The organism is Rudaea sp., assembly GCF_036560865.1.
In the GTDB taxonomy this organism is placed as follows: domain Bacteria; phylum Pseudomonadota; class Gammaproteobacteria; order Xanthomonadales; family Rhodanobacteraceae; genus Rudaea.
Genome location: NZ_DATBQK010000111.1, coordinates 1 through 48,606, shown reverse-complemented (window position 1 = coordinate 48,606; position 48,606 = coordinate 1). Strand labels below are relative to the sequence as shown.

At 62.4% G+C, this 48,606-nt stretch carries 37 protein-coding genes, 1 tRNA gene and 1 pseudogene; 14 read left to right on the top strand and 25 right to left on the bottom strand.

What is annotated here, in order from left to right; genetic code table 11:
* The 4 genes from VIE67_RS11605 to VIE67_RS11590 form a co-directional block, all read left to right on the top strand.
* Positions 1 to 105 (top strand): agmatine deiminase family protein (locus VIE67_RS11605; protein ID WP_332026366.1); only part of this gene is annotated, 105 nt, incomplete at its 5' end.
* Positions 102 to 1,001: a carbon-nitrogen hydrolase gene (locus VIE67_RS11600; RefSeq protein ID WP_332026360.1), complete on the top strand. Its 900-nt coding sequence runs from the start codon at positions 102 to 104 to the stop codon at positions 999 to 1,001. The genes VIE67_RS11605 and VIE67_RS11600, both read left to right, overlap by 4 nt.
* Before the next feature lie 16 nt (positions 1,002 to 1,017).
* Entirely contained in the window at positions 1,018 to 2,277 is a 1,260-nt protein-coding gene (locus VIE67_RS11595) for a TraB/GumN family protein (RefSeq protein WP_332026359.1), read from the top strand.
* Between the two features lie 18 nt (positions 2,278 to 2,295).
* Positions 2,296 to 4,815: a DUF349 domain-containing protein gene (locus VIE67_RS11590; RefSeq protein ID WP_332026355.1), complete on the top strand. Its 2,520-nt coding sequence runs from the start codon at positions 2,296 to 2,298 to the stop codon at positions 4,813 to 4,815.
* A 24-nt stretch (positions 4,816 to 4,839) separates the two neighbouring features.
* Here VIE67_RS11590 and VIE67_RS11585 read toward each other — a convergent pair whose 3' ends face one another.
* The 5 genes from VIE67_RS11585 to VIE67_RS11565 all read right to left on the bottom strand — a co-directional run bounded on the left by VIE67_RS11585 (position 4,840) and on the right by VIE67_RS11565 (position 14,816).
* The gene (locus VIE67_RS11585) at positions 4,840 to 5,886 is read right to left on the bottom strand and encodes a glycosyltransferase family 9 protein (protein ID WP_332026353.1); all 1,047 of its coding nucleotides are present in this window, start codon (positions 5,884 to 5,886) and stop codon (positions 4,840 to 4,842) included.
* Positions 5,883 to 6,971: a glycosyltransferase family 9 protein gene (locus VIE67_RS11580; protein ID WP_332026351.1), complete on the bottom strand. Its 1,089-nt coding sequence runs from the start codon at positions 6,969 to 6,971 to the stop codon at positions 5,883 to 5,885. The genes VIE67_RS11585 and VIE67_RS11580 overlap by 4 nt, the downstream gene beginning before the upstream one ends.
* Before the next feature lie 104 nt (positions 6,972 to 7,075).
* The gene (locus tag VIE67_RS11575; RefSeq protein ID WP_332026349.1) at positions 7,076 to 10,150 is read right to left on the bottom strand and encodes an efflux RND transporter permease subunit; all 3,075 of its coding nucleotides are present in this window, start codon (positions 10,148 to 10,150) and stop codon (positions 7,076 to 7,078) included.
* A complete protein-coding gene (locus VIE67_RS11570) occupies positions 10,147 to 13,596 on the bottom strand; it encodes an efflux RND transporter permease subunit (protein WP_332026347.1) in 3,450 nt (1,149 codons plus the stop codon). The genes VIE67_RS11575 and VIE67_RS11570 overlap by 4 nt, the downstream gene beginning before the upstream one ends.
* Positions 13,593 to 14,816 (bottom strand): efflux RND transporter periplasmic adaptor subunit, encoded by a 1,224-nt coding sequence (locus VIE67_RS11565; RefSeq protein ID WP_332026345.1) that lies wholly within the window; start codon positions 14,814 to 14,816, stop codon positions 13,593 to 13,595. The genes VIE67_RS11570 and VIE67_RS11565 overlap by 4 nt, the downstream gene beginning before the upstream one ends.
* 493 nt (positions 14,817 to 15,309) lie before the next feature.
* On the opposite strand from VIE67_RS11565, the gene VIE67_RS11560 reads away from it, so the two are divergent.
* Both VIE67_RS11560 and VIE67_RS11555 read left to right on the top strand, forming a co-directional pair.
* Positions 15,310 to 15,648, top strand: a complete 339-nt coding sequence (locus tag VIE67_RS11560; RefSeq protein ID WP_332026343.1) for a c-type cytochrome — start codon at positions 15,310 to 15,312, stop codon at positions 15,646 to 15,648.
* Between the two features lie 23 nt (positions 15,649 to 15,671).
* Positions 15,672 to 16,016: a c-type cytochrome gene (locus VIE67_RS11555; RefSeq protein ID WP_332026341.1), complete on the top strand. Its 345-nt coding sequence runs from the start codon at positions 15,672 to 15,674 to the stop codon at positions 16,014 to 16,016.
* A 49-nt stretch (positions 16,017 to 16,065) separates the two neighbouring features.
* On the opposite strand, the gene VIE67_RS11550 is transcribed toward VIE67_RS11555, so the two are convergent.
* Positions 16,066 to 16,674 (bottom strand): NfuA family Fe-S biogenesis protein, encoded by a 609-nt coding sequence (locus VIE67_RS11550; RefSeq protein WP_332026339.1) that lies wholly within the window; start codon positions 16,672 to 16,674, stop codon positions 16,066 to 16,068.
* A gap of 201 nt (positions 16,675 to 16,875) precedes the next feature.
* Between VIE67_RS11550 and VIE67_RS11545 the strand changes: the two genes are divergently transcribed.
* Positions 16,876 to 17,232, top strand: coding sequence for a 4a-hydroxytetrahydrobiopterin dehydratase (locus VIE67_RS11545; RefSeq protein ID WP_332026337.1), 357 nt, complete (start codon positions 16,876 to 16,878; stop codon positions 17,230 to 17,232).
* Between the two features lie 33 nt (positions 17,233 to 17,265).
* Here the strand turns inward: VIE67_RS11545 and VIE67_RS11540 are convergent, their stop codons facing one another.
* Positions 17,266 to 18,264: an RluA family pseudouridine synthase gene (locus VIE67_RS11540; protein ID WP_332026335.1), complete on the bottom strand. Its 999-nt coding sequence runs from the start codon at positions 18,262 to 18,264 to the stop codon at positions 17,266 to 17,268.
* A gap of 399 nt (positions 18,265 to 18,663) precedes the next feature.
* Between VIE67_RS11540 and VIE67_RS11535 the strand changes: the two genes are divergently transcribed.
* Positions 18,664 to 21,633 carry an Rne/Rng family ribonuclease gene (locus tag VIE67_RS11535; RefSeq protein ID WP_332026333.1) on the top strand — a complete coding sequence of 990 codons (2,970 nt, stop codon included), beginning with the start codon at positions 18,664 to 18,666 and terminating at the stop codon, positions 21,631 to 21,633.
* 55 nt (positions 21,634 to 21,688) lie between these two features.
* Here VIE67_RS11535 and VIE67_RS11530 read toward each other — a convergent pair whose 3' ends face one another.
* The 7 genes from VIE67_RS11530 to VIE67_RS11500 form a co-directional block, all read right to left on the bottom strand.
* Positions 21,689 to 22,339: a response regulator gene (locus VIE67_RS11530; protein ID WP_332026331.1), complete on the bottom strand. Its 651-nt coding sequence runs from the start codon at positions 22,337 to 22,339 to the stop codon at positions 21,689 to 21,691.
* Positions 22,340 to 22,512: 173 nt separating this feature from the next.
* Entirely contained in the window at positions 22,513 to 25,569 is a 3,057-nt protein-coding gene (locus VIE67_RS11525) for an efflux RND transporter permease subunit (RefSeq protein WP_332026329.1), read from the bottom strand.
* 12 nt (positions 25,570 to 25,581) lie between these two features.
* Positions 25,582 to 26,817, bottom strand: coding sequence for an efflux RND transporter periplasmic adaptor subunit (locus VIE67_RS11520; RefSeq protein WP_332026327.1), 1,236 nt, complete (start codon positions 26,815 to 26,817; stop codon positions 25,582 to 25,584).
* 13 nt (positions 26,818 to 26,830) lie between these two features.
* Positions 26,831 to 28,357 (bottom strand): efflux transporter outer membrane subunit, encoded by a 1,527-nt coding sequence (locus VIE67_RS11515; RefSeq protein WP_332026325.1) that lies wholly within the window; start codon positions 28,355 to 28,357, stop codon positions 26,831 to 26,833.
* A 204-nt stretch (positions 28,358 to 28,561) separates the two neighbouring features.
* On the bottom strand, positions 28,562 to 28,942 hold the full coding sequence (locus tag VIE67_RS11510; RefSeq protein WP_332026323.1) for a VOC family protein: 381 nt from the start codon (positions 28,940 to 28,942) through the stop codon (positions 28,562 to 28,564).
* A gap of 875 nt (positions 28,943 to 29,817) precedes the next feature.
* Positions 29,818 to 29,907 (bottom strand) — tRNA-Ser (locus tag VIE67_RS11505).
* A 508-nt stretch (positions 29,908 to 30,415) separates the two neighbouring features.
* Complete coding sequence (locus tag VIE67_RS11500; protein WP_332026321.1) at positions 30,416 to 31,333, bottom strand: LysR substrate-binding domain-containing protein; 918 nt, start codon at positions 31,331 to 31,333, stop codon at positions 30,416 to 30,418.
* Between the two features lie 133 nt (positions 31,334 to 31,466).
* Between VIE67_RS11500 and VIE67_RS11495 the strand changes: the two genes are divergently transcribed.
* Positions 31,467 to 32,084: an FMN-dependent NADH-azoreductase gene (locus VIE67_RS11495; RefSeq protein WP_332026317.1), complete on the top strand. Its 618-nt coding sequence runs from the start codon at positions 31,467 to 31,469 to the stop codon at positions 32,082 to 32,084.
* 191 nt (positions 32,085 to 32,275) lie between these two features.
* Here VIE67_RS11495 and serS read toward each other — a convergent pair whose 3' ends face one another.
* The 4 genes from serS to VIE67_RS11475 all read right to left on the bottom strand — a co-directional run bounded on the left by serS (position 32,276) and on the right by VIE67_RS11475 (position 36,895).
* Positions 32,276 to 33,565: a serine--tRNA ligase gene (gene serS / locus VIE67_RS11490; RefSeq protein WP_332026315.1), complete on the bottom strand. Its 1,290-nt coding sequence runs from the start codon at positions 33,563 to 33,565 to the stop codon at positions 32,276 to 32,278.
* Between the two features lie 71 nt (positions 33,566 to 33,636).
* The gene (locus tag VIE67_RS11485; protein ID WP_332026313.1) at positions 33,637 to 34,206 is read right to left on the bottom strand and encodes a hypothetical protein; all 570 of its coding nucleotides are present in this window, start codon (positions 34,204 to 34,206) and stop codon (positions 33,637 to 33,639) included.
* Between the two features lie 152 nt (positions 34,207 to 34,358).
* Positions 34,359 to 35,546 carry an MFS transporter gene (locus tag VIE67_RS11480; RefSeq protein ID WP_332026312.1) on the bottom strand — a complete coding sequence of 396 codons (1,188 nt, stop codon included), beginning with the start codon at positions 35,544 to 35,546 and terminating at the stop codon, positions 34,359 to 34,361.
* A complete protein-coding gene (locus VIE67_RS11475; protein WP_332026364.1) occupies positions 35,543 to 36,895 on the bottom strand; it encodes a replication-associated recombination protein A in 1,353 nt (450 codons plus the stop codon). The genes VIE67_RS11480 and VIE67_RS11475 overlap by 4 nt, the downstream gene beginning before the upstream one ends.
* A gap of 84 nt (positions 36,896 to 36,979) precedes the next feature.
* Here VIE67_RS11475 and VIE67_RS11470 point away from each other — a divergent pair, with 84 nt between their 5' ends.
* On the top strand, positions 36,980 to 38,683 hold the full coding sequence (locus VIE67_RS11470; RefSeq protein WP_332026310.1) for a SulP family inorganic anion transporter: 1,704 nt from the start codon (positions 36,980 to 36,982) through the stop codon (positions 38,681 to 38,683).
* Here the strand turns inward: VIE67_RS11470 and lolA are convergent.
* From lolA to ald, 6 genes and pseudogenes are all read right to left on the bottom strand, one after another.
* The gene (gene lolA / locus VIE67_RS11465; RefSeq protein ID WP_332026308.1) at positions 38,673 to 39,323 is read right to left on the bottom strand and encodes an outer membrane lipoprotein periplasmic chaperone LolA; all 651 of its coding nucleotides are present in this window, start codon (positions 39,321 to 39,323) and stop codon (positions 38,673 to 38,675) included. The two genes, VIE67_RS11470 and lolA, sit on opposite strands and share 11 nt — an antisense overlap.
* A gap of 64 nt (positions 39,324 to 39,387) precedes the next feature.
* The gene (locus tag VIE67_RS11460; protein ID WP_332026306.1) at positions 39,388 to 39,738 is read right to left on the bottom strand and encodes a type II toxin-antitoxin system PemK/MazF family toxin; all 351 of its coding nucleotides are present in this window, start codon (positions 39,736 to 39,738) and stop codon (positions 39,388 to 39,390) included.
* On the bottom strand, positions 39,725 to 39,940 hold the full coding sequence (locus VIE67_RS11455) for a type II toxin-antitoxin system PrlF family antitoxin (RefSeq protein ID WP_332026304.1): 216 nt from the start codon (positions 39,938 to 39,940) through the stop codon (positions 39,725 to 39,727). Before VIE67_RS11455 ends, VIE67_RS11460 begins: the two co-directional genes overlap by 14 nt.
* Positions 39,941 to 40,047: 107 nt before the next feature.
* Positions 40,048 to 40,368: pseudogene (locus tag VIE67_RS11450) on the bottom strand (DNA translocase FtsK); the annotation flags it as partial.
* A 192-nt stretch (positions 40,369 to 40,560) separates the two neighbouring features.
* Positions 40,561 to 42,831 carry a DNA translocase FtsK gene (locus VIE67_RS11445; RefSeq protein WP_414707350.1) on the bottom strand — a complete coding sequence of 757 codons (2,271 nt, stop codon included), beginning with the start codon at positions 42,829 to 42,831 and terminating at the stop codon, positions 40,561 to 40,563.
* A gap of 112 nt (positions 42,832 to 42,943) precedes the next feature.
* Positions 42,944 to 44,014: an alanine dehydrogenase gene (ald, locus tag VIE67_RS11440; protein WP_332026302.1), complete on the bottom strand. Its 1,071-nt coding sequence runs from the start codon at positions 44,012 to 44,014 to the stop codon at positions 42,944 to 42,946.
* Positions 44,015 to 44,141: 127 nt separating this feature from the next.
* Between ald and trxB the strand changes: the two genes are divergently transcribed.
* From trxB to infA, 4 genes are all read left to right on the top strand, one after another.
* Positions 44,142 to 45,104, top strand: coding sequence for a thioredoxin-disulfide reductase (trxB, locus tag VIE67_RS11435; protein WP_332026300.1), 963 nt, complete (start codon positions 44,142 to 44,144; stop codon positions 45,102 to 45,104).
* A gap of 178 nt (positions 45,105 to 45,282) precedes the next feature.
* The gene (locus VIE67_RS11430; protein ID WP_332026298.1) at positions 45,283 to 46,494 is read left to right on the top strand and encodes a GNAT family N-acetyltransferase; all 1,212 of its coding nucleotides are present in this window, start codon (positions 45,283 to 45,285) and stop codon (positions 46,492 to 46,494) included.
* Positions 46,494 to 47,219 carry a leucyl/phenylalanyl-tRNA--protein transferase gene (aat, locus tag VIE67_RS11425; protein WP_414707349.1) on the top strand — a complete coding sequence of 242 codons (726 nt, stop codon included), beginning with the start codon at positions 46,494 to 46,496 and terminating at the stop codon, positions 47,217 to 47,219. The genes VIE67_RS11430 and aat overlap by 1 nt, the downstream gene beginning before the upstream one ends.
* 197 nt (positions 47,220 to 47,416) lie before the next feature.
* Positions 47,417 to 47,635, top strand: a complete 219-nt coding sequence (infA, locus tag VIE67_RS11420) for a translation initiation factor IF-1 (RefSeq protein ID WP_332026296.1) — start codon at positions 47,417 to 47,419, stop codon at positions 47,633 to 47,635.
* A 139-nt stretch (positions 47,636 to 47,774) separates the two neighbouring features.
* On the opposite strand, the gene VIE67_RS11415 is transcribed toward infA, so the two are convergent.
* Positions 47,775 to 48,606, bottom strand: an 832-nt coding sequence (locus VIE67_RS11415) for an AAA family ATPase (protein WP_332026295.1), incomplete at its 5' end; no start/stop codon positions are given.

Below are 48,606 nucleotides of genomic sequence, written 5' to 3'. Positions count from 1 at the left end.
CATCCCGGCCGTCAAGTAATTCCGGTACCCTGTCGGCCCCTGATCTGGCAGAACGGCAGCCTGCATTGCATGACCATGCAGTTGCCGCGAGGAGTATTGAAGTGAGCAAGCCATTGCGCGTGGCGCTGTTGCAGGAGCGCGACCGCGGCAGCCGCGAGGCCAATCTCGATGCGATCGAAGTGGGCCTGCGCGAAGCGGCCGCGCAAAATGCACAGTTGGTGCTGCTGCAGGAACTGCATAACGGACCCTACTTCTGCCAGCACGAAAGCGTCGCCGAATTCGATCGCGCGGAATCCATCCCGGGGCCGAGCACCGATCGTCTCGGCTCGCTCGCCGCCGAATTGAATCTGGTCGTCGTCGCGTCGCTGTTCGAGCGTCGCGCGGCCGGGCTGTACCACAACACCGCCGTGGTGTTCGACCGGGCCAAGGCTATTTGTGGAAAATACCGCAAAATGCACATTCCGGATGATCCGGCGTTTTACGAGAAGTTCTACTTCACCCCGGGCGATCTCGGCTTCGAACCGATCCAGACCTCGGTCGGCAAGCTGGGCGTACTCGTGTGCTGGGACCAGTGGTACCCGGAGGGTGCGCGCATGATGGCGCTGGCCGGCGCCGACCTGCTGCTCTACCCTACCGCGATCGGCTGGGATCCGGCCGACGAAGACGCCGAGAAAGCGCGCCAGCGCGATGCCTGGATCACCGTGCAGCGCGGCCATGCGGTCGCCAACGGTCTGCCCCTGCTTGCTTGCAATCGCTACGGCTTCGAGCCCGCGCCAACGGATTCGACGGCAGCGGGCGCGCGCGGCATCCAATTCTGGGGCTCGAGCTTTGTCGCCGGACCTCAGGGGGAATTTCTCGCTCAGGCCTCAACCGATCAACGCCAATTATTGATCGCCGATGTCGATATGCAGCGCAGCGAAAACGTGCGTCGCATCTGGCCGTTCCTGCGCGACCGCCGCGTCGACGCATATGCCGATCTGCTCAGGCGCTACCGTGATTGAACCCGACAATAATTTGATGAATGACCCAACCACGGCGGTGAGTTCCGCAACCGCCGCGGCCTCCTCGAACGACATCCTCGCCGATCAGCCGCTCGCGCGCGTGACCCGCGACGGCGTCGAGTATACTTTGCTCGGCACGGCGCATGTCTCGCGCGCTTCGGTTGTCGCCGTGCAGAAGCTGATCGAAACGGAAAACTTCGACGCGATCGCGGTGGAACTGTGCGATACGCGCTATCGTGCTCTGCGCGACCGCGAGGCCTGGCGCAATCTCGATCTGCTGCAGATCATTCGCCAGGGCAAGGCCGGAATGGTCGCCGCGAATCTGGCCTTGTCGGCTTACCAGCGTCGCCTTGCAGAGCAGTTCGGTATCGAGCCCGGTGCCGAGATGAAAACCGCGGCCGAGCTCGCCGAGGCGCAGCACAAGCCCATCTGGTTGATCGACCGCGAAGTCAGCATCACGCTCAAACGAGCGTATCGCAGCGTCGGTTTCTTCCAGCGCTTCGGTATCCTGTCGGGTCTGGTTGCGAGCCTGTTCGAGCGCGGTGAAGTTGCCGAAGCCGATATCGAGAAACTCAAACAAGGCGACATGCTGCAGGGTGCGTTCAACGAATTCGCCGAACAGTCCGAGCCGCTGTTTCGCAGCCTGATCGGCGAGCGCGATAGCTACATGTCGGCGCGGTTGCGCCAGGAAAGCCAAACCGCGCAAAGCGCAAACACGCCGGTCAAGCGCGTACTCGCCGTGATCGGTGCGGGCCATTTGGCCGGAATGACGCGCGAGCTCGAAGCGCAGCAGGAAGCACCGGCCGGAATGATCCAGACGCTCAACACTACTCCGCCAGCGGCGCAATGGCCGAAGTGGATCGGTCTTGGCGTGCTCGCGATCATCGTCTGCGCGATCGCCTTCGCATTCACCCGTGGCGCTCATCTGGGCGTGAGTGCGTTGCGCGACTGGGTGTTGTTCACCGGTGGCCTGGCCGCGCTCGGTACATTGCTCGGCGGCGGCCATCCGCTCAGCGCGTTGACCGCCTTTGTGGTTGGTCCACTGAAGCCGTTTCGTCCATTCGTGCCGGTCGGCGCGGTAGCGGCTGCGGTCGAGATGACGCTGCGCCGGCCGCGTGTCGCCGATTTCGAGTCGTTACGCGACGACGTCATCGACTGGCGCGGCTGGTGGAAGAACCGCGTCTCGCGCACGCTGCTGGTATTCCTGCTGTGCAATTTCGGCATGGTTCTCGGCGAGTATCTGGCCGGCATCCGTATCCTCAACCGCTTACTTTGAGCGCCTTCGGTTATCGTCATGAATCTTGCTCGTCTATTGTTCAAACCGAAGTGGCAGGACAAGGACCCTGAAGTCCGCCGCGCCGCGATCGCCACCGACAACGACGCTGACTTGCTCGTCGCGCTGGCGCAAATCGCCCGCAGCGACAGCGACGCCGGCGTGCGCCTGGCTGCACTCAAGCGTCTGAACGACTACGAGGCATGGCGCGAGCGATCCACCGGCGACAGCGACGGCGAAATCCGCCGCAGCGCACGCAGCGCCTACCTCGCCCTGCTCTGCTTGAACGATGCTCGCGTGCCGGCGCTACCGCGTCGCATCGCGGAACTCGACACGCTCAGCGCCGAGGAAATGGAAAAAATCGCGGCCCAGGCCAGCGACCGCGAACTGCGTGCAGCAGCACTGCAACGAGTCACGCGGCCGGCATTGCTGGCCGAGCGCGCGGTCGCCGATCCGGATGCGCAGCTGCGCCTTGCCGCGCTGGAACGGGTTACCGACGTGGCAGCGCTCGAACGCATCGCCGAGCGCGCGCGCAAGACCGACAAGGCGATCAGCCGGCGCGCACGCGAGCTCGTTGCGTCGCGGCGCATCGGCAGCGGCGACACGGATGCGATAGCGCGTCAGGCGCGGCAACTGTGCGAACGTCTCGAAATGCTGATGCGCAGACCGGCATCCACCGACGATGCGGCACTCGCCGCGATCGAGGCGGAGTGGCAAGCACTTGGTAACAGTGTACCGGCGGACCTGCGGGCGCGTTACAACGGCGCCGCCGCCCTGATCCGGCAAATGCGTACAAATGCGCAAAATCCACAAGTATCCATTGTTCCATCGGCGTCGGAGCCACAGTCCGAGCCCACCTCGTCGGCCAACCATGCCAAGGGTGCTGCCGACGCGGCCATGCCTGCGTTGCTTTCGGTCGAACTTCTCGCTTCGCAGGCGCGTTTCGATGTGGCGCTGGCCAGCGCCGCCGCCGAATCGCAGCGTGAGCGCGAACTGCGCCACGTGCATTTGCGCGAAATAGAAGAACTCTCTGCGGACTACGTGACGACGCTGGATGCCGGCGATGTCGGCACCTCGCATGCGACGCACGATCGACTCGTCACGCTGGCGTCGATGATCGGTGCCCTGCCCGCTCCGCTGGAAAGCCGGCTGGCACCGCTGCATGCGCGCTACGACGAACTCAAGCGCTGGCAACAGTGGGCCAACCAGCAGCGCCGGCAGGCGATTTGCGAAGGCATCGATGGCCTGGCTGAGGCGAAGCTGCATCCGGATGCGCTGGCGACCCGCGTGCGCGAAGCGCGCGACGAGTGGCAGCGGCTGGACGCATCCGAAGGCGCGGCAAGTGCCGGTGAATCCGGCATCGCGCGGCGTTTCCATGCTCTGTGCCACCGCGCGCTGAAACCCGCCAAGGGCTATTTCAACAAGCGCGATGAGTTGCGCCATGCGCATTCGGAAGAGATCCAGAATCTATTGCAGACCGTGGCGTCGCTGCCGACGGAAATCAGTGACTGGAAGGCAGTCGGCGCCCTGCGGATCAAACTTGGCGAGGCGCTGCGCTCGCTCGACGCCGTCGATCCACGTGAGCGCACGCGTCTGGGCAAGCGCATCAAGGAAGCGATCGGCGCGGTCGCGCCGCGTATCGATGCGCATGTGGCGGCCATTGAGGCGGCAAAGCAGCAACTGATCGAACGCGCTTCGGCGCTGTCGCAGGCGACCGATCCGCGCAGCGTGGCGCGCAACGCGCGCGAATTGCAGCAGCAATGGACCGCGCTGGGCAACGGCAAGCGCGCTGTCGACCAGCGTCAATGGCATGCGTTCCGCGGCGCCTGCGATGCGGCGTTCGGCAAACTCGATACCGCGCGTCAGGAACGCGAAGTCCAATCCACGGCCGCGCGAGCACAGACGCAAAACCTGCTCGATGAAATTGATGCATTGCGCGCCGATAGTGCGCAAACCGCCGATTCGATCAAGGCGAAACTGCGCGATCTGGATTCGCGCTGGCAGGCGCAACGTTGCGACGATCGCGCCCTCGAACAGCGCTATCGCAAGGCGCACGACGCGATCGCAGCGCATCTGCAGGATGCCGCGCGCCAGCAGCATCTGTCGCGCTATACCGATGCGCTGGAAAAATATACTTTGCTGCGCGCGCTCGAAACTGGGGCTGAATCGGTCGATGCCGTGGCGCCGCGCTGGCAGGTGCTGCCAGCGGCTGACACTGGGCTTGCCGCAGCCCTCGATGCGCGGCACACGCGCGCGCTTGCCGGTGTCGGGTCGGAGCAAACCGATGATGCGCAGGCGCGCGACAGACTGGTTGAACTCGAATTTCTTGCGGGCATGGACACGCCGACCGAGGATCGCCAGCGGCGCATGAACTACCAGGTGAAGCGCCTCGCCTCGCGCATGCGCGACCGTGCGGCGACGACGCCGGAGTCCGAGCTCCTGCAGGCGCTGGCGCTATGGTTCGCGCAGGCTCCGCAATCGGATGGTCTGGAAGCGCGCTTTGTCCGTGCGGCGCAGGCCGGTATCGCCTCGTTGCCCTAAGGGCTCGTCTCCCGGATACCACCCCTAGCCGCATGCAATGCTCGACCACGCGCGTACGACACTGTCCAAATCGATTACGTCGACGCGTCCACCCGGCTGTGCACCGCCGAGATTGATCACCGGCCGACCGAACGCGCTGCGGCGATCCCAATGCTCGGGCGATTGAGGACCATACAGAACGACCAGTGGACAGCCGCCTGCGGCGGCCACGTGCGCAGGGCCGGTATCCACGGCCACCATGCTGTGCGCGATTTCGGCCAGCGCAAGCAGGCGGCGCAGCGGCAGATCGCGTGTGGCGATGGCGACTTTCTGCAAACCGCTGCCGCGGCGAATTTCCTGCAATAGCGAAGCTTCGTGCGTGGACCCACACAGCAGCAGCTGCGCGTCCGGCAGGCGTTCGCGCATGGCGCGCAGCAAGGCCGCCCAGCGCTCGGTCGGCCAGGCCTTGTTGTCGATCTGGCGGCTGCGTTTGCGCCGGCTGGTGCGCTTGTTGCCGGGTTGCAAGAGCACCAGCGGTCGCCCGTCGAATTGGTGCTGTCTGAGCCAGGCATCGCGGTCCACGCGATCGCTCACGCTGATTGGCAGGCACGGGGCGCGTTGCAGGTCACCTTCCTGCCACGGATAGTCGGTGGCAGCATAAGCCGCCGGAGTCAGACGACCGAAATCGAGCAGGCGATCGACCCCGTGCACGCTGTGGATCTCGTTGCTGTCGACAAGGAACAGACAGCGCTCGCGCGGCACGCCTGCACGCATCAACAGGTTGCGGATTTTCTCGACCTGACGCGGCACATCGTCGCTGATGTAGATTGGACCGTCGTATCTGCGCAAATCGCGCACCAGCAGCCAGCGCCGCGGACTCAACACGAACGGCGTATGCCGAGTGCGCAGTTGCCAGAGCGCCCCGACATCCGGATTGCCGGTATACAGCGGAGTCGACCAGGCACCCGCACTGAGCAGGATGCAGGGTTGCCCGTAGCGCCGATGCAGCAGGTGCAGCAGCGGCGCCTGCTGCACCATGTCACCCATGCGGCCGAAGCGGACAAGCATCGGCGTGATTGCGGGGGCCGTCACGTCGGCGCGGTATGAAAAGCGCCCGCCGGCACTTCTGCAATGAGGCGGTGCGCTACCTGCTCCCCAGTTTGATGTTCACCCCGGATGGTGTATGCCCCAGCACCGTACGGTCCCCACTCGGCCGTCTCCGTCGATGTGAAGATGGCGGCCGTGCGCGTACCGCTCGCGCGCGCCAGATGCATGATCCCGCAGTCGAGACAGATCAGGATCGAAAGTTGGGACAGCACCTTGGCCAGCTTGCGGATGCTGGTCGAGTAATACGCCGGATAGCGGTTGCCCAACATGGACTCGCCCGACATCGGCACGATCTCGACGATGGCGAAGTCCGCAAAATGCGTTTCGATCGCCGGCATGAAGTCGCGCCACCAGGCTTCGTCGAGAAACTTCGGCCCGGTGGCGTTGGCGAAAATGCCGATGATGCCTTTCTTTGCGCCTGCGCCTGGAATCTGCGCGGTCAGACGCGCAAGGATCTGCCCACCCTGCTCGTGCTCGGCGTGAGTCAGGCGCAAATCGAGTGGTGGATATTCGGACGCGGGGCGGCGCAGCGCAGCGCGCAGCAAATACACCGGAAATTGTCCGGCATGTTTCGGCGCTGCTTGCGGATCGATGGCGTGGCTGAGCGTGCCGCCCTTGCTGTCGCTGACGAAGCCGAGCTTGTAGCGCGCGCGGCTGCGCAGCAGCAGCGCGCGGCCGCTTTGCGAACGCGGATCGGTGTCGATCGCGAGATCGTAATGCGCATCGCGCATGCTCCGCAGCAGATGCAGAAAGCGCAAGGGGTGACGCACGCCATGCCGCGGCATGCAGAAAATATTCTGCACGCAATCGTAGCCCGCGAAAATTTCGGCGGCAGCGGGACTGCGCGTGACCAGATCGATTTCGACGCCCGGCCAGGTCGCCTCGATTTCCTGGATCAGCGGCGTCATCAGCAAGGTATTGCCGAGGCTGTGGCTGAGCCGGCAGATCAGGACGCGAAACACACCGCTCGCAGGCAGGGCCTGCATCTGCGCGGACGCGGAGCGGCCGTCGCCGGCGACGAGCTGCATGCCACGCTGCGCAAGACGGCGGCGCAATAACTGGATATCCATGTGCGATTGTGAATTTGATGGCGTGAAAATTTTCGTAAAACGGTTGGCCGCTCACGAACCGAGTGTTCGACACCCCGCCCTGCCGCTTGCGAGATTGAGTCTACTCAGCCGGCCGAGGGCTGCGGCCGCCAGCGCCGTGCGCGCGCATCGCGCAACACGCGTTTGCCCCAAAGGCTCATGTCGTCGAGCAGCGAGTATATCGTCGGCAATACGAGCAGACTGACCAGGGTCGAGAAAACAAGTCCGCCGACGATCGCGCGCGCCATCGGATAATACGGCGGTCCATCGCCGCCGATCGAGGCATGGCCGATGCACAGCGGCACCATGCCGAGGATCGCCGTACCCATCGTCATCAGGATCGGGCGGAGACGATCCTTCGCACCCTGGATCAGGGCCTCGCGCCGGTCCATGCCCTGATGGCGCAACTGATTGATGTGCACGATCATCACGATGCCGTTGTTGACGACGACACCCATCAGGATCAACACGCCGATCGAAGCCATGATCGTGAACGTGGTGCCGGTGATCCAGAACAGCCAGAACACGCCGAAGATCGAGAAGATGAAGGTGGTCAGGATCGCCGCCGGATAGATCAGCGATTCGAACATCGCGCACATCACGACGTAGACCAGCACCAGCGCGATCAGGGTGTTGAACAGCATCGTCTGCCCGGCTTCGTCGTCGCGGTCGAAGTTTTGGCCAAAGCTCCAGCGGTAACCGGGCGGCAGCTGCGCGTTCTTCATCGCCGCCTCGATGTCCTTGCGCGCATCGTTGCTGGTCTTGCCGTCGGCGAGATTGGCCTTGATGCCGAGCGAGGTCTGCCGGTTCTCGCGCTCGATCACCGAGGTGGCGTTCTGCGTATGTGCGTCGATCATCGCCAGCAGCGGCACCTGCACGCCGTCGGGTCGACGCAGCTTGAAATCCGAAAGACCCTCGACGCTTTGCGTATCGCTGCCCGCAAAGCGCAGCCAGACCGGTACCTGTGCGTCGTCGCCGTGGAAATCCTTCAACTGCACGCCGCGTAATGCGATCGCAATGTATTGCGCGATGTCGTTGGCCGAGAAGCCGTAGGTCTTGGCTTTCTCGCGATCCACGCGCACGGCCATTTCCTGGTTGCCGTTGTCCTGCGCCGGGCGCACGTCGCGCAAGCTCGGTATCTGCTGCAGGATCGGTATCACGCTGGCGGAAATCTCGCGCAGCACGTCGCCGGAATCGCCATTGAGAGTGACATTGATCGTCGGATCGCTGCCACTGCCGGAGTCGTTGAAGCCGAAACCGATCTCGCCGATCGAAATTTTCGGCACGCCCTTGCGTATCGCCTCGGTGATTTTTTTCGTATCGAAGGCGACCTTGCCGCTGTCGTCGAGGAAGATATTGGTGTTGGCCTGGCCTTTCTCGTCGAAATAGGAATAGATGTTCTTGATGTGGAATTCTTCGCGGTGCTCGTTGAGCCACTGCTCGACCTGACCGATCGAGTGGCTCAGCTCGGGTAACCGATACAGTGCATTGAGACGGTAGAACATGAACAGATTCTTCGAATCGCCACCGCCGTTCATGTCGAACTTGGTCAACTGCATCGGCACGAAGCTGACCAGCAGCAACGCCAGAAGGCCGATCATCGTCCAGCGCCGATGCGCCAGGCTCGTTCCGATCAACCGCTCATAGCCGCCCTGCATCTTGGTGATGATGTTCTTGCGCCCGATGAATTTCGGCGGCGGCAGTTTCGCCGACAGCATCGGCACCAGGCTAACCGCAACCAGCCACGATGCCAGATGCGCAATCGCCATCGCCACGGCTACCTGGGTAAGGTAGATGCTGATGCCGTTCTTCTCGCGCAGAACCATCGGCAGGAACACGATGATGCTCGACAGCGTGCCCGCCGCGATCGCGATACCGACGATCTGCGTGCCCTGCACGGCACAATACCAGGGCTTATCCGGATATTTCTCGCGATACTGATAAATGCTCTCAACCACGACCACGGCGTTGTCGACCAGCATGCCGACCGCAAGCAGCAGGCCCATCATCGACAACACGTTGAGGGTGAGACCGAACATCTGCATGCAGCCAAGGGTGATCACGAAGCAGATCGGAATCGCCAGCGACACCATCAGGGTGGACGGCCAGTCGCGCAGGAAAAAGAACAGCACGATGATCGAAAGCAGCGTGCCTTCGAGACCGGACTTGCCCAATTGGGTCAGGCTGTCGGTGACGCCCTTGGCCTGGTCCTGGATCACGATCAGCTTGATGCCCTGCATCTCCGGCGATTGCGCGGCCTTGTTCACTTCCGCCAGCACCGTGCGACCGATCTCGACCAGATTCGCGTTGCGCTCCTTGAATATATCGATCGCGATGGCCGGACGCATGTCCAGATGGCGCTCATAACTCAGGCGCGCCGGCTTCAGCGTGATATCGGCGATATCGGCGAGCTTCAGACCCTTGTCGTTGATCGCCAGCGCGCGCACATCGTCGACGCTGTGCCACTCGCCGACCGGCTGCACGTGGTAACGCAGATTGCCTTCCTTGACCAGGCCCCCCGATGTGGAAAAATTCGCGGCCGACAGTTTCTGATAGAGCTCGTTGAGACCGACTCCCGCCGCGGTCAGGCGATCGGACGAAATCTCGATCTGCACCTCGCGCGGCGATACGCCCTGGATCTCCACGCGCGCAACGCCCGGCAGGCGTTCGAGCGGACGCTTGATCGAGCGGTCGAGCAACTCGTAGGAATTGGACAGGTCGCGATCGGACGAAATGCGTATCTTCAGCACCGCTTCGTCGGCGGCGGAAAATTTCTGCACTTGATAGCGCGTGAGATCGCTCGGCAGGTCGGCGCGGATAGCATCGATCTTGCCGCGCGCCTCCACCGCCTTGATCGAGGTGTCCTGCCCCCATTTGAACTGCATGAACATCTGCACGTTGTCGGCACCGGTCACCGAGTTCATGCGCTCGATTCCGGTCAGCGTCGACAACGCTTCCTCGACCGGGCGCGTGATCGTGCGTTCGACTTCGCTCGGCGTCGAACCCGGATACGGCAGGTTCACCAGCATGAACGGAAACTGGATGTCGGGCAGTTCTTCGAGAGGCAGGCGGAACGCGGCGATCAGACCGATGACGGTCATCGACACGAACAGCATGACCGCGGTGACCGGACGTTTGAGACTCAGTTCGGCAAGGGTCACGGCGAGGCCCCTTGCGGCGCCATCTCGGCGGAGTCGAGTACCGCGGCATGCTTGCGTTCGCCGCGTTCGCGATACAGTGCGTCGCCGCGCCGATCGAGCAAGGTATACACCACCGGAATGACGATCAGGGTCAGCAAGGTCGAGACCAGCAATCCGCCGATAACCGTGATCGCCATCGGCGCGCGTACCTCGGAACCGTCACCCCAGCCGATCGCCAGCGGCAGGAAGCCGAACAGCGTGCACACCGTCGTCATCGTGATCGGACGCAGACGCGACTCGGCCGCGCGCGCGATCGCTTCGAGCTTGGGCACGCCCTCTTCGCGCAACTGGTTGACGCGGTCGATCAGCACGATCGCGTTTTTCACCACGATGCCGGCGAGCATGATCAGGCCGATGAACACGACGACGCTGAGCGGCGTGAACGTGAGCTTGAGCGCGAGCACGGCGCCGACCAGGGCGAGCGGAATCGAAAACATGATCACGAATGGGTGCAGCAGCGATTCGAACTGCGACGCCATCACCAGATAGACGAGGAAGATCGCGAGCACGAGCGCGAAGATCAGCGAGTTGACCGACGCATCGAGTTCCTCGCTCTGCCCGCCGATATGCGTGGTGACACCGGCGGCGAGCGGATTGTCGCGAATCAATTTGCGCACTTCGGCGACTGCACTGCCGAGATCGCCATAGTGCAGGTTCGCCGACACGATCGCGACGCGCTCCTGGCTGATGCGATGGATTTCGCTCGGGCCTTCGGTCGAGACCACATCGGCCACGGACGACAAACGGATCGGTGCCGCGGCGTTGCTGGCAGAACCGCCACCGGGATTTGTATCGCCGGTCGACAAAGTCGAGGTGCCGCTGGCACCCGATGTTGAATTGCCCGACGCCGACGACGTTGACGAATTGGAGCCCGCGGTCGTCGCGCTGTTCCCCGCGGCTTGGGTCGGGTAACCGACGATCAGGTTGCGGATATCGTCGACCGAGGCGCGCTGATCCTGCTGCGCGCGTACCAGCACATCGATCTTGCGATCGCGGAAGCTGTAGCGCGTCGCGACCGAGCCGCGCACCTTGTTTACCACCTGATCGGCGATCTGCTTCGTGGTCAGGCCGAGCGCCGCCGCGCGTTCCTGATCGAAATGGATCTGGATTTCCGGATAGCCACCCTCGACCGTCGATTTCACGTCGGCGAAGCGCGGCGACGCATTCATCAGACTGGTGAGCCGTTTGCCGGCTTTTTCCAGCGATGCCAGATCGTATCCACGCAAGTCGATTTCCAGCGGCGTGGCGAAGCTGAAAAGCGCCGGGCGCGAGAATTTCACCTCAGTGCCAGGGTGCGACATCATGCTCGCGCGCAACACTTCAGTCGCGGCAAGTTCACCTCTGTCGCCGACGCCATGCTTGAGCACGACCAACATGCGCGCGATGTTTTCACCGGATTCGGTCGGATTGGCGTCCAGGCGCGTGCCGGTGCCGCTGACGCCGTAGATCAATTCGATGTTCGGATCTTTCGCATTCTTCTGTTCCAACTCCTTCACCAGCGCATCGGTGTCGGCCAGCGGCGTGCCAGGCGGCATTTTTACCGACATCTCGAAACGACCCTGGGCGAGCTGCGGAATCAAATCCATACCCAGGGTCGGAATCAACAGCACGCTGCCGACGAAGGCTAGCGCCGCAAACCCGAGCACCAGAAACGGATGCGCAAGCGCCTTGGGCAGGAAGGCGTGATAGGCGCGCGCCGCGTTGTTGTAGGGTGCGAGCACGAAGCGGCCGACGATGCGCAGGACCTTGCCGACCGCCTTGCCGACCACGCCGAACCCGACGAACACGATCAAGGCGAACGCGCGCGGCAGCCATTGGAAAAACAGGGTTGAAACCGGCGAAAGTATTTTTTTCACGAAGCGGCCGAAACGACTCGTCGGCTGCCAGCCCGTCGACGGCGCCTCGTCCTTGTAGGCGAGCGGCGCCCTGCCCCTGAGCGAGGCGAGCATCGGAATCAGGGTCATCGCGACGATCAGCGAAATGATCATCGCGAACGTGACCGTGAGCGCCTGATCGCGGAACAACTGTCCGGCCACGCCCTGCACGAACACCAGCGGGAAAAACACCGCGACCGTGGTCAGGGTCGAGGCGGTCACTGCCATCGACACTTCGCGCGCACCCTTCACCGCGGCGTCGACGATACTCAAGCCCTGCTCGCGCATGCGCGCGATGTTTTCCAGCACGACGATCGAATCGTCGACGACCATGCCCGTCGCGAGCGCGAGGCCACCGAGCGACATCACGTTCAAACTCACGCCGGCCTGACCCATGAAGAAGAATGTCGCGATCAGCGATACCGGCAGCGACAGCGAAATGATGAACGTGCTCCACGAATCGGCAAGGAAGAAAAAGATGATCAGGATAGCGAGCACACCGCCGATGATCGCGTCGTTGCGCACGTCGTCGAGCGAGCTCTGGATGAAGATCGACTGATCGTCGATCGTGTCGAGCTTCGAATTCTGCGGCAGGATGGTTTTCAGCTTTTCCAGCTGCTGCTTCACGCCTTTGGCGACGCTGACCGTATTCGCGTCGCCTTCCTTGTAGACCGCAAGCTCGATCGACTCGTGCCCGTCCACGCGCACGATGCCTTCGCGCTCCTTGTAGCCCTGCTGCACCGTGGCCACGTCCTTGAGTCGGATCGGTACGCCCTTGTCGACCTTGATCAGCAACTCGCGCATCTGCTCGAGATTGGTGAATTGATTGACCGTGCGCACGAGATAGCGCTGCGAGCCGTTCTCGATACGGCCGCCGGAAACGTTGACGTTCTCGTCGGCGAGGCGCTTGGTCACGTCGGCGACACTGATATTCAACTGCTGCAGTTTCTGCTGGTCGATGTCGACATCGACCTGGTCCTCGAGGCCTCCGCCAACCTTGACCGCGGCCACGCCGGCGGTCGGCTCGAGACGTTTTTTCAATTCGTCGTCGGCGAAGCGGCGCAACTGCTTGAGCTGCGCCTGGTTCGCGCCTTGCGCATCGGTCGCCGACAGCGACAGGCGCATGATCGGATCGGTCGACGGATTGAAGCGCAGCAGCACCGGCTTCTTCGCTTCGAGCGGCAGCTGCAGGATGTCGAGCTTGTCGCGCACATCGAGGCCGGCCTGGTCCATGTTGGTGCCCCACGCGAACTCGAGCACGACGTCGGATTGGCCGGTGCGCGAAATCGAATGGATCTTGCGCAGGTTCTTGACCACGCCGATCGCTTCCTCGACCGGTTGCGAAATCAGGTTCTCCATCTCCAGCGGCGCTGCGCCTTCGTACTCAGTGCGCACGGTGAGCGTCGGATAGCTCAGGTCCGGCAACAGGTTCACCTTGAGTCCGAACAGCGCGATCATGCCGAACAGGACGAAGGTCAGCGTGACCATGCCGACGGTTACGCGCCGGCGCGTTGCGGCCTCGACGATATTCACCCTTTCGCCCCCGCTACCGCCTTGTCGGCAAGCACCTTGTCTTTGTCGCCGTTGAGTATCAGCACGGCCGTGCCGTCGCGCACCGCGTTGCGCCCGATCGTGATGACCTGGGTGCCTTCGTCGAGGCCGGAACGAACTTCCACCTTGTCGCCGTCGCTGTAGCCGACTTTCACCAGCTTGCGATGGGCCACGAGGCTCGGTGCTGCGGGCTTGGCGGCATCGGCCTTTTTCGCGTCGGCGACGCTCGTATCCGGTTTGGCTTTCGCATCAGCGCCCGCCTTGTCCGCGTCGGCCGGTTTCGGTTTCCCCGGCTCGACCACGAACACCGCCGTCTCACCGTCTTCCTCGATCAGCGCCGAGCGCGGCACGGTCAATGCGTCGGCGCGCTGGTCGTAGACGATCTCGACGCGGCCGAACATGCCGGGCTTGAGTGCGCCGGTCTTGTCGTGGAATTCGCAGGTGACGCGGAATGTGCCGCTCGCGGCATCGACGACGGGCGCGATGCGCAGGATATTGCCGGTGAATTTTCTGCCTGGCAGCGCGTCGGCTTCAAGATCGACCGGCTGGCCAGGTTTGAGAATGCCGAGTTGGCGCTCGGGAACATTGAGCACCGCCTGCAGCGAGTTCATGCCGACGATGCGGAACAGGGCCTGGTTGGTCTGGATCAGATTGCCGAGCTTGACCGAGCGCTCCGCGATCACCCCGTCGATCGGCGCAAGTATACGTGTATACGCAAGCTGCAGGCGCGCACTCTCGTAAGCTGCGCGCAGATTTTCCATGTCGAATTTCGCCTGATCGAAATCGCGCTTCGGAATCAGCTGTTTGGCGATCGACTGTTGGGCATAGGCGAAGGTGGCGTCGGATTTGCGCATCTGCGCCTCGGCTTGCGCCAACTGGCTGCGCTGCGTCGCGTCTTCGAGTTCCGCGAGCAACTGTCCTTCCTTGACCGTCATGCCTTCTTCAACGTACAACTTTTTCAGCACGCCGCCGGTTTTCGCCGCGACCTGGGCATCGTGGTCGGGGCTCAGCGTCGCGGTTCCGCTGTAGCTGGCGGTGATCTGGCCGCGCGATGCTTTTGCAACTTCAACCGGCACCGCGGTAACCGCGTCCGTCTTGGTTTCCTTGGCCTGCGCTGCATTGCCGCCGTTGCCGCAACCACCAAGCTGGACAGCAAGCAGGAAAACGCTGCAGCAATAGCCAGCCGTGCGGAGCAAACTCATCTGGATTCTCATGATTGGGCGCTTATAAGGGAGGGGTAAGAATTGATATGGTGTTATACTAGACTATATCACTACATTACTGCAAGCTCCCGCGATCCGACTCAGGCGGCCTCCACCCATGGATGCAGTCTGGATACAAAAAGTTGCAAGCGTAAGCGCCAGTAGTAATGGGTTGTGGGAAGCGTCAGAGAATGCGCAGCGACGATGCGCGAACCTGCGCCAACGAAATCGCGAATGGCGCCTTGACGCTTGGCTTATCAAACGAAGCAGTTCGCGCCGACAGTCGCCCGCATGGCGAGCCGCTGACACAAGAAACAGGCGCGCACTGCGCAAGACTTCGTCGAGAAACAATCAGGCGTGTCGAAGTACGCGATGATCCGCTGCGTGCTCGATTCTTCACGGGTGACATTTTGTCCCGGTGCCTAGTGGCGGCGTGCGAGGCGCTGCTATACTTTGTCCCGTGATATCCAACCCCGGCGCTGAAAAACCACTCATGACAAAAACGCTACTTGCCTGCGCATTGACGATAATCGCTGCGTCGACTGCCTCTTCCCTGCATGCCGCCGAAGCCACCGACAAGGGTGACGTCAAGGCCGGCAAAGCCCTCGTGTATACCTGCGGCGGTTGCCATGGGGTGACCGGTTACACCAACGCCTATCCGAACTATCACGTGCCGCGCATCGTCGGCCAGAACTACGAGTACATCGTCGCGGCGCTGACCGAATACAAGACCGGCGAACGCGCCCATCCGACCATGCGCGCACAGGGCGAGAGTTTGTCCGAAGCGGACATCCGCAACATCGCCACGTACCTGTCGAGTATCAGCAAATGATTGGCCTCAGGAACATGCCCGATATGATGCGAATGATTGCCCTGCTCGTTGCCTTCGGTTTGGCGGCCAATGTCGCGAACGCGGAATCGATTCCAGCGGAGAAGGTGAAGGAAAAAGCGCAGACCTGCGCCGCCTGTCACGGCGCCGACGGCAATGGCACTACGGGCCAATATCCGCGCATCGCCGGCCAATACCACGACTATCTCGCGCGCGCATTGCACGAGTACAAATCCGGTGAACGCAAGAACGCGATCATGGCCGGTTTCGCCGCGACGCTGAGCGATGCCGAGATCGACGCGCTCGCGCGCTACTTCGGCGCCATGCCGACCAAGCTGGATGATTTGTCGAAGTACGAACAGGGCGACTGATCGACGTTTGTCATTTCCGGCAGAATTTACCGGAATGAACGATGGTGTTTCACCCCATCGCCGAAGCGCCCTTCTCACCTTTGTAATACGGATTGTGCCCGCTGGCGTGATCCGTCGCATCGCGCACTTCGCGAATCTCCGGGAAATGGCCACGCAGCGTGCGCTCAATCCCCTGCTTGAGGGTCACATCGGCATTGCCGCAACCGTGGCAACCGCCGCCGAACTGCAACACCACGACGCCATCGGCGTTCGCTTCGACGAGTTTCACCCGGCCGCCGTGCGCGGCGATCTGTGGATTGATCTCGCTGTCGAGCACGTACTGCACACGGTCTGCGAACGGTGAGTTCGCGTCGGGCACACTGCCCTTGATCCGCGGCGCACGGATCGTCAGCTGACCACCGGTTGCGTTGACCTGATAATCGACTTCGGCATCTTCCAGGTATTGCGTGCTGGCGGCGTCGATATGGATATTGAAGCCCGCGCAATCGATGCTCAACTCGTCGCCGGCAAGGTCGCCCGGCTCGCAATACTCGAGCACGCAATCGGCCTTGGGCGTACCCGCATGGATCGCCTTGATGCGGATGCCGAGCCCAGAGATATTCTGCTGCTCGACCAAGTGACGAAAATAATTCTGCGCGGCTGGTGAAATCTGGATCATGGCAAGTGCGTCTTCTGCATTGGATCGAATATGGACCATTATAGTCCTCATTTAACGCCGATGGCATGAACGGACAGTCTTCGGTACGTCGTGATTCATCGCTGCTTCTTCGCACCAACCAGCGCGGGCACACCTTGCGCCCGGTGGCGAAGTTGCGCGTTTGGTGTTGCAATGGGCGTGCCTCATTGGAGCGACATCAACATGGCCGACACAAAAATCCGTCTTAAAGTACTGCTTGCGCAGAAGTGTACTCCGCTGAAAGGTATACAAAATGCCACATCGCCCGAGCAGGCGGACGAATTGCTGGCATTACTGCCCGACTGGAAATTCGGGCCGAAGAGAGCGGATATCCGCAAGCAATTCAGTTTCCCCGATTTCGCTCAGGCGCTAGCCTTCGTGAACGCACTCGGCTGGATCGCGGAGAAAGAAAATCACCATCCGGATATCGAACTTGGGTGGGGCCGCGTGCTCGTGTGCTTCTCCACGCACGATGTCGGCGGCTTGTCGCGCAACGATTTCATCTGTGCGGCGAAGACCGAAGCGTTGCTCAAAGCATAGGCATTGCCGCTGCCGGCGATAACGCGATACGCCTCAGCGCAGCTTGCCCTTTCTCGAGACCCCGCGCGGCAGCGCGTCCAGCACCGCGGCCAGATCCGGAGACAGCGGTGCGGAGAAACTGCGGCTCTTGCCGTCCAGTTCGAACTCGAAGCGCGCGGCGTGCAGAAACAGACGCTTCAGGCCTACGCCGCGCATATTCTGATTGAAGCCGCGCTCGCCGTATTTTTCGTCGCCGGCGAGCGGATGTTCGATATGCTGGGCATGCACGCGAATCTGATGCGTGCGCCCGGTGAACAAGGTCACCTCGGCCAGGCTCGCATCGGCGAAAATATCGATGATGTGAAAACGCGTGAGCGAGGGTTTGCCGTCGTCGGCCACGCGCACCATGCGCTCGCCGCCTTGCAGAATCGATTTGCGCAACGATGCCTGGACGTCGAATTTCGCCTTGTGCGTATGTCCCTTGAGCAGGGCGAGGTATTGCTTGGTTGTTGCGTTGTCGCGAATCAGCGCCTGCAGGCCGGTCAGCGCCGGGCGCCGGCGCGCCAGCACCAGCACGCCGCTGGTGTCGCGGTCGAGCCGGTGCGCGAGTTCCAGCGTATCGCCCGGGCGCGCGGCGCGCAGCAGTTCGATCGCGCCGAAGGTGACACCGCTGCCGCCGTGGCTGGCGACGCCGGAGGGCTTGTCGAGCACGAGGAAATCGCGATCCTCGAAGATGATCGCGCGCTCGACCTGTTCGATCTGCGTCTTGGGCGGCGCGCCGCTATCGTGAGGCTCGCCCACGCGCACCGGCGGAATACGCACTTGATCGCCCGCGACGACTCGCGTGTCGGCTTTGGCGCGTTTGCCGTTGATGCGCACCTGGCCGGTGCGCAAAATACGGTAGATCAGGCTTTTCGGCACGCCCTTGAGCTGACCGGTGAGGAAATTGTCGATGCGTTGGCCATCGCGATCCTCGGCGACCTGAACCATGCGCACGCCGGGGCCAGGCCGGCTTTCCGCCGTGCTTTCGAGATTTGGTCTTGCAAGATTCATCGAAGTTCGCGCAATCGTTGGAAAAAGTGCCGGCTTGTTGCTACACTCGAAAGGTACAGAGCGTCACAAGCCGGCTTTGCCGGCAGTTACGACGCACTCGACCGCAACGCCCCGCAGGCGCTGGCTGGAACTCCAGTGGAGCCACCCAAGCCGCACGCGGCAATCGTAACGGTTCGAGTCGAGAATTACCCGCGGCCTGTACGGCAACGGGGATTCCGGTTGTACATGGGCTGTGGATTACCGCCAGGCGCGAATGGTCGCGCCGGCTTTGAATAAAGCGCTCCCGCGGACGCGAACCATCGCCCGCGGTCGACGCGAATCGGCGCCGTCGCCCTGCTTTGGGGCTGACGGCTGCAGGTTCGCGACGCGAATGCGGTAGAGCGCATTGAGGATATAAAAATGAAACGCATGTTGATCAACGCAACTCAGCGTGAAGAGTTGCGTGTGGCTATCGTCGATGGCCAGGCTCTGTACGATCTCGATATCGAGACCCCGTCGAAAGAACAGAAAAAGGCCAATATCTACAAAGGCCGCATCACCCGCGTCGAGCCCTCGCTCGAGGCCTGCTTCATCGACTACGGCGCCGAGCGTCACGGCTTCCTGCCGATGAAGGAAATCTCGCGCGAATATTTCCTGCCGGGTGTCGATCACAACCGCGCCGGCATCCGCGAACTGCTCAAGGAAGGTCAGGAACTCCTGGTTCAGGTCGACAAGGAAGAGCGCGGCAACAAGGGCGCAGCTCTGACCACGTTCATCTCGCTGGCCGGCCGCTATCTCGTGCTGATGCCAAACAACCCGCGCGCCGGCGGCGTGTCGCGACGCATCGAGGGCGACGACCGCGCCAATCTCAAGGAAGAACTCGACAAGCTCAGTCTGCCTGACGAAATGGGCCTGATCATCCGCACCGCCGGCGTCGGCCGCGACGCAGAAGAGCTGCAATGGGACCTGGATTATCTGCTGCAGGTATGGAAGGCGATTTCCGACGCGGCCGTGAGCCGCCCCGCTTCATTCCTGATTTATCAGGAATCCAAACTGATCATCCGCGCGCTGCGCGATTACCTGCGCAACGACATCGGCGAAATCCTGATCGACAGCGAGGAACTCTACAACGACGCGCGCGAGTTCGTGCAGCAGGTCATGCCGAACAATCTGCGCAAGTTGAAGCTGTATCAGGATACCGTGCCACTGTTCTCGCGCTATCAGATCGAAACCCAGATCGAGAACGCGTTCGAGCGCAATGTGCGTCTGCCGTCGGGCGGCTCGATCGTGGTCGACCAGACCGAAGCGCTGACCGCAGTCGACGTCAATTCGTCGAAAGCGACCAAGGGCGCGGACATCGAAGACACCGCGTTCAACACGAACTGCGAAGCGGCGACCGAAGTCGCGCGCCAGTTGCGCTTGCGCGACGCGGGCGGCTTGATCGTGATCGACTTCATCGACATGGAAAATCCACGCCATCAGCGCGAGGTCGAAGACAAGTTGAAGGATGCGCTGCGCTTCGATCGGGCGCGCGTGCAGGTCGGCCGCATCTCGCGTTTTGGCCTCCTCGAGATGTCGCGTCAGCGCCTGCGTCCGAGTCTGGGCGAATCCACGCAAAGCGTTTGCCCGCGCTGCGAAGGCCATGGCCGCATCCGCAGCGTCGAATCGCTGTCGCTGTCGGTGCTGCGTCTGGTCGAAGAACAGGCGATGAAGGAAAAAACCGGCCAGGTGCTGGTGCAGGCGCCGGCCGCGGTTGCCAACTTCCTGCTCAATGAAAAACGCAAGAGTCTGGTCGAAATCGAACTGCGCCACGAGGTGCCGATCATCGTCGTTGCCGACGACAAACTCGAGACGCCACATTTCGAAATCGAACGCATCAAGAACGCCGAGATCGGCGGCGATACCAAGCCGAGTTACGAACGACTGACCCCGGTCGTGTCCGCGCCGCCGCCGCAGGTTGCCAAGCCGGGCGCCGAGCCCGAGAAGCCCGCCGTTTCCGGCGTCGTGCCCGCAAGTCCCGCACCGCTGAAGCCCGAGATCGAACGCGCAGTCGCGCCGCCCGTATCGGCGCCGGTCGCGGCAGCGAAAAATGGTGGTCTGCTTGCGCGCATCGCAAGCTGGTTCAAGTCTGAGCCGGCCGCACAGCCCGCACCTGCGGCAGCTCCGCAACGCAATGCGCGATCGGCTGCATCCGAGCGTGGCGCCCAGCGCCAGAGCGATCAGCGCCAGCGTCCGCGCGGTGATTCGGCGCGTGCGCAGTCGGGTAATCGCACTCGCGGTGAGTCCGCGTCGGCACGTCGCGACGGGCAACGCCCGCAGGATGCGCGCAGCGCGCGCGGCGGCGAACGCAACGCACAGGCCAACAACCGCAAGCCCCAGGGTTCCGATCGCCCCACCCCGCCACCGCCGAGCCGTCCTGCGGTAGCAGTGCCGCCCGAGCGTCGCCCCGTCGCTGCGGCGGAGCTGACGCCGGAGTTGCAGCCAAATGGAAGCGCAGCCGTCAACCCATTGGGTGATGCCGCGCCGGCGGCGATCGTCCTTGGCACCAATCCGGTCGCGAACACCGCGGCCGAAGATCAAGCCGCAGAAACGACGCGTTCACGTCGCCGCGGTCGCCGTGGCGGTCGCCGCCGCCGTCGCAACGAAGGTGACCCGGTCGAGGCGACGCAAACCGCTGCCGGCGACGATATCGTGCTGGATTTCGATGACGAAGACGGTGAGTCCGCGAACGCGGCAAAACCGATGCAGGGGGCGCCGGAAACGGCCGTCCCGTCGGCCGGCGCGCCCGCGCCTCAAGCGAGCGTGCCGACACCGATCGCAGCCGTTGTGCTCCCCACCGCTGCCTCGGTGCAGACATCTGAAGCCAAGCCGGCCGTATCGGTGCCGGCAGTGAGCGGGCCGCCGGCTCCGCCACAAATGCCAGCTGCTGCTCAACCAGTCGCGATGCCATCGGCTGCGCCCGTCGCTGCGCCCGCAGTCGCGCCCGTCGAAAGAGTCGTCGCGTCGTCGACGCCAATTCCGAAACCGGTTGTCGCGCCGTCGGATCTGTCTGCCGCGGTACCCGCAACTGCGCCGATTGAAAAAGCAACAGTGCCGACAGCGCCGATGCCGACGCCGATGGTCAACAACGAGTTGCCGTTCGCTCCACCGCCGCCAAAACCCGCGCCGCCATCGCCGCCGAGTCAGCCCGAGCTGAGCCAGCTGCCACCGCGTCCGCGCATGGATCAGCCGCTGGTCACCCCATTGCCGCTGCATGCGCATATTGGGCGCGCGCTGGCCGAGTTGCGCGCCGCCGAGGTTGTACCGGTGCCGCCGAAACCCGCTGCGGCCGCAGCCGCGCATGGCGAATTGGCCAACAAGGACACGGCCGAACCGCCGTCGGCGGCGTAGACATGGTTCTGGGTTGCGCAGCGGCTATCGCGCCGCTGCGCGACCGGTCGCATCATCACGTTATGCGCGTGTGAGCGGCATCCATGAGGCCGTGCAGCGTGGCGAGGTGGGCCAGGGTCACGACATTGTCGATCGCGAGTTTTTCGAACAAGCGATACTTGTAGGTCGCGACCGTCTTGTCGCTGAGTTTCAGGCGCACGCCGATCTGCTTGGCAGTCAGGCCCTGCGCCAACATCATCGCCACTTCGAGTTCGCGCGTGGACAGGTCGCCAAATGGTGTGTCTGAGTTCGCCAGATTGCCCAGCGCCATTTGCTGCGCGACATCGGCGCTCAGATAGCGTCGCCCATCCGCGACCTGGCGGATCGCCCTGACCAGCTCCTCGGCCGGGCAACCCTTGGTCAGATAACCGCTGGCGCCGGCTTCCAGCAGGCGGCGGGGGAATGGCGATTCGCCGGCAATGGTCAGAACGACTATGCGCGTCGGCAGTTTGGCGCGCCGCACGCGTTCGGTGACTTCGATGCCACTCAAACGCGGCATGTGCAAATCAACCAGCGCGACTTGCGGCTGCAGACGCTTGATCAAGGCCAGCCCCGGCTCGCCATCTTCGGCTTCGCCGACGACTTCCATATCCGGTTGCTTTTCGAGAATCATGCGCAATCCGGTGCGCATCAAGGCATGGTCGTCCACCAGCACAACGCGAATCATTCGCCTTCCCCCGAAGACCCCAACGATTCTCAAATTACTGCGCGCGGGCCCGCAATACAAGCCCGGGGCAACAATGGGCTGCGCGCGGCTCTTGTTCCGATGGAATGCGTGCGGGACAAAGATGTCTCATTTGGGATTGACGACTCACGCCTGCGACAGCCCAACCGCTGTTTTCACGCGGGTGCGAGGTCCAGATCTGCATCCACCCCTTTCGCTTGTTCGGCATGATGATCCGCGGCGAGGAGCATGTAGAACGCCGGCACGACGAACAGGGTGAACAGCGTGCCGATCGACAGACCCGTCGCAATCACCAGACCCATCGAGAAACGGCCCGCCGCGCCGGCACCCGATGCAATCACCAACGGAATCACGCCGAGCACCATCGCCGCGGTCGTCATCAGGATCGGGCGCAGGCGCACGCCGGCGGCGTGTTCGATCGCGTCGCGCTTGCTCATGCCGCCGCGTTGCGATTCGTTCGCAAATTGCACGATCAAAATGCCGTGCTTGGAAATCAACCCCATCAGCGTTACCAAGCCGACCTGCGTGTAGATGTTGAGGCTGGAGATCAGGTTGACGAAGATCAACGCGCCGAACAAGGCCATCGGTACTGATACGAGAATCACGATCGGGTCGCGCAGGCTGTTGAACTGCGCAGCCAGCGCAAGGAACACGATGATGACCGCGAACAACAGGGTGGTGGCGAAGCCGCCGGATTCCTGCACGAACTGGCGCGACTGGCCCGAGTAGTCGATCGCATAGCCGCTCGGCGCGGCCTCGTTGAGCGCGTCGCGCAGGAATTGCAGCGCCTCGCCCTGCGACATGCCACTCGCGCCGGAGATCGTCGCCGAATTAAGCTGCTGAAACCGATTGATCGATTGCGGCACGACTTCGCTCTTGAGCTTTGCCACCGTCGAGGCCGGTATCACCGAACCGTCTGGCGCGCGCACGTAGTAGTCGAGCACCTGATCCGGATTCAGACGATCCGCCTGCAGCACCTGCGGGATCACCTTGTACGAACGCCCGGCGATCGAGAAATAGTTGACATAGCCGCCGCCGAGCGCGGCGCCGAGCGCGCTGCCAACGTCCTGCTGGGTCAGGCCCAGCGTCGAAATCAGGTCGCGATCGACGACGACGGTCGTCTGCGGCTTGTCGATCTTCAGATCCGCATCGATAAACCAGAACTTGCCGCTGTCCTGCGCCTTCTTCAGCACCGCCTGCACGACTTCATTGAGGTTCTGGAACGGTTCGGTCGTGTTGATGACGACTTGCACCGGCGCACCCTGCGCACCCGGCAGCGCCGGCAACGCGAACACGAATATCTGCCCGCCTGCGATCGCGCTCCATTTTCCCTGCAGCTCCTGCTGCAACTCGTGTGCGTTCTTGCTGCGCTCGTCCCAAGGCTTGAACAGCATGCCGCCGAAGCCGGTGCCCGGTGTAATGATCTGAAACATCATTTCGTATTCGGGCAGCGCCTTGCCGATCGCGAACATCTGCTGCGAATAGCCGAGCATCTGCTGCGCGGTAGAGTTCGGCGCCGCCTTGAGCTGATAGAACAGAAAGCCCTGGTCTTCCTCGGGGGCGAGTTCCGATTTCGAGGTCATGCCGAGCAGAATCGTCGCGCCGAATAACAGCGCGCCCATCACCACGATGACGGACCATGTCGATAACGTGCCGTGCAACACGCGCTGATAGCCGTGGCGCACGCGTTCGAACTGGCGGTCGATGAACTGCACGAAGCGGCCGCTGTCCTGTTCGGACTTGAAGAAGCGCGAGCACATCATCGGCGACAAGGTCAAAGCGACGATAGCCGAGACGGTGACCGCGCCGGCCAGGGTGAACGCAAATTCGGTGAACAGCGCGCCGGTCAGACCCTTCTGGAAACCGATCGGCACGTACACGGCGACCAGTACGACCGTCATCGCCAAGATCGGCCCGCCGAGTTCGCGCGCGGCGAGCAGGGAAGCCTGCAGCGGCGTCTTGCCCTCCTCCTTCATATGTCGGTCGACGTTCTCGACGACGATGATCGCGTCGTCCACAACCAGGCCGATCGCCAGCACCAGAGCAAGCAGGGTCAACAGATTCATCGAATAGCCGAACGCGAGCATCACGAAGAACGTGCCGATCAGCGACAGCGGCATCGCGATCACAGGAATGACCACGGCGCGCAAGCTGCCGAGAAACAGGAAGATCACGATAGTGACGATGAGCAACGCTTCGATCAGCGTCTTCACGACCTCGTGGATCGACGCGGTGATGAACTTGGTGCCGTCGTAGACGATCTCGCCGGACAATCCACTCGGCAACTGCGACTGGATGTCAGGCATCGCATCGCGCACACGCTGCGCCACGTCGAGAATGTTCGCGTCGGGTGCGACCTTGATGCCGATGAATACGGCGAGCTTGCCGCTGAACGAGACGTTGGCGTCGTAATTTTCGGCGCCGAGCACGACGTTGGCCACGTCCGCAAGGCGCACGATCGAGCCGCCCTTCTGCTTGACCGCGAGCTGCTTGAATTCTTCGACGCTGTGCAGATCGGTGCCGGCGGTGAGGTCGACGCTGACCATCTGGCCCTTGGTCGTACCGAGCGCGGCGAGATAGTTGTTCGCCGACAGCGCCTGGTAGACATCGCTCGCGGTGACGCCGTGCGCGGCCAGCCGCGCGGGATCGAGCCACGCGCGCAGCGCAAACTGGCGGCCGCCGAGAATTTCTGCGGTCTGCACGCCCTGCAAGGCGTCGAGCTTGGGCTTGACCACGCGCGCAAGATAATCGGTAATGCTGTTGGCCGGCAGTACATCGCTGCGAAAACCCATGTACATCGCGTCGATCGTCTCTCCGGTCTGCACGTTCAGCACCGGCTGCTGCGCCTGCGGCGGCAACTGGTTGCGCACCGAGCTGACCTGGGTCTGGATCTGCGTCAGCGCCTTGTTGGCGTCGTAGTTGAGACGCAACGTCGCGCTGATCGTCGACACGCCGCTGACGCTGCTCGACGACAGATAGTCGATGCCTTGCGCCTGCGCGATCGCCTGCTCGAGCGGCTGGGTGATGAAGCCGGCGATCGTCTGTGCGTCGGCGCCGTAGTACGCGGTAGTCACCGTGACCACCGCGTTCTCGGTTTTCGGGTACTGGCGTATCGAAAGATCGCTGAGCGCGCGCATGCCAAGCACGAGGATCAGCGCGCTGACGACGATCGCCAGAACCGGTTTGTTGATGAAGCTGTCGGTGAAATTCATGATGACCTTGCTTCAATGCTCTTGCGGCGTCGGATTCGGGTTGTCCGCCGGTTGCACGCTGTTGTCGATCTTGATCGGCGCACCGTTCTTCAACTTGATCTGGCCGCTGGTGACGACTTCGACGCCGTCGTCCAGACCCTTGACGATGGCGACCTGATCGCCGCGCGTCGCGCCGGTCGTCACGAAGGTCTGCTGCACGACGAGCGCGTCGGCCGGCAATTGCGGACCCTTGCCTGCATCCTTCGCGGGCTGCGTTTTTGCGTCCGCGTTTTTCGCCGCCTCGGCCGCCTGCGCCTTGTCGAGATCGCCTTTCTTCCTGACCACGAACACGGTCTCGCCATACGGGTTGTAGACGACTGCGGTTTGCGGCAGCGTCAGATAGCGTTGCTTGGTGCCGAGGTCGACGTTGACGTTGGCAAACATGCCCGGCGCCAGCCGGCCATCCGGATTGGGCACTTTCGCCTCGACCTGCACGTTGCGCGTGTCGTTGTCGACTTTCGGGCTGATCGCATTGATCTCGCCTTCGAATGCCTTGCCCGCGAACGCGTCGAGCGCCAGCGCGGTTCGCTGACCGACTTTGACTTCGGCCAGATTCTTCTGCGGCAGGAAGAAATCGACGAATACCGGATCGACCTGCTGCACGGTCACGATCGTCGTACCGGAATTCAGATACGCGCCCGGGTTGATCGTGACGATGCCCGCGCGGCCGGCGAACGGTGCGCGCAATTGCTTCTTGGCGACGTTCACCTGTTGCTGCTGTACCGCGGCCTGCTTGGCTTTCAGATCGGCGGCAGCCTGGTCGTAGTCGGCCTTGCTGATCGCCTGCACGGCCAGTTGCTGTTTCGCGCGGCCGAACGTCACCTCGGCCAGCGCCGCGGCGGCTTCGAGCTGATGCAGCTGGGCAACATCCTCACCATCGCGCAATTGCAGCAGTACCTGCCCTTCCTTGACCTCGTCACCGGATTGGACATTGACGCGCGTCACCAAGCCGGCGACATCGAGCGCGAGATCGGCACCGCGCGCAGCGCGCAGCGTGCCGACCGCGCGCAATTCGGGCTGCCATTCCTGGTAGGAAGTCTTGATCGTGCTGACGACGGCCGGTGGCGGCGGCTTCATGCCCGCCATCATCTTCATCACCATCATCACCTTGATGCCGGCGATGGCCGCGATCAACAACAGCACGAGCAGCACCATCACGACCATGCGTTTGGTGGTGCTCCATTTCTTCTTCTCCACGCGCGTTTGCATGCGCGGCTCTCCTTCAGTGTGATTGCGTGACGGGAGTTGCGGCGACACCGGACTTGACGGCATCAGGTTCGGCGCCTTGCTGCCAGCCGCCGCCGAGCGCCGTATACAATGCTGCGGTATCGGCCAGACGTGCGGCGCGTGCCTGGATCAGGCCGATGCGCGCCAGTTGATACTGTCGCGTTGCGTCGAGCTCCTGCAGATAACTCGCCGCGCCGTCCTTGTACTGGATGCGCACGAGTTCGAGACTGTGCGCGGCGGACTGTTCGGCCAGCGCCTGCGCCTGCAGATTCTCGGCATCGAGCTCGAGCGCACGCAGGCTGTCGGCGACGTTCTGAAACGCGGTCAGCACGACGCTCTGATAATCCGCAGCCGCCTTGTCGAGACCGGCCTCGGCCGCGCGCTTCTGCGCACGCAGGCTGCCGCCGTGAAAGACCGGTTGCAGCAGATTCGCGCCGAGAGTCCAGGCCCTGGTACCACCGGAGAACAGGTCATCCGCTTTCAGCGCGCTCGATCCCAAGGTGCCCGACAGCGTGATCTGCGGAAACAAATTTCCCGTAGCGACGCCGACCGCGGCCGTCGCCTGATGCAATTGCGCTTCCGCGGCGCGAATATCCGGACGCTGCTGCGTCAATGTCGACGGCAGGCTGACTGGAACGTCGCGTGGCAACGTGAGTGCATCGAGATTGACCGCGGCGAGCTCGGCTGTCGACGGAAATTGGCCGAGGTACACGGCAAGCTGCGTCTGCGTCTGCGCGAGCGCCTGACGCAGCGGCGGCAGGGTCGCCTGCGCGGTCGCCACCTGGGTGCGGATCACCAGCACGTCGGCCAGCGATTTCGCACCGATCTGATTCTGTTTTTCGACCAGTCCCAGTTCCTTGCCGTAGACGTCGATGATTTCCTGCGTCGCGCGAATCTGCTCGCGTAGCGACGCCTCGCGAAAGCTCGCGGTGGCCACATTCGCGGCGAGACTCAAATACGTGCCTTCGAGCTGAAAGCGCTGAAAATCAGCTAACGCGGATTGCGCCTCGACACCGCGCCGCACGCTGCCGAGCAGATCCAGCGTGTAGCCAACGTTCACGCCGGCGTTGTACAGAGTGAAGGTCGATGGGCCGCTACCCGGCAAGCCGATCGAGCCGAAGCCGTTCGCGTTGCCGCGCGTCGCGCCAGCCTTGGCATCGACCGCCGGAAACAGCGCGCCGCGCGACGCGTTGGCATTCTCCTGCGCCTGGCGCAGCGCGGCCTGCGCCGAAGCGATAGTTGGACTGTGCGCGAGTGCCTGCTCGACGCGACGATTCAACTCGTCGCTGGCGAACGTCGTCCACCAATGCGCCGGGACATCCGCGCCCTGCAGAAATCGCTGCGCATCGCCGGTCGGCACGTTCGCAGCCACGGTCGCCGCCGGCAACGCGTCCTTGCGGTAGGCATCGACCGAAGGCGGCGCCGGCGCATGGAAATCCGGACCGGCGGCGCAACCCACCAGTGCAAGCAAGGTCCCCCAGGTCAGCATGCGAATGTGTGTAACAGCTTGGCCTGCGGCCATAAACAGCGTCCTTAAGCTGTACTTACAGGTTCAATAATAGACGAGCGGCGCTAACCGATCAACGCATTTGTCGTGTCGCATAGCACGCAGCCGGTTTCAGACATTCGCGTATCGTACGTTTCCATTTCTCGATTTCTGAGACTTGGACTATTTTCTGAAACTTCTGAGCAGCTACGGATTGCCTGTGCCGGGATCGGCGCTGCTTCACGAAGCGCCGTCTTGCGGAAGGTTCTGCGCGATGCGCCACAGAACGCCGCTTGGATCGAAGAGCGTGAAGTCTCGCATCCCCCACGGCTGATTTGCCGGTTCGCCGACCTTGACGGCAAAACGAGCGGGCACGCCTGCGGCAAGAATATGCGCGTGCCAGTCGTCGACGTTCTCGACCAGCAAATGCATCTGGAAATTCTTGACGAAGTCAGCCTCGTTGAAGGCTTGCAAGAGAAAGCTCGTTTCTCCATGGCGAACGTAAGCAAGCCCGTCCGATGACCACGGAATCTCGAACCCAAGCGCAAGATAGAACTGCGCCGAAGTCGCAAAGTCGGTGGCAGGCACGAATGCCTTGATTTCGACGGCAGCAAGGTTCATGACGCGAAGAGTCCGGCGACGATGATGATCAGGTGCAGGACGCCGCCAATGCGTGCGTAAAGCTGGAGCGAGATCGAATCGTCGCTAGTGGTCATGCGCTTATCTACTTGTGGAAGGATTCGCGCAGGTTACTGGACCATCCGCGCAGGTGCCCGTGTGCGAAGTCACGCCCACGGAAATTGAGCAACTGTGGGCACGCCGAAGGTGAACTTGGGACCAACGCTTGAGGTAAGCGGCTGCAGCGAAATAGTGATGTTACCGCAACTACTCTGCAGCGCTCCGCTTGAGCGAGTTGCTAGCTCTCAGCTCTATCTTGAGCATGCTGATGGATGTTAGCAAAGAGTCGCGAGACACTTCCCAGTCTTGCCCGGGATCAATGATCAATAGCCACGCTACCGCTCTAACAGCAGCATCCAAGGATGCAAATTCCTGCTTAGTGCGATGCTCGGCAATCCCAATTCCTCTACAAGCGGACAGCCGATTGTGAACTTGATACTCCCAAGCCGAGTTCGCCCGCATAACCACAGCGTACTCGGAAGTTGTATTGGCGTTGCGCGCCTCAGACGCTACATTGCTCAGATGCGACTCAGTATCTCCGACGAGTGCAGTGCAGGACTCCCACGTTTTTTCGGGGTAGGCGCAGCCGGCTAGCCCAAGTGGCAGGAGCAGGAGTGGCAAAAGTCCGACACGCATCATGATCGCGGGGATTAGATCGGCTTAACAAAGCGGCAATGCTAAGTCGGTAATTTCTTGCGTTCTGTATACCGCGTCACGGATGCGGCTCATCCTTGGGCTGGAGGATTCAGGCGCTTGGAGCAACTAACCCCGCCCGCGGCATCCAGAAGCAGGAAACCTAACCTGCTAATTTATTGATTTGGCGGAGAGGGCGAGATTCGAACTCGCGGTCGGATCGCTCCGACGCCGGTTTTCAAGACCGGTGCCTTAAACCGCTCGGCCACCTCTCCGTTATTGCTGTCTTTCAGACTCCATGATCGACCGGCGACGCCGGTTTGACTCCGGGCATCCTGCCCTGCGCCCTGCGGGCCATCGGCTCGCCGATGTTCGCTTCGGCTCCTGCCTCCGCGTTCAAGACCGGTGCCTTAAACCGCTCGGCCACCTCTCCGTTTTGCTCATGTTTCAGACTTCGTGATAGACCGGTGACGCCGGTTTGACTTCGGGCATCCTGCCCTGCGCCCTTCGGGCCATCGGCTTACGCCGATGTTCGCTTCGGCTCCCAGCCTTCGCGTCAAGACCGGTGCCTTAAACCGCTCGGCCACCTCTCCGTTTTACTTAATGTTTTCAGACTTCGTGATCAACCGGCGACGCCGGTTTGACTCCGGGCATCCTGCCCTGCGCCCTGTGGGCCATCGGCTGCGCCGATGTTCGCTTCGGCTCCCAGCCTTCGCGTCAAGACCGGTGCCTTAAACCACTCGGCCACCTCTCCAATTTTCGAGGCGAAGTATACTTGAACGTTCAAATGCCGACCACGTTGTTCTGCACCGCGACCGGCATTCTCTCGGCAAGAAAATCGATCAGTGCGCGCACCGCGGGCAGCACGCCGCGGCGCGAGGGGAACACGCAGTGCACGATGCCTTCGGGCAAGGTCCATCCCTTCAGCAGAATTTCCAGTTCGCCGGCGGCGACGGCGCGTGCGCAGACGCTCTCCGGCAGCAGTGCGATGCCGAGTCCGCTCACTGCCGCCTGGACCATCATCGGAAAATCGCCGCACATCAGGCGCGGTTGGTGTTCGACGCGGTGCACCTGCCCGTCCGGTCCGCTGAGTTCCCAGGTCTGTGTTTCCTGCTCGGCGATGCTGAGCGTGTCGAGGCGCGCGAGGTCTTGGGGATGATCGGGTCGGCCGCGCGTATCGAGATAGGCCGGGCTCGCGACGAGGAACTGGCCGCTGCGGCCGAATGTGCGCAGCACGAGATCGCCATCGGTGTCGAGCTTGAAGCGCACGCGCACGGCGATGTCGACACCTTCGTTGATCAGATCGACGCGCCGGTTGGTGGACAGAATCAGCAGGCGCACCTGCGGATATTTCGCGGCGAACTCGGGCAGGATCGTCGTCATCACATTTTGCGTGAACGAGATCGGGCAGCTGATGCGCACCAGGCCGCGCGGCTCGGTAGTCAACTCCGCGACGGCTTCCTCAGCGGCCTGTGCCTCGGCGATCACGCTCTGGCAGTGTCGATAGAAACGCTGGCCCACTTCGGTGACCGCGAAGCGACGCGTCGAGCGCTGCAGCAGGCGCACGCCGAGGCGCTCTTCGAGCTGCGCAATCCGCCGCGAGAGCCGCGACTTCGGGATATCCAGCGCGCGTCCCGCCGCGGCGAATCCGCCCTTCTCGACGACGATGGAGAAGTAGTAGAGATCGTTCAGATCCTGCACGGCGCACCTCGCATCGTCCCGCCAGCGGAACGCTAGAGCCGATTTTACCCGGCTTATCAAACGAATGTGTTGTCTATAACGTGTAACACCGAAGCGGCCGGCAAGTCCCGTGATCGCATTGAGGACCATTCCCATGAAACTTCTGCATATCGATTCCAGCGTGCTGGGCACGCATTCCGCATCGCGCGAACTGAGCGCGACCGTGGTCAAGACCTGGCAGCAACGTCATCCCGGCGGCGGCGTCGTCTATCGCGATCTGGCGCGCGAACCGCTGGCGCATTTTTCCGCCGAAGTACTCGGCGCACGCATGAACCCGGACGCGCAGCTCAGCGCCGAGCAGCGTCACGATGTCGACGCGGGCAACCGCGCACTGGACGAATTCCTGGCCGCCGACGTGATCGTGATCGGCACGCCGATGTACAACTTCTCCGTACCGAGCCAGCTCAAGGCCTGGATCGATCGCATCCTCGTCGCCGGCACGACCTTCAAGTATTCGGCCAACGGCGTCGAGGGTCTGGCCAAGGGCAAGAAAGTCATCGTCGTCTCCGCGCGCGGCGGTTTCTACAGCGCCGAATCGCCGATGGCCAGCTTCGATTTCCAGGAGTCGTACCTGCGCAAGGTATTCGCCTTCGCCGGAATCAGCGACATCGAATTCGTGCGCGCGGAAGGCTTGAACATCAGCCCCGAGCAGCGCGGCAAGTCGATCGAGTCGGCGCATCACGCGATCCAGAGCGAGTTGCTGGCGGCTTGACCGATCCGCTTCCTGGTCCCCACAAAGCCCGCAGCAATTGCGGGCTTTTTTTTGCTCCTTTTTGCCGTCATTCCGGCGAAAGCCGGAATCCAGCGACTTTGATTATCAACGCGCAATAAAGAAGCGAAGGCACTGGATTCCGGCTTTCGCCGGAATGACGATCCAGGACGGGTTCGACCCGGGGCACCGACCTACGAAATACGTTCAACTCCGCGCATATACGGCTGCAACACCTTCGGCACGCTGATCGAACCATCCGCGTTCTGGTAGTTCTCCATCACCGCGACCAGCGCGCGACCGACCGCGACGCCGGAGCCGTTGAGCGTATGTACCAGTTCGGGTTTGCCGGTTTCCGGGTTGCGCCAACGCGCCTGCATTCGCCGCGCCTGGAAGTCGGTACAGTTCGAGCACGAGGAAATTTCGCGATAGGTGTTCTGTGAAGGCAGCCAGACTTCCAGATCGTAAGTCTTGGCTGCGGCGAAACCCATATCGCCCGTGCATAGCAGGACGCGCCGATACGGCAGCTCCAGTTTCTCCAGCACGACCTCGGCGCATCGCGTCATGCGCTCGTGCTCCTCGGTGCTTTTTGCGGGAGTGGAAACCGTCACCAATTCCACTTTTTCAAACTGATGCTGGCGGATCATTCCGCGCGTGTCCTTGCCGTGGCTGCCGGCCTCGGCGCGAAAGCATGGCGAGTGTGCGGTCATGCGCAGCGGCAGTTTTTCCGCATTGACGATTTCGTTGGCGATGAGATTGGTCAGTGAGACTTCGGCGGTCGGGATCAGATAACGTTTGACTTCGCCAGCGATCGCAAAAAGATCTTCCTCGAATTTCGGCAACTGCCCCGTGCCCCGCATCGTTTCCGGATTCACCAGCAGCGGCACATTGCATTCGAGGTAGCTGTGCTCGCCTGTGTGCAGATCGAGCATAAATTGCGCGAGCGCACGATGCAGTTGCGCGAGCTGGCCGCGCAGCACGGTAAAGCGTGCGCCGGAAAGTTTCGCGCCCGCATCACCATCGAGCCAGCCGTGACGCGCGCCGAGATCGACATGATCCTTGACCGCGAAATCGAATTGGCGCGGCCCGCTCGTACCGGGGACGTTCCACTTGTGGATTTCGACGTTCTGCGTTTCGTCCTTGCCCTGCGGCACAGATGCATCAGCAAGATTGGGGATGCCGAGCGTGACGCGCGCAAGCTCCACCTGAATCTCGCCAAGTCGGTGTTCGTTGTCCTTGAGTTTGTCGCCGATGCCGGCGACTTCGGCCATCAACGCGCTCGTGTCCCCGCCCTTGCCCTTGGCCATGCCGATCGCTTTCGAGCGCGTATTGCGCAGGTTCTGCAATTCCTGCGTTTCGACCTGCACGGCTTTGCGCTGCGCTTCGAGCGTTTCGATCGCGGCCTTGTCGAGTTCATAGCCACGCGCGCGCAAGCGTTCGGCAGTCTCGTCAAGTTGCGTGCGCAGCAATACCGGGTCGAGCATGTGGATACTCAAAAAAAGAAAGGGCGCGGATTATCCCGCGCCCCTGCTTGCGCCGCAATGCGGCGGTGTCGTCAGCGGCGGCGGCGGCGACGTCCGAGCCACCAGGCGATGGCGATACCGGCGAGCAGCCAGCCGACGCCTTGTTCGATCAGGTTGCCAAGCATGAAGTCGGGCGGGAAGCGATACCAATTCCACTGCGGCACGATATTCTCCATCCAGCCAAAAACTCCGAAACCCACGCTGCCGAGCACGCGCTCGCCGAACGTCCATGTGGTCGCGCCGAGCAGCAGCGCGACGATCAATGCGCCGAGAAAATCGCTGCCGAATTGCTTGGCCAGATTCGGACCCATATTGGTCATGTCCTGACCGGCGCTGCTGACGACGACGAAGGCGAACGGATTGGTTTTGGTCTTTTCCGAGTAGGCCTTGACCGTCGGCACATCGCTCATCTTGGCCGGGTCGATACTCGGCAGCATATAGATGCCTGGTTGCGGCAGGCCCGTCGCCACCGCCTGCAGCACCACATCCTCGTTCACCGGCAGACGCATGCCCATTTCGCCTACCGGCAGCAGCATATGCGCGACGAATTCCCACAGGAAAATCACGATGGTGCCCAGCAGCGCGGCAAGGAATACACGCACGAGATTCTCCCCAGTGGTCTACGGTCGCGCGACGCTAGCGCGACAACCCGGCAACCGCAAGCCGCTGCGCAGCATGAAGGGTCAGAAATTCCACGCGAGGATAACGAAACACGGATATTGCTTTTCTCCGTGTTCTTCGTGTCCTCCGTGGTTCAATCTCCGCTTTGGACTTGCTCGACCGCGCCGACCCAGAAGCGCAACAGAAACGCGGCAAGCAAGGCGCAGCCCGAGCCGAAGACGAACGCCGCCATTGGCGACAGGGTCGCCCATAGCCAGCCGAACAGCACCGAGGCCGGCAGCAGCAGGATGCCGACGACGAGGTTGTACCAGCCGAACGCCGTGCCGGATTGCGTGCGCGGTACCATGTCTGCAACCAACGCTTTTTCCGCACCCTCGGTTGCGGCAAGAAACAAGCCATAGCCGGCGAACATCGGCCACAGCAGCCACGGTGTCGCGCTCATCAGGCCGAACAGCAGATAGAAGACCGCGTAAATCGCCCAGCCGCCGACGATCAGCGTGCGCCGGTCGAGCCGGTCCGACAGCGCCGACAGCGGTGTGGAGAATATCGCAGCGACCAGTGAAACCAGCGCCCACAAGATCGGCACCTGTGCGTCGCTCAGGCCAAGGTCTTTCGCACGCAGCAACAAAAACATGTTCGACGAGTTGCCGAGCATGAACAGGCCGAGCACAATCAGGTAGCGCCGGAATTGCGGCGGAAATTCGCGCAGGTTCCAACTGAATCGAAGCGGCGTCGCACTGGGTTTGATCTCAGGCTCGACGATGGCGAACGACAGCCAGAGCACGATCAGTGCCGGCACGATCGCCGCGAACAGGACGTGGCGCAGCGGCATACCGAGCGCGAGCAAGGCCGCCGCAATCAGCGGGCCGATTACCGCGCCGAAATTGTCCATCGCGCGATGGAAGCCAAAGGCAAGGCCGCGCTGATCGGGCGCAACGCTGTGCACCAGCAGCGCGTCACGCGGCGCGGTGCGCAGCCCCTTGCCGACGCGATCGGCGACGCGGCAGACAAGCACGCCGAACCAGCTCGACGCGAACGCGATCAGCGGCCGCGCAAGCCCGGCGATGCCGTAGCCGGCGACGACCCAGTATTTCACCTTGCGCGTGCGATCGGCCATCACGCCGGCGACGAGCTTGAGCAGACTTGATACCGCCTCGGCGATGCCTTCGATCAGGCCCAGCGCCCTGGGACCGGCCATCAGCACGCTGGTCAAATACAAGGGCACCAGCGGATAGATCATGTCGCTCGCGCTGTCGTTGACCAGACTGATCAGCCCGAGCAGCCACACCGTGCGCGGCAGGCGCCGGATCGCCGCGATCATCCGCCCTCGCCTTTCTTCGCCTGCGCCTGCGCGCGCGCTGCACGGATCGAATGCAACTTTTCGCGAATCCGGCCTTCGAGTCCACGCTCGGTCGGCTGATAGAACTCGCGCCCGGCGAGCGCGTCGGGCAGGCATTGCTGATCGAACGCGATGCCGCCTTCGACATCATGGTCGTAGCGATATTCCTTGCCGTAGCCGAGCCCCTTCATCAATTTGGTCGGCGCATTGCGCAAATGCAGCGGCACATCGAGTGTGCCGGTTTCGCGGATCACGCTTTGTACTTCGCCGAACGCGGCATAGGCGGCATTGCTCTTGGCCGCTATCGCGAGATAAATCGCGACTTCGGCCAAGGCCAGTTCGCCTTCGGGTGAGCCGAGCCGCTCGAACGTATCCCAGGCTTCGAGCGCGATTTGCAGCGCGCGCGGATCGGCCAGACCGATATCCTCGATCGCCATGCGCGTGAGCCGGCGCGCGAGATAGGCCGGATCGACACCGCCATCGAGCATGCGCGTGCACCAGTACAGCGCCGCGTCGGCGTCGGACGAGCGCACCGATTTATGCAGCGCGGAAATCTGATCGTAGAACTGTTCGCCGCCCTTGTCGAAGCGGCGCGTGCGGTCCGCCAGCACCTGGGTCAGCGTCGCCTCTTCTATACAATTATCCTTTGCCACATCGTCAGCGATTTCGAGCAGGGTCAACGCGCGCCGCACATCACCATCGGCAGCCTGCGCGATCAGAGCCAGCGCATCGTCGCCGATCAACAGGTGCTTTTCGCCGAGGCCGCGCTCGCTGTCGCCCAACGCGCGCTTGAGTGCGGCGACGATCGCGTCCACCGACACCGCGTCCATCACGTGCACACGGCAGCGCGACAGCAAGGCGGAATTCAATTCGAACGAAGGATTCTCCGTCGTCGCGCCGACGAACAGGATCACGCCTTTTTCGATATGCGGCAGGAATGCATCCTGCTGCGCCTTGTTGAAGCGATGCACCTCGTCGACGAACAGCACGCTGCGTTCGCCCTGGGCAAAGCTGACTTCGGCTTCGGCCAGCGCCGCGCGCACATCGGCCAGGCCCGACAGCACGGCGGAAATCGCGCGGAAGCGCGCGTTGGCGTATTTCGCCAGCAGCAACGCCAGCGTCGTCTTGCCGCAGCCAGGCGGCCCCCACAGGATCATCGAATGCACGTGCCCGGCTTCGATCGAACGGCGCAGCGGTGCGTCGGGTCCGAGCAGGCGTTGCTGACCGACAATCTCGTCCAGAACGCGCGGACGCATGCGCTCCGCCAGCGGTTTCAGCGCCTGCGATTCGCTGAAAAGTTCGGACGACGGGGAGGGTTTGCGGCGCGACATACGCGCATCATACGCGATGCGTTTGGCGCGACCGCCCAGACTGCGGCCCGCCGCGAGCATGCGGGCCGGCTATAATTGCGCCCCATGTCGAGCACCGCTTCCACCTCATCTCTCTGGAATTTGTACGAACCGAAGTTGTGGACGGTTCTGCGCCGCGGCTACCACCTCGATGATCTGCGCCATGATGCGTTGGCCGGATTGACCGTCGCGATCGTCGCGTTGCCACTGGCGATGGCGCTGGCGATCGCCTCGGGCAGCACGCCGGAAAAAGGCCTGCATACGGCGATCGTCGCCGGATTTCTGATTTCGTTCCTCGGCGGCTCGCGCGTACAGATCGGCGGCCCGACTGCGGCATTCATTCCGGTCGTGTTCAACGTCATCGACAAATTCGGCTACGGCGGCCTGATCCTGTGCACGCTGCTGGCCGGCTTCATGCTGATCGCCGCAGGCATCCTGCGCCTCGGTACGCTGCTCAAGTACGTCCCGAAACCGGTCGTGACCGGATTTACTTCGGGCATCGCGGTCAGCATTTTCGCGAGCCAGGTGAAAGACCTGCTCGGCCTGCGCATGGGCGCGGTGCCGGCCGAATTCTTCGCGCGCTGCAAGGCTTATTTCGTGCACCTGCCCGACCTCACGCCCGCGGCGCTCGCAATCTCGGTCGGCAGCGTGGTCGTGATCGCGATGCTGCGCCGTCGACGGCCGCTGTGGCCCGGCTTTCTGATCGCAGTCGCGGTCGCCACAGCGTTGTGCATGTTGTTCGCGTTGCCGGTCGAGACGATCGGCAGCCGTTTCGGCGGCATTCCCGCGGCGCTGCCGCAGTTCGCGATTCCGCACATACCATTCGAGCGCACGACCGAACTGTTTCCTAGTTCGTTCACGATCGCGTTTCTCGCCGGCGTGGAATCCCTGCTGTCCGCGGTCGTCGCCGACGGCATGATCGGCGCACGCCATCGCTCGAATGCCGAACTCGTCGCCCAGGGCTGCGCGAACATCGGCTCGGCATTGTTCGGCGGCCTGCCGGCCACAGGCGCAATCGCACGCACCGCAACGAACATCCGCGCGGGCGGGCACACTCCCGTCGCCGGCATGCTGCACGCGGCGTTTCTGCTCGTGTTCATGCTCGTGCTGGCGCCGCTGATGCGCTACGTGCCGCTGGCCGCGCTCGCGGCGGTGCTGCTGATCGTCGCCTGGAACATGGCCGAGATCGAAAGCTTCCGCCATCTGATGCGCGGGCCGGTCGGCGACCGCGTGGTGCTGCTGCTCGTTTTCACGCTGACCGTGATGTTCGACCTCACCGTTGCGATCGAAGTCGGCCTGGTGCTCGCCTCGTTCCTGTTCATGCACCGCATGAGCGAAGTGGTCGCGATGCAATCGAATATTTCATTGCTCGACGAGGATCGCGTCGACACGAACGACATGCCCGATCCCGACCAGCGTGCGCGCCTGCCCGCCGGCGTCGAGGCGTTCCAGATTTCCGGGCCGTTGTTCTTCGCGGTCGCCAATCGTCTCGACGATGTGCTCAACCAGTTTCCGGTCGCACCGCGCGTCTTCATCCTGCGCTTGCGCCTGGTGCCGCTGATCGACAGCAGCGGCGTGAGTGCGCTGCGCGAATTCATCAAGCGCTGTCAGCGCAACGGCACGCGCGTGATCTTGTCGGGTCTGTGCGAACAGCCGCGGCGCATACTCGCGCAGATGGAGCTGCATCCGGACGGCAAGCAGTTGCGCTTCGCCGACGATTTCGCCCAGGCGCTGCAGTTCGCGCGCGACGATATCGAATCTACTGCTTGAGCGGATGCACCTCGGCGGCCGGCGTCGGATCGCCGATCACGTCGACACCTTTGGGCACGCTGAACTTGAACGCGTCACCGGCGAGCTTCGAATTGCGCTGCCAGTTGGCGAAGACGATTTCCGTACTGTTTCCCAAAGTATCCTTGAACGCCATGCGCGCAAGACCCGAGGCATTGAAGCCAAGGTCGGCATATTCGAATTGCGGTTCCTTGTCCCTCGACTTCAGGCGCAGCCAGACCAGGCCATCGTGTTCGCCCTGTTCGCTGGCGGTGAAATCGCGATCGAGCTGGGACAAGTCGGTCAGCACGGTCAGCGGACTGTGGCTCTCTTCCGTGCCCTGCGCACGCACCGTGACCTGCTCAAGATCGGGATCGTAAACCCACACCTTGTCGCCATCGGCGATGATCAACTGCTTGAACGGCGCCGTCGTTTCCCAGCGGAACTGACGCGGCGCCTTCAACGCCAGCGTGCCGCGGCTGGTCTTGCCTGCGCCGCCATTCATGTCCAGCACATGCTGCTCGAAACTCGCCGAGATCGACTTGAGGTCTTTCGAAAACGCGTCGAGGTGCGCACGCGCGCTGTCGGCAGCGGATGCGGCAACGGAAACGACCAGCAGGATCAGGCATGTAATCGTACGCATGCAAAACTCGTTGTGGAGAATGGCTGGAGGATTATCCGCGCGGCTTCATGAACCGCCGCCGGCATCAGTTTGCAGCTGGCGATGCGAGATTGCGAAGCACGTGCCGAAGTACGTGCTGGCGAAGGCGGCCCGAAATTTTACCCAGGCGCTGCGCGTCACGCGCATCTATAGTCGCCATCTTGGTCGGACGAATCACCGATGCGGCGGGCAGGCCCGCCATTAGCAGATTCAGAATCCCGATATCGCCACCCCACCCGCGATTCTCCGCGCTGGTGATCATCAACACCCAGACGAGTCCATGTTCCTGCTGCAAGCGCGGCTCGGAAATGACCAGAGCGGGCCGATGCTGTCGTGTCGCACGATCCGTATAGGGAAACGGCACACGGACGACATCGCCCGGCTCAAAGCTTGGCATAGGCGCGGCGATCGGCTTCGCTGGCCCATTCCCCGAACGTGTGGAACGGGTCGTCTATCGGCGCGGTCTCTTTCTTGGCCAGGGTGACGCGATCGCCCTTGATCTCGTAGACGATCTCGTCGCCCTCGCGCACGCCAAGCGCCTTGCGCACCGGCTGCGGCACGGTGGTTTGCGCCTTGCTCGTCAGTTTGCTCGAAATCATGCGCGCAGTGTAAGGAAATTCCTTACTGCACGCAAGTCGAACTTGGCAAACCCGATCTGGAAAGTGGGCGCGGCTGCTTTGGACCTAACTACAAACATTTACGCTCGTTACAGCTCCGGCGGCGGGGGCGCGAGCACTTCGCGATTGCCGTTATGCTGCGGCGGACTGACGATGCCTTGGACCTCCATCATCTCGATCAGGCTCGCGGCAAGGCTGTAGCCGATCTTGAGGCGTCGCTGCACGCCGGATATCGATGCGCGGCGCGACGCGGTGACGATCGTGACGGCCTGGTCGTAAAGTTCGTCGGAATAGCCATCGCCTTCACCAGGCGACTGCACTTCGGCAATGAATCCGTGCTTGTAATCAGGCATGCTCTGACTGCGCAGATGACTAACGACCTTGTGGACTTCCTTGTCCGCACACATCGCAATGCGAGCAAATGAAAGGGTTGGTCTTGTATCGCCGATCCGGCTGTCCATATTGCGTCTGATGCAAATAGCGCCCTCTCCGTTTTAAGCATTTGGGGCATTTCGGACGGCCTAAAACAGTCACAACGAAAATAGCAACCAGCGTGATCCCGATAATGACGATATAAAGTGCGGGATCACCGCGCATGATTTTCAAACCTCCGGCGGTGGCGGTGCCAACACTTCGCGGTTGCCGTTGTGCTGCGGCGCGCTGACGATGCCCTGGGCCTCCATCATTTCGATCAGGCGCGCGGCGCGGTTATAGCCGATCTTCAGGCGCCGCTGCACGCCGGAGATCGATGCACGACGCGACTCGGTGACGATGGCGACCGCCTTGTCGTAGAGTTCGTCGGTGTCGCCATCGGCGTCCTCGTTGTCTTCCGGCAAGCCCGATTCGCCGACCACGCGGCCATCGCCGAGCGATTGCACCTCGCCGACCACGCCGGCGATGTAGTCCGGCTTGCCCTGGCTGCGCAGATGCTTGACCACCTTGTGCACTTCCTCGTCGCTGACGAAGGCGCCGTGCACGCGCTCGGGTGTCGCCGTGCCGGGCGGCAGGTAGAGCATGTCGCCGTGGCCGAGCAGCGCCTCGGCGCCGCTCTGGTCGAGGATTGTGCGCGAGTCGATCTTGCTCGACACCTGGAACGCGATGCGCGTCGGGATATTCGCCTTGATCAGGCCGGTGATCACGTCCACCGACGGCCGTTGCGTGGCGAGAATCAGATGCACGCCGGCCGCACGTGCCTTCTGCGCCAGACGCGCGATGAGTTCCTCGACCTTCTTGCCGACGATCATCATCATGTCGGCGAATTCGTCGATGATGATGACGATGTACGGCAGCGGTTCGAGCAGCGGCGCGACCTCGTTGGGGAAATCCGGCTTCGGCTGGAACAACGGATCCGACATCGGCTGGCCCGCGTCCTGCGCGTCCTTGACCTTGCGATTGAAACCCGCGAGGTTGCGCACGCCGACAATGGACATCAGCTTGTAGCGCCGCTCCATCTCGGCCACGCACCACCGCAGTCCATTGGCGGCATCTTTCATGTCGGTGATGACCGGCCACAACAGATGCGGGATGCCTTCGTAGACCGACAGCTCGAGCATCTTCGGGTCGATCATCAGCATGCGCACTTCGCGCGCCGTGGCCTTGTACAGCAAGCTCAGTACCATCGCGTTGACCGCGACGGACTTGCCCGAGCCCGTCGTGCCGGCGACCAGCAGATGCGGCATCTTGGCCAGATCGACGACCACGGGACGGCCGCCGATATCCTTGCCCAGCGCGAGCGCCAACGGCGATTTGGTGCTGTCGTATTTTTCCGATTTGAGGATTTCGGACAGATACACGACTTCGCGATTGGCGTTGGGGATTTCCAGACCGATCACCGATTTGCCCGGAATCACGTCGACCACGCGCACGCTGATCACCGACAGTCCGCGCGCGATGTCCTTGTCGAGATTGGAAATCTGGCTGCCCTTGATGCCCGGTGCGGGCTGCAATTCGAAGCGCGTGATGATCGGGCCCGGATGCGCGCTGACCACCTGCGCGTCGATGCGGAAATCCTTGAGCTTGAATTCGACCTGGCGCGACAACGCATCCAGCGCTTCTTCCGAATAACCCTTGACCTGCTGCTGCGGCTCATCGAGCAGCGACAGCGGCGGCAGATCCGATGAGGCGATGCCGGAAAACAGCGGTATCTGCTGCTCGCTCTCGGCGCGCTTGCTCTTCTCGATCGGCGCGAGGGTGGGTTCGATCTTGAGCGGTTCGCGCCGCGATTGTTTGACCGTGTCGACCTTGCGCACTTCCTCGCGCTCGAAGCGCGCAGCGCGCGCGACGCGCACGTCCTCCACTTTCTTCGCGCTTGTGCCGAGCCAGCCGAACATGAAATACACGCCGCGGCCGATCGCATCCATGAGCTTGAACCACGACAACCCCGTGGCCAGCGTGACGGCAATCAGGAACAGCGCGAGCAGGAATAACGTCGCGCCCGGAAAACTGAAGCCGCGCATCAGCGGATTGGCGACTGCTTGGCCGAGAATGCCGCCTGCCTTGGCCGGCAGCGCGTCGGATCCGTCGAAATGCAGGTACGCCAGACCGCTGCCGCCGATAAAGAACGCAACCCCACCGATCAGACGCAGCGCGGGTTCCAGCGCGGAATCCGAATCGTTGCCACGATCGCGGAACAACGCCCAGCCGACTCCGAGCAGCAGCAGTGGAAATGCATAGGCGAGATAGCCGAACAGGTAGAACACCAGGTCGGCGATATACGCGCCGATCCTGCCGCCGATGTTGTGCAACTTGCCGGTCGCGGAGGTTGCGTGCGACCAGGCTGGATCCTGCGGGCTATAGCTCGCCAGACAGGCAAGCAGATACACGACCAAGGTCAGCAGCGCGATGATCGCAACTTCGCGCAAGACGCGCTGCATGACCGTGACCGACCCCGTGCCCGATTTGGAGAGAGTGCTTCTGGATTCGCGCGCCACCGCGTGATTCTACCTTAAGTTAGTCCATTAACAGTTTGTTTTTGAGAAATATTTCTCAAAGCTTCATGCCTTTCAGCGCCGGATGAATAATGTCGCCGCTCTCGACGTTGATGCCACTCTTGAGCGGCACGAATTTGCGCCACTGCTTGTCCGCAGCCAAACGCTGCACGTACGGCAGGATCGCCGCACAGATTGCTTCGGACGCGGTCTGCGGTACGGCGCCCGGCATATTGGTCACCGCGAAATGAGTCACGCCATCGACCAGATAAGTCGGATTCTTGTAGGTCGTCGGCCGCGAGGTCTCGAAGCAGCCGCCCTGGTCGATCGAGATATCGACGAGCACGCTGCCCTTCTCCATCGTCTTGACCATCGCACGCGTGACCACGTGCGGCGCCTTCGCGCTCGGAATCAGCACGGCGCCGATGACGAGGTCGGCCGAGGCGACTTCGCGCGCGACATATTCCTCGTACGGGTACAGCGCGGTAACGTTGGGCGCGAGGTTCATCATCTCGCGCAGGCGATCCTGACGCTTTTCGAACACGATGACGTTGGCGCCACCGGCCGCAGCCAGCTCCGCCGAATTGCGCCCCGCTGCGCCCGCGCCGAACACGACGACCTTGCCGCGTCCGGTCGACGGCAGACCGCCAAGCAACTTGCCCTTGCCGCCGGCCGGCTGATGCAGCAGATGCGTGCCGATCTGCACCGCAATGCGTCCGGCGATGATCGACATCGGTGCGAGCAGCGGCAGCGAGCCGTCGGCTTCCTCGACCGACTCGAACGCGATGCCGGTAAGGCCGATATCGAGCAGACGCTGGGTCAGCTTCGGATCGGGCGCGAGATGCAGATAGCAGAACAGCAGATGATCCTTGCGCAGATATCGCAGGTCGCCAGAGATCGGCTCCTTGACCTTGACGATCAGTTCGCCGACTTCGTAGAGCTTTCTTGCGGTCGGCATCAGTGTCACGCCGACACGCGTGTACTGTTCATTGGAAAAACCGCTCTTCTCGCCCGCGCCTTCCTGCACATAGACTTCGTGGCCACGGTGCACGAGATCCGCGCAAGCGGCGGGCACGAGCGCGACGCGCCCTTCCAGGGTTTTGGTTTCCGACGGAACGCCAATACGCATACGGTTCTCCGAAGATAAGGGATGACGGACTTGAACTTTGAACTTGAATCCGCACGCGAGGCGCCCCATGCTTCGGGTTCCCCTTTTACGCGCGTCTCAAAGGCCGCTTCAGTAGCGAGAATTATACATGAGCACTCCCAAGCATAGCCGCCTGATCATTCTCGGCTCCGGTCCCGCCGGCTATACCGCTGCGGTCTATGCCGCGCGCGCGAACCTGAAACCCGTACTGATCACCGGCCTGCAGCAAGGCGGCCAGCTGATGACCACGACTGACGTGGACAACTGGCCGGGCGATGTCGAGGGTCTGCAGGGACCGGCACTGATGGAGCGCATGCTGCAGCACGCGGCGCGTTTCGAAACCGAAATCGTGTTCGATCATATCCACACCGCCGAATTGTCGAGCAAGCCGATCCGCCTCGTTGGCGACAGCGGCGAATACACCTGCGACGCGCTCATCATTGCCACCGGCGCTACCGCGAAATACCTCGGCATTCCGTCCGAGGACAAGTTCAAGGGTCAGGGCGTGTCGGCCTGTGCGACTTGCGACGGGTTCTTCTTCCGCGATCAGGAAGTCGCGGTGATCGGCGGCGGCAACACCGCGGTCGAGGAAGCGCTGTATCTGGCGAATATCGCCAAAAAAGTTACCGTCGTGCATCGGCGCGACAAATTCAAGGCCGAGAAAATCCTGCAGGACAAGCTCTTTGCGAAGCAGCAAAGTGGAAAAGTGGACATTGTCTGGCACAACTCTGTCGACGAGGTGCTCGGCAACGACAGCGGCGTGACCGGTCTGCGCCTGAAGAACGTGCAGGACAATTCGACGCGTGAGCTGACCATCCACGGTATGTTCGTCGCGATCGGGCACACGCCGAATACCGCGCTGTTCGACGGTCAGCTGCATATGAACAACGGCTACATCAAGATCAAGGCCGGCCTCGAAGGCGGCGCCACTGCGACCAGCGCGCCAGGCGTATTCGCCGCAGGCGATGTGGCCGACCAAGTCTATCGTCAGGCCGTGACCTCGGCCGGGTTCGGCTGCATGGCGGCGCTGGATGCGGAGAAGTATCTCGATAAATTAGGGTTAGCTGGATAGGCGTGCCCCCAGCTATTGCTGCCCTGCTCGTCATTCCGGCGAAAGCCGGAATCCAGCACTTTGTTTCCCATGGACGCGAGAAAGAATGGAAGACACTGGATGACCAGCTTCGCTGTTGTAAAGCAATTCCGGCTTGCGCCGGAATGACACGTGAGTAAGTCTTCGGCAACCCTACCGAATGACAATCAATTTCCAAGCCCGCTTCCACTCCCGCCTCGATGAAATCGATGCGGCCAAATGGAATGCGTTGCTAGCGGACGACAATCCGTTTCTCGCGCACGCCTTTCTGTCCGGGCTCGAACAAACGGGTAGCCTGCGCGCCGAGTACGGCTGGCGCGCCCATCACCTGGGTCTGTATAAAAATGCAGAATTGGCCGCCGCCGCGCCGCTGTATCTGAAGCGCAACTCACACGGCGAATACGTGTTCGACTGGTCCTGGGCCAGCGCCTACGAACGCGTCGGCCTCGACTACTATCCGAAGCTGCTCGGCGCCATACCCTACTCGCCGGTCAATGGCGCACGTCTGCTGGCCGGATGCGGCGCCGATGCGGCGGGGTTGCGCGGCCAGCTGCTCGCGGCAATCGTTGCCGAGATCAAGCGCGCCGGCCTTTCCTCCGCGCATATCAATTTTGTCGATGCCGCCGATGCCGAGGCGCTCGAACAGGCGGGCTGGATCCCGCGCTTCGACTGGCAATTCCACTGGACAAACGCACCGGTCGAAGCCGGCGGTTGGCGAACCTTCGACGAATTTCTCGCCGCGCTCAGTCACAAGAAACGCAAGAATATCCGCCATGAGCGCGCGCAGGTCGCGCAGGCCGGGATCGTCTGCGAGTTGCGTCACGGCGACGAACTGAGCGTCGACGAGTGGCGCAGCATCCATCAACTGTATCTGCGCACGTTTGCCGAACGCGGCAATCATCCCGCGCTGACCGAAGCGTTCTTCCGCCACCTCGGCGCAACGATGCCGCGCCAGGTGATCGTCGTGCTGTGCAAACGCGGTGATGCGCTCGTTGCAATGGCGCTGCTGTTACGCTCGTCTGACACGCTGTACGGCCGTTATTGGGGCAGCGACGAAAACATTCCCAGCCTGCATTTCGAAGCCTGCTACTACCAGGGCATCGACTACTGCCTGCGTCATGGCCTGAAAATCTTCGAGCCCGGCGCGCAGGGCGAGCACAAGATCGCGCGCGGGTTTCTGCCGACGATGACACGCTCGTTCCACTATATTGCCGATCCGCGTTTCCGCGCCGCGGTGCGCGAGGCGCTCGCGCGCGAGGGCGAGGCCCTGCTCGATTATCGCGAAGAGCTGATGGCGCATTCGCCGTATGCGCATCAGTCGCCTTGTGGCCCAGGGGTACCCAACCCTCCCCTTGAAGGGGAGGGCTCATAGTGATTCGGATTCCGATCCTGCATGCCGGACTGCGCGAGGCATTTCCACCAGTGCACAGCGCATTCGACGAGCCCAACGGCCTGCTTGCCGCCGGTGGCGACCTGTCGCCGCAGCGCCTGCTCGACGCCTATCGTCACGGCATCTTTCCCTGGTACTCGACCGGTGAGCCCATCCTGTGGTGGTCGCCCGATCCGCGCATGGTATTTGCGACCGACAAAGTACATGTTTCCACAAAGTTGCAGCGTTGGCTGCGCACCTGCGCATGGACGATCCGTGCCGACACGGCATTTGTCGAAGTGATGCGCGCCTGTGCGGCGCCGCGTGTGCAGCAGCCGGGCACCTGGATCACGCCGGCGATGCTCGACGCCTACACGACGCTGCACAAACTCGGACATGCGCATTGCGTCGAAGTCTACGACGACACCGCCCTGGTCGGCGGCATCTACGGCGTCGCGGTCGGCCGCATGTTCTTCGGCGAATCGATGTTCAGCGCGCGCACGAACGGCTCCAAGGTTGCCTTGGTCGCGCTGTGTCGCGCGTTGCGCGAATGGGGGTTCCCGTTGCTCGATGCGCAGGTCGCATCGCCGCATCTGGTCTCGATGGGCGCATTCGAGGTCCCGCGCGATCGTTTTGTGGCGACGGTCGCGACGCGTGTCGCACAGGCGGGAATCGTCGGCTCATGGCGCGATCGGCTGCCGATAACGCAGGCCAGCGGCCTCGTCTGATCCACGATTTCGCTTCCCGTACCCGCGCGAACGTGGCAGAATCCCGCGCCTTATCGGTACTTGTGCGTTCCTCGTTGAACGCAAAGATCAAAAAGCGGCGGTCCTTGGCTGCACTTGGGTTTGATTTGTTGCGTTCATCCCTGAACGCGAAAGTCACGAAGCGTCCATCCCTGGCCGCACTTTTCAACTAGAAGCGAATGGCAAAAGACGATCAAATCGAAATGGAAGGCACGGTGCTCGACACCCTGCCCAACACCATGTTCCGCGTGCAACTCGAAAACGGCCATGTCGTCACGGCGCACATCTCCGGCCGCATGCGCAAGAACTACATCCGCATCCTGACCGGCGACAAGGTCAAGGTCGAAATGACGCCGTACGATCTGACCAAGGGTCGCATCACCTACCGCATGAAGTGACGCCACGATGGCGTAAGTTGTAGGCTGGGTTGAGCGTTAGCGAAGCCCAGCAGAAACTTCATGGGATTGGCGAACCGCTGGGCTTCGCTGACGCTCAACCCAGCCTACGAACCTAGGCCGTCCACGATCTGAGCCGCGATCAAACCACCACCGGCAACTTCTCGTCCGCTTCCACGCGCACATCGAGCTTGCCGTCCACGACGCTCAGATAGACGCGACCACCCTCGTCGGCGAGCTTGCCAAACAGCAGTTCGTCGGCGAGCGGGCGTTTGACGTTTTCCTGGATCACGCGCGCCATCGGCCGCGCGCCCATCTGCCTGTCGAAACCGTTCTCGGCCAGCCAGCGGCGCGCCTCAGGATCGACGTGCAGCACGACGCGCTTCTCGGTCAATTGCAGTTCGAGTTCGATCAGGAACTTGTCGACCACGCGCAGGATGTGCTCAAAATCGAGCGAGGCGAACTGGATGATCGCATCGAGACGATTGCGGAATTCCGGCGAGAACGCGCGGCGCACGGTTTCCATCGCGTCGGTTGCGTGGCTCTGTTCGACGAAACCGATGGATCGCCTCGCGGCCTGCGCCGCTCCTGCATTCGTGGTCATCACCAGAATGACGTTGCGGAAATTCGCTTCGCGGCCGTTGGTATCGGTGAGTTTGCCGTGATCCATGATCTGCAACAGGATGTTGTACACGTCCGGATGCGCCTTCTCGATCTCGTCGAGCAGCAGCACGCAGTGCGGCGTCTTGACGATCTTCTCGGTCAACAGGCCGCCCTGGTCGAAACCGACATAGCCCGGAGGCGCGCCGAGCAGGCGCGATACCGAATGCGATTCCATGTATTCGGACATGTCGAAGCGCACGAGCTCGATGCCGAGCTGCATCGCGAGTTGCCGCGTGACTTCGGTCTTGCCGACGCCGGTCGGACCAGCGAACAGGAAGTTACCGATCGGTTTGTCGGGCTGTCCAAGGCCG

Bases quoted from the DNA above. Each gene is read 5' to 3' on its own strand.
- VIE67_RS11595 (WP_332026359.1), top strand. From the start codon at position 1,018: ATGAATGACCCAACCACGGCGGTGAGTTCCGCAACCGCCGCGGCCTCC.
- VIE67_RS11565 (WP_332026345.1), bottom strand. From the start codon at position 14,816: ATGAGTTTGCTCCGCACGGCTGGCTATTGCTGCAGCGTTTTCCTGCTT.
- VIE67_RS11555 (WP_332026341.1), top strand. From the start codon at position 15,672: ATGATGCGAATGATTGCCCTGCTCGTTGCCTTCGGTTTGGCGGCCAAT.
- VIE67_RS11560 (WP_332026343.1), top strand. From the start codon at position 15,310: ATGACAAAAACGCTACTTGCCTGCGCATTGACGATAATCGCTGCGTCG.
- serS (WP_332026315.1), bottom strand. From the start codon at position 33,565: ATGCTCGACCCGGTATTGCTGCGCACGCAACTTGACGAGACTGCCGAA.
- VIE67_RS11550 (WP_332026339.1), bottom strand. From the start codon at position 16,674: ATGATCCAGATTTCACCAGCCGCGCAGAATTATTTTCGTCACTTGGTC.
- VIE67_RS11480 (WP_332026312.1), bottom strand. From the start codon at position 35,546: ATGATCGCGGCGATCCGGCGCCTGCCGCGCACGGTGTGGCTGCTCGGG.
- VIE67_RS11470 (WP_332026310.1), top strand. From the start codon at position 36,980: ATGTCGAGCACCGCTTCCACCTCATCTCTCTGGAATTTGTACGAACCG.
- VIE67_RS11520 (WP_332026327.1), bottom strand. From the start codon at position 26,817: ATGCAAACGCGCGTGGAGAAGAAGAAATGGAGCACCACCAAACGCATG.
- VIE67_RS11510 (WP_332026323.1), bottom strand. From the start codon at position 28,942: ATGAACCTTGCTGCCGTCGAAATCAAGGCATTCGTGCCTGCCACCGAC.
- trxB (WP_332026300.1), top strand. From the start codon at position 44,142: ATGAGCACTCCCAAGCATAGCCGCCTGATCATTCTCGGCTCCGGTCCC.
- VIE67_RS11495 (WP_332026317.1), top strand. From the start codon at position 31,467: ATGAAACTTCTGCATATCGATTCCAGCGTGCTGGGCACGCATTCCGCA.
- VIE67_RS11545 (WP_332026337.1), top strand. From the start codon at position 16,876: ATGGCCGACACAAAAATCCGTCTTAAAGTACTGCTTGCGCAGAAGTGT.
- infA (WP_332026296.1), top strand. From the start codon at position 47,417: ATGGCAAAAGACGATCAAATCGAAATGGAAGGCACGGTGCTCGACACC.
- VIE67_RS11460 (WP_332026306.1), bottom strand. From the start codon at position 39,738: ATGCCAAGCTTTGAGCCGGGCGATGTCGTCCGTGTGCCGTTTCCCTAT.
- VIE67_RS11455 (WP_332026304.1), bottom strand. From the start codon at position 39,940: ATGATTTCGAGCAAACTGACGAGCAAGGCGCAAACCACCGTGCCGCAG.
- lolA (WP_332026308.1), bottom strand. From the start codon at position 39,323: ATGCGTACGATTACATGCCTGATCCTGCTGGTCGTTTCCGTTGCCGCA.
- VIE67_RS11430 (WP_332026298.1), top strand. From the start codon at position 45,283: ATGACAATCAATTTCCAAGCCCGCTTCCACTCCCGCCTCGATGAAATC.
- VIE67_RS11445 (WP_414707350.1), bottom strand. From the start codon at position 42,831: ATGCAGCGCGTCTTGCGCGAAGTTGCGATCATCGCGCTGCTGACCTTG.
- VIE67_RS11525 (WP_332026329.1), bottom strand. From the start codon at position 25,569: ATGAATTTCACCGACAGCTTCATCAACAAACCGGTTCTGGCGATCGTC.
- VIE67_RS11590 (WP_332026355.1), top strand. From the start codon at position 2,296: ATGAATCTTGCTCGTCTATTGTTCAAACCGAAGTGGCAGGACAAGGAC.
- VIE67_RS11535 (WP_332026333.1), top strand. From the start codon at position 18,664: ATGAAACGCATGTTGATCAACGCAACTCAGCGTGAAGAGTTGCGTGTG.
- VIE67_RS11580 (WP_332026351.1), bottom strand. From the start codon at position 6,971: ATGGATATCCAGTTATTGCGCCGCCGTCTTGCGCAGCGTGGCATGCAG.
- VIE67_RS11540 (WP_332026335.1), bottom strand. From the start codon at position 18,264: ATGAATCTTGCAAGACCAAATCTCGAAAGCACGGCGGAAAGCCGGCCT.
- VIE67_RS11475 (WP_332026364.1), bottom strand. From the start codon at position 36,895: ATGTCGCGCCGCAAACCCTCCCCGTCGTCCGAACTTTTCAGCGAATCG.
- VIE67_RS11530 (WP_332026331.1), bottom strand. From the start codon at position 22,339: ATGATTCGCGTTGTGCTGGTGGACGACCATGCCTTGATGCGCACCGGA.
- ald (WP_332026302.1), bottom strand. From the start codon at position 44,014: ATGCGTATTGGCGTTCCGTCGGAAACCAAAACCCTGGAAGGGCGCGTC.
- VIE67_RS11515 (WP_332026325.1), bottom strand. From the start codon at position 28,357: ATGGCCGCAGGCCAAGCTGTTACACACATTCGCATGCTGACCTGGGGG.